The organism is uncultured Jannaschia sp. (assembly GCF_947494055.1).
Classification (GTDB): Bacteria; Pseudomonadota; Alphaproteobacteria; order Rhodobacterales; family Rhodobacteraceae; genus Jannaschia.
In genome coordinates this window covers 1-54983 of sequence record NZ_CANLTR010000015.1, presented here as the reverse complement: position 1 = coordinate 54983, position 54983 = coordinate 1, and the positions used below count along the sequence as shown (strand labels likewise).

Genomic DNA, 54983 nt, shown 5'->3' with positions numbered 1-54983 from the left:
AGACCCAGCTGCCCTTCCGTCGGGGCCGGATGGCGCGGGGGAAGAATTTCGCCGTCGTCCAGGAAATCAGCCGCACGTCGAGCCAGAAGCTGCGGTGGCGCTGGTAGAGCAGGTCGAGCGCCGCCTTCCGGGGGATGCAGATGCGGATATACGCGAGCTCCGTCTCCTCCGCCGTGTCGCAGGCCTCGAGGATCCGCGCTTCGTGCGGGGCGAAGACGAGGCTCGCCAGCCCGGTGACGCCCGGGCGCGAGTGCAGCACCTCGGCATAGAGGTCGGGGAACATCTCGACGTAGCGCCGGAGCGGCGGGCGCGGCCCGACGAAGCTGACGTCGCCGCGCAGGATGTTCCACAGCTGCGGCAGTTCGTCGAGCCGGAGGCGTCGCAGGGTGCGTCCGAGGGGCGTGATGCGGTTGGCCTTGTGACCGCCCGTCACGCCGCGGTCCGAGGGGTCGGGGGCCATGGTGCGGAACTTCCAGAGCGTGAAGGCCTCGGTCGCCGACCTCATCCGCTCGGATCCGTAGAAGATGGGCCCGTCCCCCTGCCGCCAGACCTTCCACGCCACCACGGCGAAGACCGGCGCGAGGAAGACCATCAGGTAGATCGAGAACAGGATGTCGAAGAGCCGCTTGCCGAAGGTCACGCCGTCGCCTCCCGCCATTCCGCGATCAGGGTCGCGGGCGTCGCCGTCGCCGGGGCTAGCGGCACGATCTCCGCGAGCCGCGTCGTGTCGAGCGCCACCTCCGGCAGCGCCGTCTCCGGGGCGGGAACGGCTTCCCAGTCCCGCCCCGCCGCGCGGAGCAGGTCCGCCATGTCGACGAGCCCCGGGGCGCCGAGGTTCAGGACGCAGGGCAGGGGGCCGGGATGTGCGGAGAGCGCCGCCAGCGTCCGGGCGAGCGTGACCGGCCCGATATAGTTCCGCCGCGGGCCGCGCCCGTCGGGGAAGATGTCGAGCCGGGGCGGCGCGGCGCCGAGCCGTCCGAGCAGCGCGTCCGCCCCCGCGACGTTGCCGAGACGCAGGCAGATGACCTCGGGCCCGTCCGGATTGGCCGACCGCCAGGCCGCCGCCGCCCGCTCCATGTCGTGCTTGGCCGCGCCGTAGGCATTGGCGGGCGTGGCCGGCCGGTCCTCGGTCAGTGGGCCGTGCGCCCGTCCGTAGATCGCCGAGGACGACATCAGGAGGACGCGCGCCACGCCGGCCGTCCGTGCCGCCTCCAGGGCGTCGAGCGCGGCGGCCGTGTTCCCGGCGAGCGCCGCCGCGTCGCCCGATGTGACACCGGCGAGGCAGATGAGCGTATCGCGCCCCGCGATCGTCGGGGCGAGTGGCCCGTCCGACCGCACGTGCCACGCCGGCCCCGCCCCCCAGACGGCACGAAGAAGGCGGCCGACGCGACCCCCGGCTCCGGAGACGGCGAGGCGGGACGGATCGGGGGCGACGGCAGGCATGGGGAGGCCATACAAGCCGCAGTTGCAGATTCAAGACACTCCGGTGCACGATCGCGCCGATCGCGCCCGCCGCGCTTCCCGCCGTCGCGGCGAGACGCCATTAAGCGCGTAACCTGATCCGAGGACGCCCATGCCGCGCTGGACCCGAGCCGCTCTCTTCGCCGTCACGTTCGTCGCGGGCGGCGTGGCGCAGGCGCAGATCGCGGGCGTGCGCTCGATCAACACCTACGGCGTGCCGGGCCTGATCGAGACGCCCTCGGCGCAGATGCAGCCCGACGCGGAGCTCACGACGAGCCTGACGCTTCTGTCCAACGACATCGGGCGGGGCCAGCTCGCCTTCCAGATCCTGCCCCGCGTCGAGGGCGTGTTCCGTTACGCCTCGGTGCCGGACTTCCTGCCGCGCGGAAACGGGGAGTTCACCCGTACCTACGACCGCAGCTTCGACGTCCGCGTTCAGCTTCTGGAGGAGGCGGGGTGGCGGCCCGCGGTGACGGTAGGTCTGCAGGATTTCGGCGGCACGGGGATTTACGGCGCGGAGTATCTTGTCGCCACCAAGTCCTTCGGCGACCTGACGGTCTCCGGCGGGATCGGCTGGGGCCGTCTCGGCGGGCGGGGCAGTTTCGGCAATCCGCTGGGCGTGCTGGACGACCGCTTCGATGACCGCCCGGGCTTCGACTTCGGTCAGGGCGGCGACTTCTCCCTCGACCGGTTGTTCCGGGGCGACGCCGCCCTGTTCGCGGGCGTGCAATACGACGTGACCGACCGCCTGACGTTCAAGGTCGAATACTCGCCCGACGAATACAGGGTGGAGCAGGCGCGGGGGCGCGACATCATCGACCCCGAGACGCCGCTGAACTTCGGTGTCGATTACGCGATCCGGCCCGGCATCCGGCTGGGGCTGCAGGCGATCCAGGGGACGGCGGTCGGCCTGACATTTCAGTTCGCGGCCAACCCCAGGCGCGCGCCGTTGGGCAGCGGGCTGGAGGAGACACCGCGTCCCGTCACGCTGCGCCCGGATTTTCGCGAGAATCCGGAGGTCTGGTCGCGGGGTTGGGTGGCGAACCCGGCGGGCCCGGCGGCGGTGCGGACCGCGCTCGACGCCGCGCTGGCGGAGGCCGATCTGGAGCTCGTGGCCACACGGCTCGATGCGACGCAGGCAGAGATCCGGTTCCGCAATCGCCGCTACACGACCGAGTCGCAGGCCATCGGCCGCGCCGCGCGCGCCGCGACCGCGGCGTTGCCGCCCTCGGTCGAGACGCTGATCCTGGTGCCGCTGAATGCAGTCGGCACCGCGGGGTCCGCCGTCATCCTGCAACGCAGTGACGTGGAGCGGTTCGAGAACGCGCCGGACGGCGCCGCGCAGATCCTCGCTGCGTCCCGCCGGGTGGACGCGGTCGCCCTGCCGAACGAGGGGCTGGTGACGGAGCCGGAGGCCTATCCGCGGTTCCGCTGGGCGCTCGGTCCCTACACGGCGACCACGACCTTCGACCCGGACAACCCGTTCCGCATCGACGTGGGCGCGCAATTGTCGGGTCGCTACCAGCCGGCGCCGGGCATCGTCCTCGACGGCGCCGTAAGGCAGAAGATCGCGGGCAACCGCGACGAATACGACCGCCGCTCCAATTCCGTCCTGCCGCGTGTGCGAACCAATACCTACCTCTTCGCCAAGGAGGACGGGCCGTTCATTCCCTACCTGACGGCGAACTACATCTTCCGTCCGGCCCCGGACTTCCACGGGCGCCTGTCCGCGGGTCTGCTCGAGACCCAGTTCGGCGGCGTCTCCGCGGAGGTGCTGTGGAAGCGCGACGGCTCGCCCCTCGCCATCGGAGCGGAGGTCAACCGCGTGCGGCAGCGGGAGTTCGACATGGCCTTCGGGTTCCGCGACCTCGACGCGACCACGGCCTTCGTGACCGGCTACTACGATCACGGCAACGGCTTCCTGAGCCAGCTCGCCGTGGGCCGCTACCTCGCCGGCGACGAGGGGGCGACCTACGCACTGGCACGAGAGTTCGCCAATGGCTGGCGCATAGGGGCCTACGCGACCAAGACGAACGTCTCCTCGGAGGAATTCGGCGAAGGCAGCTTCGACAAGGGGATCAGCTTGCGTATTCCGCTCGCCTGGATGACCGGGCAGCAAACACAAACTGGGGCCGGGTTCACGATTCAGCCGCTTTTGCGGGATGGCGGCGCGCGGCTGAACCTGCGCAACCGGCTCTATCCTCTGGTGCGGGATCAATCCGCGCCGGATCTATCCGACGACTGGGGGCGGTTCTGGCGATGACAAGGTTCTGGCGCCATGCGGGCCTCGCCGCGGCATTCGCCCTCGCGCTGACGGGATGCGGCAACGACATCCGGCAATCCCCGCTACGACTGGCGACGGCCGCCGTGGTGGACCTCGTTCGACCGGACACGCCCTCGGTGGATGCGCGCGCGCAGCTGACCCCGGAACTGATCGCCTCGGCCCCCGTGTCGATCCTGCTCGTGATCCAGCAGCAGGAAGATGTCGGCTTCACGCTCCTCGCCAACAGTGCAAACCTAGGCGTAATCGAATGGCGCAACACGGCGGGGCAGTCGATCCTGCGGCGCGATGGGATCGTCGCCGGTACCCGCGGCTTCGGCTTCGACCGTATGACGACGGATGTGACCGGCCTGATCCGTGCGCTCGCGACCGGAGGGGCGGACGGTGTGGTGCGGGTGAACCGCATCATCGATGGCGCGGGCGTGATCGAGGCACATAGGTTCCTCTGCAACGTGCGGCTGGTCGGGACCGAGACGCTGACGATCTACGGGCGCAGCTACGACACCCGTACGTATACCGAGAGTTGCGACGGACCCGGTGGGCGGTTCACCAACCGCTACTGGGTCGAAGCGAGTGGAACGATTAGGCGGAGCGTCGAGAGAATCACGCCCGAACTGGGCGATTTCGAGTTCGTCAGACTGAACGACTGACCAATTGGAGCCAAGGTGACGCATGGGCGGTTCTTTCGGTTCCGTTTTCGCGCGATCGAAGCCCGTTCTGTGACCAAGCAGCCGAAGATTCATCTTTCTGCAGCGATAATCGCGGAAACGCTTGATCGCTTGCGGTCACCGGAATAGCTCTCTCGGTAATCGCGTCGCCATTTGGAGTTTCACTCATGAAGACTATCCTTGCTTCCGTCGCCGCAGCCGCGCTGCTGGTGTCCCCCATTGCCGCATCCGCGGATCAGGACGTGCGCCTGACCGACAAGTCGACGCAGAACTTCGGCGGGTTCGACATGAACAACCCCGCCGTGGCCACGGCGTCGGTTCTCGTCGGCGGTCTCGCGTTGATCGCGATCGTTTCTGACGATGACGACGGCGATGATTCCAGCGGCAGCACGCCGGGTACTCCTGGTAGCGGTTCCGGCAGCACGAGTGGTACGAACTGAGCTAAAGCTCAATAGTTTCTGCGAAGGGCATGCTCTGGCATGCCCTTTCTCGTTTCTGGGCGCCTTCGTTCAGGAAAGCAGCTCAGGCGTCAGGCCCGGGCGCGCATGACGCCGAGGTCCAGCGTTTCGAGCACCTTGCGCTCGATATCCGCCGCCGTCAGGCCGGCCTCCGCATACATCTCGCCCGGCGCGCCCTGATCGAGGAACGCATCCGGCAGGACCATCGACCGGTAACGCAGACCATTGTCGAAGACGCCTTCCTCGGCCAGCAACTGCGCGACGTGGCTGCCGAAACCGCCGACCGCGCCTTCCTCGATGGTGATCAACGCCTCGTGATCCCGGGCGAGCCGCAGGATCAGGTCGCGGTCGAGCGGCTTGGCGAAGCGGGCGTCGGCCACGCTCGGGGAAATGCCGCGCGCGATCAGCTTCTCGCGCGCCGCCTCGACTTCCGGCAGGCGGGCACCGAAGGACAGGATCGCCACCCGCTCGCCCTCGTGAATCATCCGGCCGCGCCCGATCTCGATCGGCGTGCCGCGTTCCGGCATCTCGACGCCGACGCCCTCGCCCCGCGGGAAGCGGAAGGCGATGGGGCCGGTGCCATGCGCCGCGGCGGTGGCGACCATGTGGCGGAGTTCCGCTTCATCGGCAGCGGCCATGACCACGAAGTTCGGCAGGTTCGACAGGTAGGCGACGTCGAAGCTGCCGGCATGGGTGGCGCCGTCGGCGCCGACCAGCCCGGCGCGGTCGATCGCGAAGCGCACGGGCAGGTTCTGCAGCGCGACGTCGTGGACGACCTGATCGTAGCCGCGTTGCAGGAAGGTCGAGTAGATCGCACAGAACGGCTTCATTCCCGACGCGGCGAGCCCGGCGCAGAAGGTCACGCCGTGCTGCTCGGCGATGCCTACATCGAAGCAACGGGCGGGGAAGCGTTCGGCGAAGAGGTTGAGGCCGGTTCCGTCCGGCATGGCGGCGGTGATCGCGACGATGCGGTCGTCGCGCTCGGCCTCGCTGATCAGGCTCTGCGCGAAGACCTTGGTGTAGCTCGGCGCGTTCGATGCGGCCTTGGCCTGCGCGCCGGTCGTCACGTCGAACTTGGAGGTCGCGTGGCCCCCGTCGACCGCGCTCTCCGCCGGGCTGAAACCCTTGCCCTTCTTGGTGATCGCGTGGATCAGGATCGGCCCGGTCGCGCGCGACTTCACGGTGCGAAGCACGCTCAACAGGCTGTCCATGTCGTGCCCGTCGATCGGGCCGACATAGCTGAAGCCCAGCTCCTCGAAGAGCGTGCCGCCGAAGGTCATGCCCTTCAGCATCTCCTTCGCGCGCCGCGCGCCCTCCTGGAAGGGCGTGGGCAGGTAGCCGACGGCTTCCTTGGCGGCTGCCTTGAAGTCCTGGAACGGCGCGCCCGCATAGAGGCGCGACAGGTAGGAGGACATCGCGCCGACCGGGGGCGCGATCGACATCTCGTTGTCGTTCAGCACGACGATCAGGCGGGTGCCGAGATGGCCCGCATGGTTGAGAGCCTCGTAGGCCATGCCGCCGGTCAGCGCGCCGTCGCCGATCACCGCGATGGCGTCGCCCACATCGCCCGCGCCGAGTTCGCGGCCCGTGGCGAAGCCGAGCGCCGCGCTGATCGAGGTGGAGGCATGCGCCGCGCCGAACGGGTCATACGGCGACTCGCTCCGCTTGGTGAAGCCCGACAGACCGGCCCGCTGGCGCAGCGTACCCATCCGGTCGCGGCGGCCGGTGAGGATCTTGTGCGGATAGCTCTGGTGCGAGACATCCCAGATCAGCTTGTCGCGCGGCGTGTCGAAGACCGCGTGCAGCGCCACCGTCAACTCGACCACGCCAAGCCCTGCGCCCAGATGCCCGCCGGTGCGGGAGACGGCGTGGATCGTCTCGGAGCGGAGCTCGTCGGCCAGCTGCCGCAGGTCCCGGTCGGACATCGGCCGCAGGTCGGCGGGACCGGCAACGCGGTTGAGAAGGGGGGTGTCGGACGCGGTCATGCTGTCGGGGTCATCGGTCGGGGCCTCATCTGTCGCGGTCGACGACGTAGCGCGCGACCGAGATCAGGCTAGCAGCCCGGTCGCCGAAGGGCAAAAGGGCGCCCTCGGCGTCGGTCACGAGAGCATCGGCACGGGCACGGGCCTCGGCGACGCCGAGGAGCGAGACGAAGGTGGCCTTGCCTGCCTCGGCATCCTTGCCCGCGGCCTTGCCCATCGCCGCGGCATCGCCCTCCACGTCGAGGAGGTCGTCGACGATCTGGAACGCGAGCCCCAGATGGCGGGCGTAGGCGAGGAGCGGCGCGGGATCGGCGCGGCCCAGAATGGCGCCGGCGCGGCAGGGCCATTCGAGGAGGCGGCCGGTCTTCAACCGCTGCAACTCGGTGATGGCGTGGAGGTCGAGCGGCTCGGCCGCCGTCTCGGCCGCGATGTCGAGCGCCTGACCCCGGACCATGCCGGCCGCGCCCGCCGCCTGTGCCAGCGTCAGGACGAGCTCGGCGCGGATTGCCGGGTCAGGGTCGGTTTCCGCCCCGGCGAGAAGCTCGAAGGCGCAGGTCTGGAGCGCGTCCCCGGCCAGGACGGCGGTGGCCTCGTCCCAGCGGCGGTGCACGGTTGGCCGGCCCCGGCGCATGTCGTCGTCGTCCATGCAGGGCAGATCGTCGTGGATCAGCGAATAGGCATGCACCGCCTCGATGGCGGCCGCGGCGCGCAGGGCGCGGGCACGGGGCACGTCGAAAAGCGCCGACGTCTCCAGCACGAGGAACGCGCGAAGCCGCTTTCCGCCGGCGCTGGCGTAGCGCATCGCGTCGCCGACGGGCCCGTCGAACAGCGCCAGCGCGACGTCGAGTGCGGATTGCGTGTCGTCCTGCGCCGCGCGCAGCCTTTCGGCGAGGCTCACGGGTCGGCGGGCCGGGTGCCGGTGGGATTGCCGCCCGCGTCGAGGGTGATCTGCTCGACCTTCTCCTCGGCTTCCTTGAGCTTGGCGTCGCAGCGGGCCTTCAGCGCCGCGCCGCGCTCGTAAAGTTTGATGGATTCGTCGAGGGGCACGTCGCCGCGGTCAAGCTGGTTCACCACGCGTTCCAGTTCGGCGATGGCCTGCTCGAAGCTCATCGTGTTCACGTCGTCGGGGGCGTCAGCCATCGTCATGTCCTCGCAGCACGTCCACATGGGCGGCGCTGGCCTCCGCCAGCGCGTCGAGGTCATAGCCGCCTTCCAGGCACGACACCACCCGACCCCGCGCATGTCGCTCGGCGAGTTCGCATATCCGCTCGGTGAGCCAGACGTAATCCGCCGTGTCCCAGTTCAGGTTGGCGAGCGGGTCGGCGCGATGCGCGTCGAACCCGGCCGAGATCAGGACGAGCTTCGGTGCGAACGCCTCCAGCCGGGGCAGGATGTCGTTCGTGAACCGCGCGCGGACCGTGCTGCCATCCGAGCCGGGCGGCAGGGGCACGTTCATCACGTTGTCATGCGCTCCCTGCTCCGATGCCGCGCCGGTGCCCGGCCAGAGCGGCGATTGATGCGTCGACACGAAGAGCGTCCGCGCCTCGTCCCAAAGGAGATCCTGCGTGCCGTTGCCGTGGTGGACGTCGAAATCGACCACCGCCACGCGGTCGAGTCCGTGGTGGTCGAGCGCGTGCTTCGCGGCGATGGCGACCGTGCCGAAGAGGCAGAAGCCCATCGGCGTCGCCGTCTCCGCGTGATGACCGGGCGGACGCATGGCGACGAAGGCGGTGCGGCTCCGGTCCTCCAGCACGGCGTCCACGGCCTGCACGGCGCCGCCGGCGGCGAGCCGCGCGGCGTTCAGCGAGCCGGGGGCGAGGAACGTGTCGGCATCGAGCTGCGCCCAGCCTTCGGACGGGGATGCGGCGTCGATTCGGTCGAGATAGTCCTGCGGGTGACAGCGCAGCAGATGCGTGTCCGTGGCCGGGAGCGCGTCGCGCCGGTCGAGCGGCATGCCGTCGAGCGCCCGCCGGATCGCGGGCAGGCGGGCGACCTGCTCGGGATGGCCGGGCGGCGTGACGTGAAGGTCGGCGTCGGGATGGGTAATGAGAAGGGTCATCAATCTGGTGCCAGCATGTAGCCCTCGCCCCGCACGGTCTGCAGGTAGCGTGGCTGTTTCGGGTCGGCCTCCAGCTTGCGCCGGAGGCGGGTGATCTGCACGTCGACGGCGCGCTCGCTCGACATCTCGCCGTCGCGGCCGAGCTTCTCCACGAGGGAGGTGCGCGAAACGGGTTCATGCGGGTTGGCGGCGAGGGTGCGCATCAGGGTCGTCTCGGTGATCGTAAGTCGCACGGAATCCTCGCCGCGCAGGAGTTCCCCCCGGTCGAGATCGTAGCGCAGCGGCCCGAGATGCAGGATCTTCGGCATCGCGCTGCCGGTGGCCGGGGCGCGGCGCAGGATGGCCCGGAGACGCAGCAGAAGCTCCTTCGGTTCGAACGGCTTCGGAAGGTAGTCGTCCGCGCCCGCCTCGAGCCCGGTGATCCGGTCCGACGTCTCGCCGCGTGCGGTCAGCATCAGGATCGGCATGTCGCGGGTTTCGCGGATTTCGGCGCAGAGGACATAGCCGTTGTCGCCCGGCATCATCACGTCGAGCACGGCGAGGTCGAAGTCGAGCCCGGCGAGCAGCCGGCGCGCATGATCGGCGTCGCGCGCGGCCGTCGCGAGGTAGCCGTTGCGCATCAGGAACTTCTGCAACAGCCCGCGAATCCGTGCGTCATCGTCCACGAGAAGGACGTGAGTCTGCAGCGTCGGGGCCTCCCGGCCATCCTGCGCGGCCCGCGCGTCGTTCATGCGTCAGCTATCCTTCGCGGCCGTGAAGTGCCGCCTGAGTTCCGGGTCCATCATATGTTCGAGAACCTCCCGAAAGCCAGCCACAGCCACCGGGCCGGCCTCGCGGAAGGCCGCGCGCATCCGCGCGCGCTGCGCATCCGACAGTTCCCGCTCGAGGGCTTCGCCGGATTCGGTCAGGTGGAGATGCCGCTCCCGCCGGTCGCGGTCGCCGACGCGGCTGTCCACCAGCCCGTCCTCCACCAGCGTGCGCAGGACGCGGTTCAGCGACTGCTTGGTGACGCCGAGAATGCTCAGGAGGTTGTTCACCGTCGTGCCCGGGGTGCGATGGATGAAATGGATCGCGCGGTGATGCGCCCGTCCGTAATCGTAGCCGGCAAGGATGCGGTCGGGGTCGGCGGTGAAACCGCGATAGGCGAAGAACATCGCCTCCGTCGCCCGCCGGAGCTGTTCGTCCGTCAGGAACAGGAGATTTTCGCTCTGATCCTTGGTCATCCCGCCTCCTGCTCCGAAACTATGTCAGCCTTATTGACATTCCAAGGACCGATTGTTAGCGACGCGAAGATTTAACGCAACAATATGTCCGAAGCGGACACGCTTGCGACACATACGAGATGGAGACGACGATGGCCGGGTCATATGCGGAGCTCGACGGGCGGATCTGGATGGATGGCACCCTGGTCGACTGGAAGGACGCGAATGTCCACCTGCTGACCCATGCGATGCATTACGCGAGCGCCGTTTTCGAGGGTGAGCGGGCCTATTCGGGCACGATCTTCGAAAGCCGCAAGCATTCGCAGCGCCTGATCGACTCGGGTCGCGCGCTCGACATGGAGATCCCCTGGACCGTCGACGAGATCGAGGCCGCCAAGTACGAGACCATGCGCGCCAACGGGCTGGAAGACGCCTATGTCCGCGTGCTGGCCTGGCGCGGGGCGGGCGAGGACATGGGGGTCAGCTCCTCGCGCAATCCGATCCGCGTGGCGGTCGCGACCTGGGCCTGGGGCAGCTATTACGGCGACGCCAAGATGCGCGGCGCCAGGCTCGACATCGCCAAGTGGAAGCGTCCTTCGCCGGAGACGGCGCCGAGCCACGCCAAGGCGTCCGGCCTCTACATGATCTGCACGATGTCGAAGCATGCCGCCGAGGCGAAAGGCTGCTCCGACGCGATGATGTTCGACTATCGCGGCTACGTGGCCGAGGCGACGGGGGCCAACATCTTCTTCGTGAGGAACGGCGAGGTGCACACGCCCAAGCCGGACTGCTTCCTCAACGGCATCACGCGCCAGACCGTGCTGGGCCTGCTGGCCGATCGGCAGATCAAGGTCCACGAGCGTCACATCATGCCGGAGGAGCTGGAGGGCTTCGAGCAGTGCTGGCTGACCGGGACGGCGGCGGAGGTCACGCCGGTCGGGCAGATCGGCGACTACAACTTCGAGGTCGGGGCGATGACGCGCGACATCGCCGAGGCCTACGAGACGCTCGTCCGAAGCTAGCCGGCCGCGAGGGTGGAACGGCTCCGCCCCTTGGGGACGGAGCCGTCCGGACGCCGGGCCGACCCAGATGGACGGACCCGGGTGATGCACCGACGCAGCATCGGGTGGGGGCAATGAAATGCTGCGTCGGAATTCGGAGCATTGTGCTCCAACGGGCAACGATCTGACGCCTCGGAATGGCGAATCCGGGGAGGGGTCGCGGTCGACGCCGGATCATTTTGCGGCCGGATCGCGACAGGGTGAATGGTGCGCTAACCGACCTTCGCCCGGCCCGACGCGAATGGGCGCTTGAATCGCGTTCCCGCTCGCGCCACCTTCACGGGGATGAACGCACCGACGCCCTTTCCGCAGGCCGAGACCGTCCACTTCCAGCGCGCCGAACTGTCGGTGATCCTGTCGCTCTACGGCCGGTTCGTCGCCGCGGGCGAATGGCGCGATTACGGGATCTCCTCGCTGCGGGAGGTCGCGATCTTCTCGGTGTTCCGCCGCACCGCCGAACAGCCGATGTACCGGATCGAGAAGCGGCCGAAGATGGCAGCGAAGCAGGGCATTTATGCCGTCATCGGCATGGACGGCCGCATCCTGCGACGCGGCCACGACCTTAAGACCGTCCTTCGCGTGCTCGAGCGCAAGTTGATCCGCGCGGTCGACTGAGCGCCATGCTTCCTCTTGCCCGGGACGCAAATTTGCGATAGGGCGGGACAGGACGGATGGCAGAGATGATCCGTTCCCCTCATACATTTAGACAGACGAACGGGAGCGGCCTCGAATGGGCGCATCACGGTTTTTTGCCGCCGGCCTCGAGCTGTGGCTGACCAAGTACGAACAAAGATTGAAATGGCTGGCCGTTTATCTCGGCATCGCCAGCACCGTCGCCATCGTCCAGGATTGGGATCCGTGGCCCATGCTGCTGGGCCTGCCCTTTTGCATCATCTGGATGCTCTGCGCCTGGCTCCACGGTGAGAAGCAGCTCAAGTATCTCAACGTCCTCTTCAGCGGCCTCTATGTCTACGGCGTCATGCGCTGGCTGATGCTGGCCGGCTAGCGCGATCGAGGACGACGCCGACCCGCGGTTGCGACGGGTGGAGGGCCGCCGCCTAGTGGGCCCGCGGGGCTGCGGTGCGCGGCGCGAACGAACGGCGCCTGAATCTCACGACCTATGGCGCGAGCGCGTTTCCGGCCGGCGGCGCGCGACGATGTCGCCGCGTCCGGTCGGATCGTTCTCGCGGATGCGGGCGCGCGCCTCGGGCAGCGGTTCGTAGGCGACGGCCATGTGGTGCGCGTTGGCGTGTAGCAGGGTCCCGGGGTCGGACATCATTCCGACATGGCCCTGCCAGAAGACAAGGTCACCGCGCTGCAGGGGCTCGTCTTCCTCGAGCGCACGCCCGATCGCCTGCTGCTGATCGCTGTCGCGGGGGCAGTCGATGCCGCAGGCGATGAGCGCCTGCTGCACGAGGCCGGAACAGTCGATCCCCCAGCGGGAGCATCCGCCCCAGAGATAGGGCGTGCCGAGGAACGTGTCGGCCACGCCGACCGGATCGCCGAACCGCGCGCGGAGCGGTTGAAGGTGGCCCGTCGGGACGAAATGGCCGGTCGTGATCCGCTGGAAGTCGCCCTGATCGGCGGTGACCCGGACCTGGCTGCCGAAGAAGATCGCAACCTCCGCCGCCGCCTTCAGCCGGGCCTTCGGATAGAGATGCGTGGCCGGCGTCGCGACCCAATGCGTTGCCGCCTCCTGCCGGGTCAGCGCGCCGGAGATGACCCAGCCGCAATAGCCGTCGCGCGCCGATTGCCCGAAGGCGTAGCCGTCGCGCTCGTCGATGACCCGAAACGCCTCGCCGAAGAGGAGCTGGCTCGTCCGGTCGCCGCGCGGGCTCGCCGCGAGGTTGACGAGCGGTTGCTGCACGTTGCGGATCGTGCCCTTGACGTAGCGGGCCGCCTCGACCTTGCCGCGCAGCTCGTGCGCCGCGGCATGACCGTTTGCCGGGATCATGCGCGGATCGGCTTCGCTCATGAAGCGAGCACGTCCGTCAGCGAATCGAAAATCGCGCGAGCGCCCATGCCCACGCCTCCTTTCGGACGGGCGGGCGCGGGCGTGGGGTTCCAGCCGTAGATGTCGAAATGCACATAGCGGATCGTGTCGGGCACGAAGCGGTCGAGGAACAACGCCGCGGTGATCGAGCCCGCGAACCCGCCCGAGGGCGCGTTGTCGAGATCGGCGATCCCCGGCTCGATCATCGTCTCGTAGGGGCGGTGGAACGGCATCCGCCAGAGCGGGTCGCGCACCCGGTGGCCGGCATGGTTGAGCGCCATCGCGAGCGCGTCGTCGTCGGTGTAGTAGGGCGCGAGGTCCGGGCCGACCGCGACCCGCGCGGCCCCGGTCAGTGTCGCCATCGAAACGAGCAGATCGGGAGGCGTCTCGGCGGCGAGCGCGAGCGCGTCGGCCAGCACCAGCCGCCCCTCGGCGTCGGTGTTGTTGATCTCCACCGTCAGGCCGTTGCGCGCGGTGAGGATGTCGCCCGGCCGGAAGGCGTCGCCGGAGACGGCGTTCTCCACCGCGGGGATCAGGACGCGCAGGCGCAGCTTCATGCCGGTCGCCATGATCATGTGCGCGAGGCCCAGTACCGTCGCCGCGCCGCCCATGTCCTTCTTCATCAGCGCCATCGACGATCCGGGCTTGAGGTTCAGGCCCCCGGTGTCGAAGCAGACCCCCTTGCCCACGAGCGTCAGCGCCGGGCCCTCGTCCCCCCAGCTCATGTCGATGAGGCGCGGCGCGCGGCTCGACGCACGGCCGACCGTATGGACGAGCGGGAACCCGGCACGCAGGTCGTCGCCCTTCGTCACCGTGATCCGTGCGTCGTGCAGATCGGCGAGCGCGCGGGCGGACACTTCCAGATCGTCCGGACCCATGTCGTTGGCGGGCGTATTGATGAGGTCGCGGGTCAGGATTTCGCCCGCCGCGATCGCCTCGATCCGGGTCGCGTCGACGCCCTTCGGCGCCTTGAGCCGCGCCGCTTCCCGCGGCTTGCCGGCGTAGCGGGTGAACCGGTAGGCGGCCAAGAGCCAGCCGAGCGCGGCCTCCTCCACCTGGTTCGCGGTCATTTCGCCGTCGAGCGCATAGGTGCCGGCGCCGAACTTCGCGGCCGCCTCGGCGACGAGGAAGCGCTTGCGCGCCCTGTCCTTCGGGCCGCCGATGCCGAAAAGAACGCGGGCGACACCCATGTCGGGGGCGGGCATCCGCAGCATTTCGCCGGCCCTGGCCTCGAACCCGTTGGCCGCGACCCAGTCGCGCACGGCGTCCTCCTGCCCGGCGAGCCAGGCGTCGAGCCCGGCGGCAGTCAGGATGCGAAGGGGGATCGCGCGCGTGTCGGGATCGGCGAAACGGGGCAGGTCATCGGAATGCATCGGTCCTCGGCATGCGGGCTTGCGGCGCCGGTCACTCTAGCGCCCGTGCCGCTTGCCGCAAGGTCCGCCGCGGTTGCGAAGCGTCAGGCCGCGCCGTCCGGCTGCATCGCGCCGGCGAAGCTCCATTCCGCCACGGCGCCGGGACGGCCGAGGCGGACGAGCCGCGCGTGACAGGCCCGCATCCCGTATTCGTTGCCCTCGCCCAGGCAACGGATCACCGACCGGGCGACCTCCTCGAGCGTGACCATGCCGATCACCTCCGCCCGGCGGATCAGCCGCGAGCAGGTCCGCACCAGACCCTCGCGATCGTCCACCTGGCCTCTTGCGATCTCGACCAGCGTCTCGATCTCGGAGAGGATGTCCATCAGGAAGATCTCCGCGTCGATCCCCTTCTCGTCGCAGACCCGGAACAGGCGGTCGCGGTCGAAGGTGATGTGCTCGGTCGGGCGCAGGGGGATGGCGGCGGGCATGGTTGACTCCGTATCTCGATTGGCGGCAAGTTCGCTGCCAACCGGGGCAAAAGCGTGACGTCGCCGGGACGATGCCTTCGAGAAATCGCTCGAACTCCCGCCGAATTTCCGGGTAATTGCGGACAAAACCTCAGTTTCGGAGTCCCCATGAGACCCGCTCGGCCGTTGCCCGGATCGCTCATCCAACGCTACCACGGCTGGAAGGCCACGACCTTCGCCGAGAACGCCGCATGGTATCGCCGGCTGGCCACCGAGGGACAGCGACCGCGCGCGATGGTCATCAGCTGCTGCGACAGCCGGGTCCACGTCACGTCGATCTTCGGGGCGGAGCAGGGTGAGTTCTTCATTCACCGCAACATCGCCAACCTCGTCCCCCCGCACGAGCCGGACGGCCTGCGCCACGGCACCTCGGCGGCGATCGAATATGCGGTGACGGCGCTGAAGGTGTCGCAGATCATGGTGCTCGGCCATTCGCAATGCGGCGGCGTGCAGGGTTGCGAGGCGATGTGCTCGGGTCACGCGCCCGAGCTCGAGAAGGCCGAGAGCTTCGTGGGTCGCTGGATGGATTTGCTCCGCCCCGGCTGGGAGGAGGTGAAGGACATTCCCGATCAGGACGAGCGGCTGCGCGCGCTCGAGCGGCGGGCGGTGCTGACCTCGCTCGACAACCTGATGACGTTCCCCTTCGTCGCGAGCGCCGTCGAGGCCGGGGATCTGGCGCTGCACGGAATGTGGAACGACATCACCACCGGGGCGCTCGAGGTCTACGACGCGGCGTCCGACCGCTTCGTGGTGGTCTGAGACGACGGCGCGGAGCCTGTCAGGGCTGCCAGAACAGCAACTCGCCTTCCGGCCATTCGATGCTTACGTCGACCTCGACTTCGACCGCACCGCCGGCCGGCACGTCGAGGTTCCACTGGGCCACGCCCTGCCGGTCCTCCACGTCGGTCGCGTCCGGGCGGGGTCGGGCGTCGATGACGATCTCGATATCCTCCGCCTCGTCGTAGGGCAGGGCGTAGCGCGCCTCGACCGTTTCGGCCCTGTCCGACAGGTTGCGGATGCGGAAGCTGAGGTCCTGCCGCCGGTAGCCGGACGTCTGGAAGAACCCCCGGTCGCCGACCTCGTTCCCGGCGCGGACGAACTCGAGCGGCAGGTGCTCCTGCGGGCCGAAGGCGAGCTCCGTGTCATCGCCCGCGGGGATCGGCGGCAGGTAGGCCTCCCCGACCTTCTCCGCGTCACGGTAGAGCGCGACGGGACCGGCCAGCACCGGCTCGTCGGTGTCGTTGGTGAACGCGGCCATCAGGAAGGCGGTGCGGTCGGTGCGCGGGGCGGCGCGGTTGAAGACGCGCGCGTCGAAATCGAGCGTGTCGAGGAACAGCGTGACACGCTGGCCGTCGACGGGGACGTTCACGGGTTCGGGGTAGTCGTAGGCGACGATCGGGCCGTCGGTGTCGGCCGCGGCGCGGAGCGGCTCGTCGGCGGGCTTGGCGAGCCGCATCGCATCGAGGGTCGCGGCCTCGGGCGCCGCGTAGCGGGGCTCGGGGACGGGCCGCTCGCCGGTGACGACGAGGTTCGGCAGGACCTCCTGCGGCGTGTTCTGCGCGAACGGGTCGGCGGTGGACAGGCGCAGCGTCACGCCCGCGAGCGGCAGGCCGACATTCGAGAAGACCTCGACCTTGCGGACGAGCGTCACGCGGTTTGCCGCCTCGTCCAGCGTGGCGTCGTAGCGGGGCGTCCAGCCGGCCTGCGGCGCGAATTGCGCGAGCCTCGCGGTGACCGGACCGGGCGCGTCCAGCGTGACCGCGACGGCGAGAAGCGAGACGGGGCCGAGATCCGCGCCGGTCGCGTCGAAGTCGCGACGTGCCTGATCCTCGGCGCGCCGGGCATCCTCCAGATCGCGGCGGGCGTTGCGTTCGGCGTCGCGCGCGGCAGCGAGGTCGCGCTGCGCGGCGGCGACCGCCTCGCCGATGGACTGCGCCGTCTCGGTGACGGACCAGGCTTCGAGCCGGGTCACGTTCGCGCCCGAGATCGACCCGAGGAAGTCGAGCCGGGTCTCGGCGGCCTCGACCCCGGCAGATGCGCCCGTGCGTTCGTCCTCCGCCTGTTCGGCCGCGTCGCGCGCGTCGATCCAGACTTCGTAGGCCGCGCGCTGCGCCGGCGTGAAGAGATCGCGCCCGTCGATCCGGCCGCCGACGATCACCTCCTGCGGGCCGAGGGTGGCGCCCGCCACCTCGATCCGCGGCGGCCCGTCTGCGGCCGGCAGGACGGGCAGGAGGAGGCGGTGCGACCCGGCGGGCAGGTCCGTCTCCGCGACGCGCGTGATCGTCGCGCCGTTGGCGAAGATCACCGCCTCCGTCGCCGGGGCGGGCAGCAGAACGTCCTCGGCGAAGGCGAGGCTGGGCAGGCAGAGGAGCAGGATCGCGAGGCGCATGGGGCGGGGTCCCGAATGGATGGTTCGCCGCCCATTCTGGCGGGTCGGGGGCGCGCTGTCAGCCCCGCTCGATCAGCCCTTCCGCAGGACCCGCGTGCCCAGCGTCTCGGCGATCTGCACCGCGTTCAGCGCCGCGCCCTTGCGCAGGTTGTCGCTGACGACCCAGATGTTGAGCCCGTTCTCGACGGTCGAATCCTGCCGGATGCGGCTGACGAAGGTGGCGAAGTCGCCGACGCATTCGACCGGGGTGACGTAGCCGCCGTCCTCGCGCTTGTCGACGACGAGGATGCCGGGCGCGGTACGCAGGATGTCGCGGGCCTCGTCCTCGTCGAGGAAATCCTCGAACTCGATGTTGATCGCCTCGGAATGGCCGACGAAGACCGGCACCCGGACGCAGGTCGCGGTCACCTTGATCGACTTGTCGATGATCTTCTTCGTCTCCGCGACCATCTTCCATTCCTCGCGGGTGGAGCCGTCGTCCATGAAGGCGTCGATATGCGGGATGACGTTGAAGGCGATCTGCTTGGTGTAAACCGAGGGCGCCCGCTCCTGTCCCGGCACGTACATGCCCTTGGTCTGGTCCCAGAGCTCGTCGATCGCGTCTTTCCCGGTGCCGGAGACGGACTGGTAGGTGGAGACGACGACCCGCTTGATCCGGGCGCGGTCGTGCAGCGGCTTCAGCGCCACCACCATCTGCGCGGTGGAGCAGTTCGGGTTGGCGATGATGTTCTTCTTGGAATAGCCCTCGACGGCTTCCGGGTTCACCTCCGGCACGACGAGCGGGACGTCGGGGTCGTAGCGGTAGAGCGACGAGTTGTCGATCACGATGCAACCGGCCTTCGCGGCCCGCGGCGCGTGGGCCCTGGTCGCCTCCGAGCCGACGGCGAAGAAGGCGATGTCCCAGCCCGCGAAGTCGAACTGCTCGAGATCCTTGGTCTTCAGGGTCGCGTCGCCGAAGCTCACTTCGGTCCCCATGGACTTGCGCGAGGCCAGCGCCGCGATCTCGTCCACCGGGAACTGGCGCTCGGCCAGGATGTTCAGCATTTCACGGCCCACGTTGCCCGTGGCGCCGCAGACGACGACCCTGTATCCCATTTCCACGTCCTTCGCTTGGTGCGCGGTCCCTAGACCACGTGCACGGCAAACGGAAGGCCGCCGCTCAACCCCCGGCCAGCGCCTCGACGAGCTCGTCCTTCGTCATGCCGGATCGCCCCTCCAGATCGCGGTCGCGGGCCATCTCCATCAGCTCGTCCCTGGTGCGGTGGGACAGCGCGGCCTTCGAGCCGTGGCCGCGTCCGTCCTCGTCGGTGGCCGCCTCGATGGCGTCCAGAAGCGCGTCCTTCGACATCGAGCTGCGACCCTCGATGTCGAGGTCGCGGGCCCGGTCGTCGAGCATCTCCTTGGTCGGGCCCTGCGCCTTGATCCGGGCGACCTTCTCGCGCACGTCGTCGGGCTGATCCACGAACTGCTCGTCGCTGCCGCGCTTCTTCCGCGTGGAGCGGGCGTATTCGTCGTCGGTCAGGAGCATCCGCACCTTCCTCGGCAGGTAGCGCTCCCCCGTCTCTCCGCTCTCGCCGCCGGACTTCGTGCCCCAGTCTTCCTCGGTCCATTCATGCAGGCTGGTCTCGTCCTGCCCGGGCCCCGCGTCGTCGTAGCCGCCGCCGCGCTTCTTGTATTCCTGCACCGACATCTGCGCCTTGCGCGCGGACCATTGTCCGGGCTCGCCGCCCTTGTCGCCCTCGGTGATTTCCCGTTTCACCGTCTCCCAGAGGTCCGGGTCGGTGCGCTTCGCGTCGGTCATGGCATCCTCCGTCGGTTCGGGAGACAGAACGGCGCGGGCGACGGTCCGGTTCGACGCTGCGGCAGCGGGACGCGGGTCAGTCCCGGCTGTCGGGCGCGAAGAGATAGATCGCGCAGCCCGCCAGAAGCGCCAGCGCGAAGGTGGCGAAGAGGACGCGGTAGCCCGCCGCGCCGCCGCCCGCCCCCTCGAAGAGCGGGCCGGTGACGAACTGCATGATCCCCACGCCCCCGATCGAGCAGAGATTGAGGAACGTCACGCCGCGCCCCATCAGGTGCGCCGGAAAGAACGCGCGGCCATGCGCCATCGTCATCGCGTAGCTCGAGCCGAACGCGGCGATCGCGGCGAAGAGGGCGATTGTGGCGACGAGCGGCGGTACCGGGTCGAGCCACAGCACGGCGCAGGCGACGGCCCCGAAGAGGTTTCCGATTATCACCACCCATTTCCGCGTGCCGAACAGCCGGTCGAGCGGGCCGTAGGCGAAGTTGCCGACGATCATCGCCGTTCCCATCGCCAGCGTGACGGGGCCCACCAGCGCCGCGCCGTAAAACTCCGCGACGTAGGGTCCGGCCCAGAGACCGCGCAGCCCGGCGGCGGGCGCGTAGTTCACCAGCAACATCGGGGCGACGAACCAGACCGCCGGGATGCGCAGGACGTCGAGGAGGGACCCGCGTGTCGGGCCCGTCACCGCCTCGGGATCGCGCACGAAGGCCCAGCAGCCGATGGCCGTCGCGACCGTGACCGCCGTCAGCGCCCACATCGCGCCCCGCCAGCCGACCGCGTCCGCCGCGAGGCTGAGCGGGACGGACGCGGCGATATTGCCGAGCGAGCCCACGCCGACGAGGACCGAGGCGAGCGTGGCGAAGACGGCCGGGCGGTAGACGCGCGCGAAGATGTAGTAGCTCGCCATCAGGACCGGTGCGCATCCCACGCCGATCAAAGCCATCGCGACCGCGATCTGCCAGCCCGCCTGTGCCGTCGCGAAAAGCGCGGCGCCGCCGCCGCCCGCCGCGCCCAGAAGCACCGCCGCGGTCCGCCGCGGCCCGAGCCGGTCGAGCGCAAGCCCGACGGGGATCTGCATCGCCGCGAAGGCGATGAACCAGATCCCCGAGGCGAAGCTGAGATCGGCCGGCGTGAGGGCGAGGTCGGCCAGCAGGTCGGGGGCCAGGACCGCGAGGAAGGCCCGGTAGAACTGGCTCAGGATGTAGGCCAGGAGCAGGAGGACGAGACCGCGTTTCATGACCGGCCCGTGACATGGGGGACGGGGTGCCGCAAGCCGGATCGTGGCTGAGGTTTGCCGGGGCGACGGAACCTGCTTTAAGCGCGGGACCTGTCCCGGAGGCCCGCATGACCGAGGTCGTCGTCACCAACCTGAACCCGCGCTTCACCGGCGTTTCCTCGACGGCCGCGCGGCTCATCCCAATCCAGGCCGGGCAGTTCGAGCTGGCGCTGGCGGGCCATCCGCTTCCCGACTGCCCCGAGCCGGTCACGCTCGCGCAGGCGCGGGCGCTGACGCGGGCCCGGCCCCGCGACCGGCCCTTCGCGATCTGGCACGTCCGGCGCAACAACGAGATGCGGGCCGCGCTCTGGGCGCGCGACGTGCTGCGCCTGCCGATCCGGATCGTCTTCACCACTGCCGGAACCCACCGGCACTCGATGGTCCCGCGCTGGCTGATGGGGCGGATGGATGCGCTGATCGCGACGATCCCGGCGGCCGCGGAGGACAAGCCGCATGTCCGCGCCGTCGTGCCGCACGGCGTCGATTGCCGCGTCTGGCACCCCGCACCGGACCGCGCCGCCGCCTGGGCGGCGACCGGTTATCCCGGCCGGCGTGGCGTGGCCGCGGTGGGGCGGGTCAGGGACTCGAAGGGGACGGACCGCTTCGTCGAGACGATGCTGCGCGTCCTGCCGAGGCACGAGGACGTCACCGCGCTCGTCCTCGGGCTGGCCCGGCCGCAGGACCGGGCTTGGCAGGACGGCTTGCAGGCCAAGGCGCGCGCGGCGGGTCTCGGCGACCGGCTGCTCTTTCCCGGCGAGATCCCCGCGCGCGACATGCCCGCGCTGATCCGCGCCTGCTCGCTCACCGTGCCGCTGCCGCGCTACGAGCCCTACGGGATGACGCCGCTCGAGGGGATGGCCTCCGGCGTGCCCTTCGTCGGCTCGTCCACCGGCGCGTTCCGTACCTTCGCCGCCGACGGCACGGCCGGGATCGTCGTGGAGGAGGGAAACCTCGTCGAAGACGCTGCGGCGGCGGTGGACACGTTGCTCGTCAACCCGGACTGGCTCGCCAAGATGTCCCGCCGGGCGCGGGAGCGGGCCGTGACCTTCCATTCGATCGAGGCCGAGGCGGCCGGGATCGGCGCGGTCTACGAAGCGCTCTGGGAGGAGGGCTGAAGCGCACGGGCGTGCATCGCCTCGTAATAGGGCAGCGCCGCGGTGAGGAGGTCGTCGCGCCGGACCTTTGGCGGCGGGCCCTCCGGCCCGGCGAAGCCCGTCGAGCGATGCACGGCGTTGTACCAATGCGCGGCCCAGATCCCGTCGGACGCGTGGCCTCCCGCCGGCCAGGCAAGCATCGCGTCGGAGAAGCTCAGCCCGATCTCCGAGCAGAGGCGGCCCAGCATCCCCCGCGGGTCGTCGCGCAGATCGGCGGTGTCGAGCACCACGCCGCCCAGCCGGTCGTAGAGGCTCGCCTGCGCGGCGAAGCCGATCGCATCCTCGTCGATCGCGTCGCGCTTCTCGTTGTAGCTCGCGATCACGCGGGCGGGATGACGGATAAGATGGATAATGGCCGCGCCCTCCGCCCAGTCGAGCGACATGCCGGGCACCATGTGGTGGGCCATGTGCTTCTGGTAGACATGGGGCGTGCCGTCCCGCGCGCAGAGGCGTGCGACCTCGGCCGGATCGGTCGGCTGGCTGGCGAGGATCTCGTCCCGCATCGGGTGGTCGAGGCCGGTCGCGGCGAGGAAGGCCGCGTAGAACGGCTCGTCCATGGTCTCGCAATCGGGGCGGTTGCCGAAAGCGTACATCATGGCGGTGGAGAGGTTCCGGGGGCCGGACCACGCGACGATCCTCATGCGGGCCTCCTTGTCGGGACATGAGCGTTCGCGATCAGGCCTAGAGGGTTTCGGCCGCTGGCGCCACGGCCGTGCGACGCGCTGCACGGGTTCGGTTCGCCGAGGGTATCTAGAAGTGCGATGTCGCGAACCGCGATGCGCGAGACCGATCCTGAAGCTGCCGATCGGTGTGAAGCGCACCGGGGGACGGACCCTATTCGAGCAGGTAATCGACGAACTCGGTCTTCTGGAAGCGCGGCATCTGGTTGTCGTCCGAGATCATCGTGACGCGCAGCCGGCCCGCCGCGTCGCGCCAGACGACGATGCCCTCGAGATTGTCGTGCTGCCCGAGACGGCTCTCGAACTCCGTTCGCTCGTCGCCGCCGTCGAGGTCCACGCTGCGGACCCGCGTTCGGAATCCGAGAAGGGCGAACTCGCGCTCGAGCACGTAGAGCCGCCCGTCCGGTCCGACATCGGCGCCGGTGACGAGGAAGGCGCCCCGGCGGGGAAGGGTGAACGGGGTCGTCCATTCGCCCTCGGCGAAGCGGAAGACGGGGAACGGGCGGCGCAGGTCGCCCGTCTCCTCCGGGATCGCGTAGAGCGCGCCGGCCGCGTCCGCGGCGAGCGCCTCGATCCCGGCATTGTCGTCGAACTCCGCGAAGGCCGGTGCACCGGGGATCGTGACCGGGACGGCATCGAGGTCGTCGAAGCGCATGACGCGATGCCGGCCCTCGTAGGCGACGTAGAAGGCACCCCCAGCCTCGGCGATGGATTCGGCGTCCCGACCATGCCGGCTGACGGCGCGACCCCGTCCTGCTTCGGACGCGAGCGCACCGCTCTCCGTCATCGTCACGCCCGCGACGACCCCCTCCGCATCCCGCGCCAGCGTGCCGCGGACCCATGTCCCGCGGTCCGAGAGCGTGACGAAGCCCGATCCGTCCGGCGCGAGCCAGAGCGCCGAATAGCCGCCCGCATCCCGGAACGGCGGCGTCCAGGTGTAGCTCCCGAGATACTCGCCGCCCGCGGCCGGCCCGCCTAGGAGCCACGAAGCGATGCCGAGGGCGGTCGCGATCAGCGCGACGACAGCACCGAGCTGCATTGCGCCGGCAGGTCGGCCACTTCCAGATCCCGCCGGGGGGCGGAGGGCGGTGCGTTCGGGTCGGGCGGCGGCGGATTCAGGATATTGTTCACCCACTGCACCGCCTCCGCGCACCCGTCCCCCGGCGGCGGCGGCGCCTGATTCTCGCAGCCGCCGGCCCCCCGCGGACAGGAGATGCGGACATGCATGTGGTAGTGATGCCCCCACCACGGCCGGACCTTGCGCAGCCAGGCGCGGTCACCTGTCTCGTCGGCGCACATCCGGACCTTGGCGCCCGGGAAGATGAAGATGCGCGCCGTGCGCGGGTCCTGCGCGGCGCGCTTGACCAGCTCGTGCTGACCGCGGGTCCAGTTTGCGTTCGTGTAGGCTCCGTTCGACCGCCGCATCGAGATCGCCGACAGGTTCTCCCGCGCGCGCTGCGACAGGGTCATGTCCTTCGCGGGATAGAGCCAGATATCGGCGTCCAGCCCGATCTGATGGCTCGCATGCCCGGAGGTCATCGGGCCGCCCCGCGGTTGGCTCATGTCCCCCACATAGATGCCGCCCCAGCCGATCCGGTCCATGTGACGCGCGACCTTCTCGACAACATCCACCAACTCCGGGTGGCCCCAGTTGCGGTTTCGAGAGAGACGGACGGCTTGCCAGGAGGGGCCAGTCTCGGTCAACGGCACGAGCCCCGCCGCGCAGCCGCGGGAATAGCCGCCGAAGGGCTCGGCCGGCTGCTGCGAACCGGCGCGGACGGCGCCGAACGCATCCTTCGCACGCTGCGCCTCCGCCGGCAGCGCGGCGAGGGCGAGGCACAGCGCGAGGCAGCGGGCGATCGATCGGATCATGCGGCAACTCCTTCGGGTTCGACCAAGACTAGCAGGATCAGGCCGGCCGTGAAGAGGGCGACGAGGGGCAGGATGCCGATTTGCTGCGAGCCCGACGCCAGCGTGGCCACGCCGATGAGGAAGGGTGCGACGAATGACGTCGCCTTGCCGGCCAGCGCGTAGAGGCTGAACCCCTCGGTCACGCGGGCCGGATCGGTCTGGCGCACCAGCATCGTCCGGCTCGCCGCCTGCAGCGCGCCGCCCGCCCCGCCGATCGCCGCGCCGAGCAGGTAGAACGCGATGTCCGGCAGCGGCGAGCCCTCCGGCACCGGCAGGAACAGCACGCGCCCCGGCGTCACGGTCACGACGAGGAGGGTGACCCCGAGCAGGACACAGATGCAGGCGACGATCACCGGTTTCGGTCCTCGGGCCCGGTCGGCCCGTCCGCCGAGCCACGCGAAGATCGCGCCCGTGATCGCGGCGAGGATGCCGAACACGCCGATATCGACCACCGACCAGCCGAGCACGCCCGCCGTGTAGATACCGCCGAACACGTAGAGGCCGTTCAACGCGTCGCGGTAGAGCATCGAGGCCGCGAGGAACGACGCGAAGCTGCGCCGCTCCGGCAGCGCCCGGATCGTGTTCCAGAGACCGTGCAGCGCCCGCCCGAGCGGCAGGGCCTCCCCCACGGGCCGCCGCACCGGACGCACCCAGAGGAAGAACGGCACCATGAAGACGACGTACCAGAGCGCGGTGAACGGCCCGACGAAGCGCGTGCCCTCCCGCGTTTCGGGGTCGAGCCCGAGCACGGGCGCGATCCCGATGAGCGTCGCGCCACTGTCGTTCTCGGCGAAAAGCGCGAGCATAAGCAGCAGCGACAGCACCCCGCCCACATAGCCCAGCGCCCAGCCGGAGCCCGAGATCCGGCCGATCTCCTGACGCGGGCCGAGGCCGGGCAGCATGGCGTTGGTGAAGGTCGTCGCGAATTCCATGCCGACGAGCCCGAGGCCGAAGACCGCGAGGATCGGCCAGACCACCTCCGTCCCCGGCGCGGCGAACCAGAGCGCGCCCGCGCCGAGCACGTAGAACGCCGAGAACAGCCAGATCCACCCCAGATGCCGCCCGGACGCATCCGCGAGCGCGCCCAGCACCGGGGCCAGCACCGCGATCACGGCGCCGGAGAGGGCGATGGCGAAGCCCCAGGCGGACTGCGCCGCCACCGGATCGTCCATCACGGCGCTGGCGAAGTAGGGGCCGAAGATGAAGGTCAAGAGCAGCGTGTTGTAGGGCTGCGACGCGAAGTCGAACATCATCCAGCCGCGCACGCGACGCTTCAGCGCGATGTCGGTCATGGACGCTCTCCCGGTTCCGCCGCGACCATTCCCGCGAACCGGGTGGAGCGCAACGGGCGCGTCAGGCCGGGCCTGGCGCGACGGGCGGGGCGGGTTCGGGCGGCCACGGTCGTTCGCCCTCCGCCGCGATCCAGGCGGCGACCCAGCCGGGCAGTGGCGGCGAGCCGCCCGCGACCCCGAGCACCTCGGCAAGGCGGTCGGGCGCCACGATCCCCTCGGGTGACGTCACCGCCGTGCGCAGCAGCGCCTCCGACGTGCAATTGCCGCGAACCCACATCGACTGAACCATGTAGACGAAGCGGTCGTCCCAGCCGACGCTGCGGGTGCGCATCTCGATCCGGTCGAAGACCCGGACGCGCCGGCGGTAGCGCACGCTCGAACCGGCCACGGTGAGGCCCCAGCCCCGTGACTTGAGGATCGGCATGAGGCCGACCCGTCTGCCCGCGCTCATCCGGCCGAGATCGTAGAGCGTCAGCGTCCGGCCGTTGTTGAGCTCCCTCCACGGGTCGATGTCCCACGGCCAGCAGATGTGGTGGGAGATGTGCTCCCCGGTCAGGGCGAGCGGCCCGTCGTTCCGGTGGCGAAACATCTGCCAGGCGAGACGGACGATCGGATACATGCCCCGCCATCGTCGGCCCCGCCGGGGCCGTCAAGGCACGCCGCGCCCGACCGGCCGGCGCCGGACCGGAACGTCGCGTCAGATCAAGGAACGGCGCACGCCGTTTGGCGATCCGCGCCCGATACTTGCAGCAGGCGGCCGGCGCCTCTAGATCGGGGCGAACCGAGGGAGACCGCATGGACCTGCTCATTCGCATCGCCTTGTTGCTGCTCGACGTGGCGTGGTTCTTCGCCATCGCGCACATCATCATGTCGTGGCTGATCAACTTCAACGTTCTGAACCTCGGTCAGCCGATCGTGGCGTCGCTCTGGGATGGCCTGAACCGCATTCTGGAGCCGGCCTACAGCCGCATCCGGCAGATCCTTCCGAGCACCGGCGCGCTCGACCTCGCGCCGCTCGTGTTCCTTCTCGCGATCATCATCATCCGCATGATCCTGCAGGAGGCCGCGATCAGCGCCGCCATGCGCTGACGCCGCGGTTGCCCTTGCAAACGGGGCCCGGCTGACGGCACCATTTCGGCATGAGCACCGAGACGGACCAGATCGGCACCCACGAGGCCGAGGACGACGCCCGCAACGCGAACATCCTCATCTGGGTGAACGGTCGCCTGACACCGCGGGCGGAGGCGACGGTCTCGGTCTACGATTCCGGCTTCATGCTGGGCGACGGCGTGTGGGAGGGGCTGCGGCTCTACGATGGACGCTGGACGTTTCTCGACGAGCATATCGCGCGGCTCTTCGAGGCGGCGAAGGCGATCGACCTCGACATCGGCAGGACCCCCGATCAGGTCATGGACGCGCTGGAGGCGACGCGTGCGGCGAACGGAATGACCACCGACGCCCATGCCCGGCTGATGGTCACGCGGGGCGTGAAGCGCCTGCCGTTCCAGCATCCGCGCCTGTCGACGCGAGGCCCCACGATGGTGATCATCATGGAGCATTCGCGCCCGAAGATCCCGCGGCCCGTCCGGCTCGCCACCGTGCCGCATCTGCGCGGCCTGCCGATGACGCAGGACCCGAAGCTGAACTCCCATTCCAAGCTGAACTGCATCCTCGCCTGTATCGCCGCCGAAAAGGCCGGCGCGGACGAGGCGCTGATGCTCGACGTGCACGGCTTCGTGAACACGACGAATGCCTGCAACTTCTTCATCGTCCGGCGCGGCGAGGTTTGGACCTCCACCGGTGATTACTGCATGAACGGCATCACGCGTCAGAAGGTGATCGACCTCTGCCGCGCCGACGGCATCCCGGTCTTCGAGCGCAACTTCTCGCTGGTGGATACCTACGGGGCCGACGAGGCGTTCCTGACCGGGACCTTCGGCGCGCAGACGTCGGTGGGGGAGATCGACGGCCGCGTGATCGGCAACGGCCGGATCGGGCCGGTCACGGAGCGGTTGCGCGAGCTCTACAAGGCGCTCGTCACGCCCTGACGGCGGACCGCTTGCGGGACTGCATGTGCGAATACGTACGCTTGTCAATGGTGCGTAGCCGCTGACATTTGTTAATGGTACCATCTTCCGCCGGACAGACGACCCTTGGGCTTGTCCGGTTGAGAGACCTCGCCTCGCGCTCTTGCCCCTTCCGGACCAAGAGCCTTTCATGACCAAGCTGTCGATCTGTCCGAGCGGGCAGAACTGTCTCATTCACGCCATGTCGGCGGAGGATCGCGCCCTGATCGAGCCGCATCTGAAGATGTGCGATCTGGAGCAGCAACAACTGCTCGAGACGGCGGACGAACCCGTCGAGACTGTCTATTTTCCGGTTTCGGGGATCGGATCGATGATCGCGCTTGGCGGTCAGGGCCGGAAGATCGAGACCGGGATCTTCGGTCGGGAAGGCATGTCCGGAACGGCGGTCGTCATGGATACGGGTCAGTCGCCGCAGGAAATCGTCATGCAGGTCGGTGGGCGAGGTTTCGCGATCGAGGCCGATATATTGCGCGACCTCATCGCGTCGCGTCCGTCGGTCCAGCGGATCCTGCTGCGTTACGTCCAGGTCCTCGCGACGCAGACCGCGCATACCGCACTCTCGAACGGACAGAGCAAGCTCGAGGAACGGCTCGCCCGGTGGCTGCTGATGTGTCACGACCGGATCGGCGGCGACGAGATGGAGCTGACCCACGACTTCCTGTCGATCATGCTGGGTGTCCGGCGGGCCGGCGTCACGGTCGGCACGCATCTGCTCGAGGGCAAGGGGATGATCCGCGCGACCCGCGGCATGATCCGGATCCTCGACCGCGAAGGTCTGGAGGAACTGGCGGAAGCTTCCTACGGCGTTCCCGAGCGGGAATACGAACGACTCATGGGGTGACGACGCGTCGGGAGTGCGGTTCTACATTCCGACCCGTCTCCGGATCGAGCCATCGCGACATTCGATCGCAAGTGACTCGATCGCCACGGCAGGGCCACCGATCGCAACCGTCGTCGGTTCGCGCCGCCCGGTGCCGATCCTCTGCAAACGTCTTGCGAGGCCCGTATATCCGTCGAGCCAGTGGAATGTGGACGTGCGGTGCATGGCGGGGCAGTCAGGCTTCGCGCGCGACATGAGGATTCAGGTGTCGGGGGTGCGTCGAGGCGTACGCCTTCGAGCCGCCTTTCGAGGGGCGTGACGGGCGGCTGTCAGGTCGGAGATCGTCGTCGCGCCCCGGGGCGATTGCCGCTTTCCCTGCCGCGCGGCATGCGCCAACGTCCCCGGACGGCAGGCTGCCCTGCCTTCACTTGGGTCGACGGGGCAACCATGCGGTTCTGGATCACGATCGGCCTGATACTCGTCTTGTCGGCCGTGGGGCTCACCTACGAGATCGCGGCGGGGCGGGTGCTGGCCCCGTTCTTCGGAACCTCGCTGCTGACCTGGACGGCCGTCATCGCGACCGTCCTCGCCGGTTTCTCGCTTGGAAGCGCGCTGGGCGGGTTCGTGGCCGAACGGCCGCGCGCCGCCGCGGTCGACGCCGTCCGCAAGGCGCTGGTGGCGACGGCCGTTCTGATGGCGCTGTCCCCGGCCGCCCTCGGCCTTCTTCACGCGATCGGCGCGCGGGGAACGGGCGGAATGTTCGTCAGCGTCATCCTGACCTTCTTCCCCGCATCCGTGCTTGTCAGCCTGCCTTCGCCCTTCCTCGCGAAGCTCGCCATCGAGGCCAGGCCCGGTCGCGAGGGGTCGTCGCTGGGCCTCGTCCTCGCCGCCGGGTCGTGCGGCGCGATCTTCGGCGCGATCCTCTCCGGTTTCGTCGCCCTCCCGCTCATCGGCTCCGTGGCGACCTTCGCCGTATGCGGAGCCCTGACCCTTGCCTGCATCCCGTTCCTCCGCGGCTGCGCATCCGGGGGCGGGGATGGCGAGGAAGCCGTTGCCCCCACGGCTGGGCCGCCATCCGGCGGCATGGTCGGTGCCGCGGCGATCGTGATGTTCGCGGGCGTGGCCGGGGGGTCGCCCTGCATGTACGAGTCCGGTCTCTCCTGCCTCCACGTCGCGGATGAAGGTGGCGAGGTCCGGCTCTATTCCGACGGTATCACGCAGGCCGCCGAACAAATCGTCGAGGACGGCGATCCGAACGGAAGCGCCCCCGTGCTCGCATTGTCCTACACGAAATGGCTTTGGGCGCGCCTCGACCGCGATCTGGGTCCGGGGCCTTCCGTCCTGTTCGTCGGCGGGGGCGGCTACACGCTGCCTGCGAAGCTGCTCGCCGCGCGTCCCGACGCGCGGGCGGTCGCGGTGGAGATCGACCCGCTCGTGACGCGGGTGGTCAGGTGGCACATGCCCCGGGCCGGCCCGATGATCGCCGGGGCCGGAGACCGGCTCGGCATCGTCCACGCGGACGGCCGGGTCTATCTGAACGAGACGGATCGCCGGTTCGACGCGGCCGTGATGGATGCGTTCTCGTCCAATTCGGTGCCGGCCCATCTGGTCACGCGCGAAACCTTCGAACGCCTCCGGACGATCGTGGACGGTCCGGTCTACGTGAACCTGATCGACGCACCCGACGGACCGCTCGCCCGCGGGGTCCATGCGATCCTGATGGAGCTCTATCCGCACGTATACGCTGTCCGGGGTCCGCCGAGTTCTCTCGGGCGGACCAACGTCCTGCTGGCGGCCGCGCGCACGTCACTCGCGCCCGTCGATATCCTGCCGGATGGATACGGACCCGCCCGGATCTCCCCCGGTCGCGCCTTTACCGACGACCGGAGCTGGGCGGGCCATCGGTGATATCGAGCTTGCGCCGTTCGGCGGCATCGTGGCGCAACTTCCTCCCCGGACCCGCGTTGTCGCAAAGCGGGTGGAGGACGCCCGCAAAGGACGATCGTCGAAAGGAAGGCCATGACCGGCAAGACCATGTTCATCACCGGTGCTTCGAGCGGGATCGGTGCGGCGACCGCGCGCGCTGCGGTGGAGGCAGGCTGGAATGTCGGCCTGTTCGCGCGCAACGCGGACAGGATCACGGAGATGGCCGAGGAACTGGGCGCGACGGCACTCGCCCTGCCCGGCGACGTCGCCCAGCTCGAGCAACAGCAGAAGGCGCTGGGGCGCCTGTCGGACCGGTTCGGCGGTGTCGATGCCGCCTTTGCAAATGCGGGTACGGGGCTGGACGTGCCGGGTACCGAGAACGGCGATCCCGAGGCATGGCATCGGCTCGTCCACACCAACATTCTCGGCGTGCTATACACTGCCAAGGCCGCCTTGCCGCACCTGAAGCCGCGCAAGGGGCACATGCTGATGACGGGGTCGGCCGCGGGGCGCCGGACCATCGCCGGCTCGGTCTACGGCGCGTCGAAATGGTTCGTCCACGGCTACGGCGGCAACCTGGCCGAAGAGATGGCGGAATGGGGCGGCCGATGCACGATCATCGCGCCGGGAATGGTGAACACGGCCTTCTTCGACGCCGAGAAGCCGGACAAGATACAGCCGGAGGATATCGCCGAGGCCGTCCTGTATGCCGTCTCGACCAGCGACAAGGCCAGCGTGCGGGAAGTCTTCGTCATGCCCAAGTGACGCGGAGGCATCGTCCCGACGGGTGATACCGAAACGGACAGGCGAATTGTCTCGAACAAGCGACCGGCGAAACGGGTCCGGATTCAAGATTTGTTAGACTCTCTGCCGGTAAGGCGCCTCCGTGCGAGATGAGAGGTAGGGTCGCGATGACTGATGGTGTTTCTTCGCAAACGCTGTCCTTGGGACAGTTGGCCAGCAACGTGGCCGGGACGTTCGAAGTGGCATTCCTCGAACTCGAGACGATCCGGGATACGGCCGGGGAATTCGCCACGCAGGTTGCTTGCCTTCTTGACGCAACCGAATCGACGACCTCCGACGAGGCCGATCAGGCCTCCTATTCCAGCTTCTTCGCCCATACCGGACGCGCGGCGAAAGCGGCCGAGATGGCGGCGCAATCGCTCGCCAACAAGAAATTCCAGTCGGCCCTGATTTCCGTGACCACGACCCTGCGGGAAATCGACCGGTGCGCCGTCGAGCTTCAATCCGTGTCGTTTCTGACCAAGACCACGCTGGCCGAAACCTCCGTGGACACGGAACAGGTCTCCGTCTTCGTCCAGACCCTCGATACCCAGCTGGAGGAATTGAAGCGATCCTCGACGGCGTCGTCCAAGCTGATCGCCGCGATCCAGCAGCAGAGCGGTCTCGCCCGCGCCGAGCTTGCCACGATCGCCAGCGAGTTCCATTCGATCCTGCGCCAGGGCGAGTCCCGCCAGGAGAACCTCGCGACCCTGAAGGAGGCGCACGACGCGCATATCGCCCGGGTCAAGACGGCGGCGGGTGAGCTTCGCGCCGGTGTGAGCCAGGCCGTCGGCCGCCTTGTCGGATGCCTTCAGTTTCCCGACGCCTTCGCGCAGCGCGTCGAGCATCTGAACGCCGCCCTGGATTGGTCGGCGGACGAGACCGAGGCCCGTTCGATCCCCGTCGTCGTCTCCGCACAGATCGATGCCCTTTCCCGGGATCTCGGCACGGAAACGGGCAGTGCCCTCGAAGCGCTGAACTCTCTTTCCGACGTGCTTGCGGCCGATACCGCGCTGCACAGCGACGAGGGGTTCGATTCCTCGAACGCATGGGTCGACGCCAACCGGCGGACGAACGACGGGATGCTCAACGCCGTTTCCTCGGGGCGCGCCAAGCTCGACAACACGGTCGATCTGCTGGGCGATCTCGTCGAGCGGATCGACCGGGCGCAGCTCAATCTCGAGAAGGCGAGCAGCCTCAACGGCGCGCTCGAGACATCGGTCTTCAACGCCCTGATCGTGGCCAGCAAGCTATCGAATACCGATACGCCGCTGCCCTTCCTGGCCGGCCATGTGCGCGCCGTCGTGGAGCGGTCCTCCAGTCTGATCGAGCAGATCAGCGTCGCCCTCAAGCGCATCCGCCGGACGTCCAAGGCCCTCGAGCAGACCGGCCTCGAAGCGGATCTGGCGCAGCTGTCGACGATCCAGGAGACCCTATCCCAGCGTTCCACGGGGATCGCCCGAATGGTGGATCAGATCTCGACGGGTCGGGAAGCCCTCCAGTCGCAGTCGACGCGCCTTGCGACGTCGTCGGCCGCGGCGATCCAGGCCTTCCAGGCCGCGGCGAGCTACGCGCCGGCTTTCGCCGATCTGGCCGGGACGATCCGGACCACGGTTCCGGGCGCCGACGAGGAATACCAAGACATCCCCTGGCTCTATGCGAGCTACACGATGGAGGTCGAACGGACGGTGCACCGCGAGGCTCTCGGTCTTCCGGAGGTTCAGGACGAACCGACCGAAGACGAAGACGAGTTCGACGACTTCCTTCTGTAGTCCGTTTGCGGCACTTTCCGGCGGCGACCGGGCGGGATAGCCTCGCCCGGACCGACAGGACCGCCCATGCCCGAACACGACCCGCTGGCCCCCAGGGCCTTCCGGACGTTCAACACGTTCTCCGAACCGTCCATGCCGGCGGACGAAACCCTGCAGCGCCTTCTCACGCGCGCCCGGGATCTTTTCGCACGGGCGGAGCCGGACGGACCGCTGGTGGACGAGACGCGTCTGGACCGCACGACGACCGAAAGGCTCGACGAAATCGTCCCGCCGCCGCCGTGGCAGCCGGTCCTGCGCGACCTCGCACACAGCTACGCGGAGTGGCTGGCGCAGCCCGAGGCCGGCTCCCGCGTGCAGGTCGTCGCCCTGCCGCCGGGCGGACGCGACCTGATCGACGCCTGGACACGGGCGCAGGCCCTCCCGGTGCTCGAGGCTCCGGACCGCGCGCTCCTTGTCGACGATCCGGGCCCGCCGGCGCCCGACCTGTCCGGAGAAGGCGTGCTCGTCATCCCCCATCTGGAGGAGTGGTTCCTTCGCGATGCCGCCGGCCTCGACACGATCCGCGCCTTGCTCGCTGCGATTGCCGGGTCCGAGCGTCCGGTGTTCGTCGGCTGCGACAGCTGGGCCTGGGCCTACCTGTCCAAGGCCGCGGACGCCGCGATGCTCCTGCCGAAGCCCTATACGTTCCAGGCCTATGACGGGGCGCATCTGCAGGCCTGGTTCGGTGCCCTGACCAAGGCCACGAGGGCGCAGGGCATCCGGTTCCGGCGGGTCGAGAACGGGGACGACGTCTTCGAGACGGAGGACGATGCGCCGCACGATGTGTTCGTCCGCCTCGCCGCCCGGTCGTTCGGCATTCCCTGGGTCGCCTGGGCCCTCTGGCGGGCTTCGATCAGCGACCTGCATCCGAATGGTGACGACGAGAGCGTGCCGGACATCCATGACGACGACACGTTCTGGATCGCGCCCGCGCCGGAACACGAGGTTCCCGATGCCAATCGGCAGAGCGCACTTCTCACCATCCATGCCCTTCTGGTCCACGGCGGTCTGTCGCCGCACCTGCTGTCGCGCGTCCTGCCGCTGCCCGACACGGACAGAGTGGTTCCCGCGCTCGTCGCGGCGGGGCTCGTCGAGCGATCCGGGGAGGGGGACCGGACGCGGCTCTCGGTCGTGCCGCGCGCCTACCCGGCCGTGCGGGCCGCGCTGGGCGATGCCGGGCTCCCGAGGGACGGGATATAGCGATGAACGGAGACGAGGCAGGCCAGAAGGCCGCGAAGCTCATCAACGACCTCCAGGACATCAGCTTCGTCAAGATCGCGTTGATCGTCCTCGGGACTTGGGCGATCATCTTCTTCGTCCGCCGGACCTTCCCGCGCCTCGCGCAGACCGGGCCGAGCCAGGTCCGGCTCTACGTTCTGGGCGCGGTGCCGTTGATCCGGCTGTTCCTGCTGGTGGGGGCGATCCTCTGGATCATCCCAATCGTCTTCAACATCACCTTTCAGAACTTCCTCGTCATCGCGGGCGCGGCCAGCGTCGCCATCGGCTTCGCCTTCAAGGATTACGTCAGCAGCCTGATCGCCGGGGTCGTCGCCATCGTCGAGAAGCCCTACCGGCCGGGCGACTGGGTCAAGGTCGGTGAGGATTACGGCGAGGTGCAGTCGGTCGGCCTGCGGTCGATCCGGCTCCGCACGCCCGCCGACGACATCGTGACGGCGCCGCATATCCGGCTCTGGAAAGAAAACGTCGTCAACGGCAACGACGGCGCCCGGACGCTGTTGTGCGTGGCCGAGTTCTGGGTCGCACCCGACCACGACGCCAAGGCCCTCCGGGCCGCACTCCGCAACGTCGCGATGACGAGCGCCTACCTGGATTTCGAACGCCCGGTGATCGTCATCCTGTCGGAGACGCCCTATGGCACGCATTACCGCCTCAAGGCCTATCCGTTCGACATGCGTGACCAGTTCGTCTTCGTCAGCGACCTGACGGTGCGCGGCAAGGCGGCCATCGCATCGGTCGGCGCGTCGCAGGTCGTCGTCCCCGCCGCGGCGGAACGCCAGAGACGCTCCGATACCTGAACATCCAGAAGGATCCGACCATGCCCATCCGCAACCGCTTCGCCGAATTGCTGCCGGAGATCACCGCTTGGCGCCGCGACCTGCATGCCCATCCGGAACTGCAATACGACGTGCACCGCACCGCCGCGACGGTGACAGACCGCCTTCGGGCCTTCGGCTGCGACGAGGTGCACGAGGGGATCGGGCGGACCGGCGTGGTCGGCCTGATCCACGGTCAAGCGTCGGGGCCGACGATCGGGCTGCGCGCCGACATGGACGCGCTGCCGATCCGGGAGGCGACCGGCGCCGATCACGCCTCGACCGTGCCCGGGGTGATGCATGCCTGCGGCCATGACGGCCATACCGCCATGCTCCTCGGCGCGGCGAAGTACCTCGCGGAGACGCGCAATTTCGCGGGCACCGTCGCCGTCGTGTTCCAGCCGGCCGAGGAAGGCGGGGCGGGTGCCAAGGCGATGCTGGAGGATAGGCTGATCGAGCGCTTCGGCATCGCCGAGATCTACGGGATGCACAATTCGCCGATGCTCCCCGCCGGCGCCTTCGCAATCCGGCCCGGCCCGTTCTACGCCTCCGTCGACAGCTTCCGCATCGAGGTGCGGGGACGCGGCGGGCACGCGGCGCGGCCGCAGAACACCGTCGACACCACGCTCACGGCCTCCGCCATCGTGATGGCGCTGCAATCGGTCGTCGCGCGCAACACCGACCCGCAGCAGCCGCTCGTCGTCTCGGTCACCGCGTTCCATACCGATACGCACGCGTTCAACGTCATTCCCGACGCGGCCACGTTGCGTGGCACGATCCGCAGCTTCGACAAGGGGACGCGGGCCAAGGCGGTCGACGACATTCGCCGGCTGGTGGAGGCGACGGCGTCCGCCTACGGCGCGACGGCGGCGTTCCATCTCGAGGAGGTGCCGTATCCGGTCATGGCGAACCACGAGACCGAGACGATCTACGCCGCCGAGGCCGCCCGGGCCGTCGCCGGCCACGTCGATGCCGAGGCGCCGCGCACCACGGGGGGCGAGGACTTCGCCTACATGCTGGAAGCCTGCCCCGGGGCCTATATCCAGATCGGCAACGGACCGTCCGCCGGACTGCACCACCCCGCCTACGACTTCAACGACGAGATCATCCCGGCCGGTTGCAGCTGGTGGGTCACGCTGGCCGAGCAGAGGTTGCCGGCGTGATCGTCGATGCGGGGCCGGACACCTGCCACTGGGGTTTCTTCGACGCCACGCTTCCGCCGGTCGCCGAGGTCGAGAGCGGGACAGAAGTCACGATCCGCACCGTGTCCGGCGGGCCGGACATGTTGCCGGGCGAGGGGTTCCACGTGCCGCCGGAGCTGCACGCGATCCACGCGAAGGGCCTGCCGGGGCGCCCCGGGCATATCCTCACGGGCCCGGTCGCGGTTCGCGGCGCGAAGGCGGGGCAGGTGCTGCAGATCGACATCCTCGACGTCGCCCTGCGGCAGGACTGGGGCTACAACGTCATCCGCCCGCTGGCCGGGACGCTGCCGCTCGAGTTCGACACGCCCACGAACCACATCCTGCCGCTCGACGCGGAGACGATGACGGCGCGGATGCCGTGGGGCGCGGACCTTCCGCTCGCGCCGTTCTTCGGAGTGATGGGCGTCGCGCCGCCGCCGAACTGGCGCCGCATCTCCACCATCGAGCCGCGCGCGCATGGCGGCAACCTCGACTGCAAGGAACTGGTGGCCGGCACGACCCTCTATCTGCCGGTCCACGCGGACGGCGCGCTCTTCTCCTGCGGCGACGGGCACGGGGCGCAGGGCGACGGCGAGGTCTGCATCACCGCCATCGAGACGGCGCTGGAAGGGCGTTTCCGCCTGACGCTGCGCGACGACCTGCCTCCGAAGATCCGGGCGGAGACGCCGACGCACTGGATCACGCTCGCCACGCATCCGAGCCTGGACCGCTGCGCCGAGGACGCGACGCGCGACATGATCGACCTGATCGTCGCGGCGAAAGGTCTGACGCGGGAGGAGGCCTACATGCTCTGCTCGCTCGCCGGCGATCTTCACGTGACGCAGACGGTGAACGGCCACAAGGGCATCCACATGATGCTGGCGAAGACGCATCTGGCCTGACGGTCGCCGGCGCCGCCCGGCTGCCTCAGCGTCTGAGATCGTGCTCCCTGGCCCAGCGCATGGCGCCCGCGATGCTCGCATCGGGATCGTGAACTGCCAGCCGGCCCAGGACCGCCGTGGCGCGTTCGAGCTCGGCCGTCCGGTGACGCGGGGTCCGGCTTCGCTTGAGCTCGTCCTCGGCGCGCTCCAGCACGTCGCAGACCCGGACGATGGCGGCTGGAAAGTTCATGCTCGGGTCGTTCGGAACGAAGACGCCCGGCAGCGGCGAGGCCGTGATCTGCGTCACGAGGCTGCAGAAGTCGGGGCCGAGCGGCGCGATCCGTTCGAGTTGCCTCGCCGTGTCGTCGGGTTCGAGATCCGTCAGCGTGTGGACGCGCAAGGCGAAGGTGCGGGCCGCGGTGGTGATCTGAAGAATGGTCAGGATGAAGCTGACCGACAGCGTCAGGACGACCATGCCGTTGACGGCCGCGACCATCGACAGGTTGTCCCACCACCCGTTCGTCGGCTCGACGATCGAGGCGCCAAGCGTCGAGAGCGAGGCGCCGACGAACGCGACCGTCTCGAGCAGGGTCGCGGCCGCGCCGGTATCCGCCTTGGCCAGCGACCGCCCCGCGGCGAACATGGCAACGTAGCCCGCGAGGTGGAGGATGATCCAGTTGAGGGCGATCGCCGTCAGGATCGAAGGCCCGATCATGTTCCGCATCCCCGCGCCGAAGCGCCGTTCCAGGAGCGGGACCCAACGGCATGCGAGCCGCAAGAGGCCATATGTGATCCGGAAGGTCAGCGGCCCGAGGCCCGCCATGCTGATGGTCGTGCGGAGGAAGTCGTAGAAGACGAAGACGACCAGCAGGGCACCCGCCAGGAAAAGAACGGTCCCGCCCATGTTCGTCCCCCCGATCGGTTCGCGGCCCGCCGTACAGGATAGCGAAATCGGAGACCACGCCGAAAGCGGCCACACAGACGAAGCGCGGCCGACGATGCTATGCGTCGGGCGAACCCGCCGGAGGCCGCCCAGGGAGCGGCCTCCGGCTTCAGGTCCCGATCAGAACGGGCTGTCCTCGAAGTAGTAATCCTCGGCATTGTCCTGCGTCACGAGGACGGAGCCGATGGTGAACGTGCCCGAGACCGGCGCCGAGGAGGTCAGGCCCACTGCGGTCAGCTCGATGGCGGTCGCAATCATTGCCGGCGGGTAAGTCACGTTCGCCGGGATCATCGGGTCGCCGTCGCGGGTGCGGGCGATCATCTCCTTCATGCCGGCGCCGCCTAGGACGAACTGGACGTCGTCGCGCCCCGCCGCCTCGATCGCGGCCAGAACGCCGACCGCCATGTCGTCGTCCGAGGCCCAGACCGCGTCGATCTGGTCGTGCTTCGACAGGAAGTCCTGCATCACGGTGAAGCTGTCGTCACGGTTCCAGTTGCCGTGCTCCATGTCGATGATCTCGATGCCGGACCCCTCGATGGCCTGCTCGAACCCCTCGACCCGCTCGTTGTCGATGGTCGTGGGAATGCCGCGCAGCGCGACGATCTGGCCGCCATCGGGCAGCGCCTCGGTCATGTACTCGCCCGACACCCGGCCGAAGCCCGAATTGTCGCCCGCGACGTAGAGATCCTCGATCCCTTCCTGCGCAAGACCGCGGTCGACGACCGTGACCCAGGCGCCGCTGTCGGACACGGCCTTGACCGGGCCGGTCAGCGGCTCGGATTCGAAGGGCAGCACGACGAGGGCGGAGATGTTGCGCGTTGCGAGCATGTCCTCGATGTCGTTGACCTGCTTCGAGGGGTCGGACGCCGTGGCGAGTACGAAGTCGAGGTCCGGATAGACCTCCTCCAGCCGGTCGATCGCCTCCTGCGCGTGGAAGTTCATGCCGCCGGCCCAGCCATGCGTCGCCGCCGGGATCGAGACGCCGATCACCTGCGTCTCCTGTGCGAAGGCGGGCAGGGCGGTGCCGGCCGCGAGCGCGGCGCCGAGTAGCGTTGTCCTGAGATGTTTCATGGTAGTCCTCCCTTGGGTGTTCCGAGGGTTCAGCCCTCGGCCTTGCGTTCCCGCTGCAGAATGACGGCGAGAATGATGATGACGCCCTGGATCGCCCCGTTCAGATAGGGGCTGACCCCGTCGGTCAGGTTCAGGATGTTGTCGATCAGGCTCAGGATCAGGACGCCGATCACCGTGCCCCAGACCCGGCCGAACCCGCCCTTCAACATCGTGCCGCCGATGATGACGGCCGCGATCGCCTCCAACTCCCACAACACGCCGGTGGAGGAGGACGCCGAGCCGAGGCGGGGCACGTACATGATCGTCGCGATGCCGACGAGCAGACCCAGGAACACGTAGGTCAGCATCCGCACGCGGTTCACGTCGACGCTCGAATACCGTGCCACCTGATCGTTGGAGCCGACCGCCGCGGCGTGCCGGCCGAAGGCGCCGCGGCGCATGATGGTCTCACCGGCGATGGCGACGAGCGCGAAGACGATGATCGGCCAGCTGATCCCGAGGATGCCGTTGTAGTAGATCGGCCGGATCACCGTCCGCATCCCGAAGTCGAGCGACAGCGTACCGCCATCGGCGAGCCAGGTGACGAGCGAACGGTAGATGCCCATCGTGCCGAGCGTCACGATGAAGGCCTCGATCCGCATCGTCGTGACGAGAAAGCCGTTGAGGAACCCCGCGAGCAGGCCCGCGAGGAGCGCCGCGCCCACGCCGACGCCGACGAGCGGCCAGCCCGGCCCCATCGTCGGCAGGAGGCCGTTCATCACCATGATCATCAGCCCGGCGATGAAGGCCGCCATCGAGCCGACGGAGAGGTCGAGCCCCCCTGCCGTGATGACGAAGGTCATGCCGACCGCGATGATGCCGATGAAGGCCGAGCGCGACAGGACGTTGGTCACGTTCGCCGCGCTCAGGAAGTTCGAGTTCATCGCCGCGCCGACGAGCACGAGGACGACGAGGGCTAGGATCGGGCCGAGGACATGCAGGTCGAGCTTCATGCCGCCCCCCGCATCCCGTCGAGCCCCATGGCGAGGCGCACGATCCGGTCCTCGCCGATCCCGTCACCCGTAAGCTCCCCCGCCACACGGCCCTGCCGCATGACGAGGACACGGTCGGCGAGGCCGATCACCTCCTGCATCTCCGAAGAGATGACGATGACGGACTTCCCGTCCGCGACCAGGGCGTGGATGAAGGCGTAGATCTGCTGCTTGGTCCCGATGTCGATGCCGCGCGTCGGCTCGTCGATGATGACGATTTCCGGATCGGCGAGCATGGTCTTGGCGAGGAGCAGCTTCTGCTGGTTGCCGCCCGACAGGTTGCCAACCTCCACCTTCCGGTGCGGGGCGCGGATGTCGAAATCGGCGATGGCCCGGTCGAGCGCACGGTCCTCGGCCCGTTCGTCGATCAGGAACGCGGTGAAGTCCGGCAGGCTCTGCAGCGTCAGGTTCTCGCGCATGCCCTTGGCGAGCAGCAGGCCGCGCGCCTTCCGGTCTTCCGTCAGGTAAGCCATCCCGGCTGCGAGCGCAGCGCGGGGGCGGTCGAAGCGGACCTGCTGACCGTGCATCTCGATCCGGCCGGTCGCGGTTCGCAGCCCGACCAGGCCCTCCATCGTCTCGGTCCGCCCCGACCCGATCAGGCCGGCGATCCCGAGGATCTCGCCGCGATGCAGGTCGAAGGAGACATCCGTCGCATGGCCTGGCACATTCAGGTCCCGCACGGCGAGGACGACCTCGTCACCCACCGGTCGCGTCCGGGCCGGGTAGAGGCTGGAGACGTCGCGGCCGACCATCGCCGTCGCCATGTCGTCCTCGCTCATCTCCGCCGTCGTGGCCTGCGCCACAACGCGGCCGTCGCGCATGACGGTCACCCGGTCGGAGATCCGCTTCACCTCGTCGAGCTTGTGCGACGTGAACAGGATCGCGACGCCCTCCGCACGGAGCCGGTCGACCTGCTCGAACAGCACCTCCGCCTCCCGCTCGGTCAGGACGGCGGTCGGCTCGTCCATCACCAGCACGCGCGCCTCGCGGCCCAGCGCCTTGGCGATCTCGACCATCTGCTTGTCGGGGTTGGAAATGTCGCGCACCCGCGCGTCGGGCGAGACCTTGCAGTTCAGCCGCTCCAGCAGCGCCTGCGTCCGCGCCCGCATCGCCCGCTTGTCGAGGAACGGGCCGCGCCTCAGCTCGTGGCCAAGAAAGACGTTCTGCTCGACCGTCAGCTGCTCGGCCAGATTGAACTCCTGGTGGATCAGCACGACGCCGCGCCCCTCCGCATCCTGCGAGCCGGCGAAGGTCGCGGGCACGTCGTCGAGCAGGACCTGCCCGGCGGTGGGCGCGAGGTAGCCCGACATGATCTTCATCGTCGTGGACTTGCCCGCCCCGTTCTCGCCGATCAGCGCATGCACCTCGCCCGGGTTCAGGACGAGGTCGACGTCGAACAGCACCTGCACGTCGCCGAAGCTGCGGTCGATGCCGGAGAGCGTCAGCTTCACAGCTCGACCCAGGCGGCGTTGCGCTTGGAGGAGCGGACGCAGGCGTCGATGAATTGCACGCCGCGCAGCCCGTCCTCGACGGTGGGCAGAAGGTGCTCCGGCGTCCGGCCCTCCCGGCGGGCCTCGATCAGGTCCGCCGCTTCCGTGTAGATATTGGCGAACCCCTCGAGGTAGCCCTCCGGGTGCCCCGCCGGAATGCGGCTGCCGCTGTCTTCGGTGAAGCCCGCGCCGCCTCGCGTCAGCTTGCGCTTCGGCTCGCCGAAGGGCGTGTGCCAGAGATAGCTCGGGTCCTCCTGCGCCCATTCGAGCCCGCCCAAGTCGCCGTAGACGCGCAGGCGCAGGCCGTTCTCGTTGCCCGGCGCGACCTGGCTGCACCAGAGCGTGCCCCGCGCGCCGCCCGCGTAGCGCAGCAGCATGTGGGCGTTGTCGTCCACGCGGCGCCCCTCGACGAAGCTCTGCAGGTCGGCGGCGAGGCTCTCGACCGCGAGCCCGCTCACGAACTCGGCGAGGTTGAAGGCGTGGGTTCCGATATCGCCGATCGACCCGCCCGCGCCGGAACGTTCGGGGTCGGTGCGCCACTCGGCCTGCTTGTTATCGCCCGACGCCTCGGCCGCCTCGGTCAGCCAGTCCTGCGCGTATTCGACCTGCACCAGCCGGACCTGGCCGATGGCGCCCTCGGCCACCATCCGGCGTGCCTGGCGGATCATCGGGTAGCCGGTGTAGTTGTGCGTCAGCACGAAGAGCGCATCGGACTTCTCCGCCGCCGCGACCATCTTCCTGGCGTCGGCCAGCGTCGAGGTCAGCGGCTTGTCGCAGATGACGTGGATGCCCCGGCGCAGGAACTCCCGTGCGGCGGGAAAGTGGACGTGGTTCGGCGTGACGATCGCCACCGCCTCGATCCCGTCGCGGAGCCGCGCCTCGCGTTTGGCCATCTCGGCGTAGTCGCTGTAGCTGCGCTTCGGGTCGATCCCGAGCTCACGCCCCGACGCCTCCGCCTTTTCAGGCGTCGAGCTCAACGCGCCCGCGACCAGCTCGAACCGGTCGTCGAGCCGGGAGGCGATGCGATGCACCCCGCCGATGAACGCGCCGGACCCGCCGCCGACCATGCCCAGACGGATGCGGCTCATCGGTCGAGACCCAGCATGGCGCGGTTGGCCGCGTCGTCGGTGCCGCCCGCGGCGAAGTCGTCGAAGGCCTGCGGCGTCACGCGGATGATGTGGTCGCGGACGAATTGCGCTCCCTCGCGCGCGCCGTCCTCGGGGTGCTTCAGGGCGCATTCCCATTCGACCACGGCCCAGCCGTCGAAATCGTTCGCCGCCATCTTGGAGAAGATCGCGCCGAAATCGACCTGTCCGTCCCCAAGCGACCGGAACCGTCCCGCGCGGTCGACCCAAGACTGGTAGCCGCCATAGACGCCCTGCCGACCGGTCGGATTGAACTCCGCGTCCTTGACGTGGAACATCCGGATGCGGTCGCGGTAGATGTCGATGTTGTCGAGATAGTCGAGGCATTGCAGCACGTAATGGCTCGGGTCGTAGAGCATGTTCGCCCGCGGGTGTTGATCCACACGGTCGAGGAACATCTCGAAGGTCACGCCATCGTGAAGATCCTCGCCGGGATGGATCTCGTAGCAGATGTCGACGCCGTTCTCCTCGGCGTGGTCGAGGATCGGGCGCCAGCGCGCCGCGAGCTCGTCGAAGGCCGCGTCGATCAGGCCCGCGGGCCGCTGCGGCCAGGGATAGACGTAGGGCCAGGCCAGCGCGCCGGAGAAGCTGGCGAGCTGGCCGATGCCCAGGTGGCGCGACGCGGTGATCGCCTTGCGCACCTGATCGACCGCCCATTCCTGCCGCGCCTTCGGATCGCCGTGGACGCTGGGATCGGCGAATCCGTCGAAGGCCACGTCGTAGGCCGGATGGACGGCGACGAGCTGGCCCTGCAGATGCGTCGAGAGCTCGGTCACCTCGACCCCGTTCTCGCGTGCCTGCCCGGCCCAGGTCTCGCAGTAATCCTTGCTTTCGGCAGCCTGCGCCAGATCGAAGAGCCGCGCGTCCCAGCTCGGGGCCTGCACGCCCTCGTAGCCGCAATCGGCCGCCCATTTCGTGATACCGTCCCACGTGTCGAACGGCGCCGTGTCGCCTGCGAACTGCGCCAGGAACAGGGCGGGGCCCTTGATCGTCTTCATCGCTATCCTCCCTCGGGCAGCGCGTCCCCTCCGACTCGCCGCCGATGTAATCGTTTACACGGGCGCTTCCGTCAGACAACCCTTATCCGGGGAGGAAGGGCCTATGACGCGAAAGCCAAGGATCGCCGACGTCGCGCAACTGGCCGGCGTGTCCACCGCGACGGTGAGCCGAGCTCTGTCGCATCCCGAGCGGGTCGAAGGGATTACCCGGTCGCGCGTGCTGGAGGCGGTCGCGGCGACCGGCTACCGCGTGAACGCCGCCGCGCGCGACCTGCGCTCGCGTCGGGCCCGCGCGATCACCCTGCTCGCGCCGAACCTCGCCAACACCTTCTTCAGCCGGATCGTCGCCGCGGTGCAGGACGTGGCCGGCTCGGCCGGGCTGGTGGTGCAGGTCTCGGATTCGCAGGTCGAGGCGGCGCGCCTAGCCGTGATCGGCTCCGACGGACGCACCGATGGCATCCTGCTGCTCGACGGGGCGGTGGATCCGGCCATCGTGGCGGGCTGGGCGGTGCCGGTCGTGATGGTCTGCGAGTGGCAGGAGGGCATGGACCTGTGCTGCTTCGGGACAGACAATATCGGCGGGATCGGGCAGGCGGTGGACCATCTCGCCGGGCTCGGCCACCGACGGATCGCCTATCTCGGCGGACCGGCCGGCAACGTCCTGAGCGCCGCACGGGCGGAGGGGTACGAGGCCGCGATGCGGCGGATCGGGCTGGCGGTGGCGGCGACGGACCGGCTGCCGGGCGACTTCACGATGCGAAGCGGGGCCGCGGCGGCGGGACGCTGGGCCGCGTCACCCGACCGGGCGACGGCCATGGTCTGCGCCTCCGACGAATCCGCGATCGGCTTCGTCAGCGAATGCGACCGAATGGGCATCGCCTGCCCGCGTGACGTGAGCGTGGTCGGCTTCGACGACATCGAGTTCTCGGACCGGTTCATCCCGCCGCTGACCACGGTGCATCAGCCGCGCGACCTGCTGGGCCGACGGGCCGCGACCCTGCTCGTCGAAGCGCTGACCGGGGGCGGGCCATTGCGGCCGGGGCGGCGGATGCTGCCGTCGCGGCTGATCGTGCGCGGCTCGACGGCGACGCCTAGCTGAAGGCGATCTGCGCCTTCATCGCGCGGCTGCGATCGCCGGCGGTCTCGAAGGCCTCGATCACATCCTCGACCGCAAAGCTGTGGGTGACGAAGGGTGTCACGTCGATCAGGCCCTTCTGCATCAGCGACACGCCGGCCGCGAACTCCGCGTGGAAGCGGAAGCTGCCGCGGAGCGACAGCTCCTTCGCGGTCAGCGCCTGCATCGGCACGGTCATGTCGCCGCCGAGGCCGAGCTGGACGATCGTGCCGCCCGGCCGCATCGCCGCGATCCCGGCGGCGAGCGCCGGCGCCGCGCCGGAACACTCGTAGAGCACGTCGAACGTTCCCTTCTCCGCCTCGTAGGCGGACAGGTCGCCGTCACGCATGTTCACGGTGACGTCCGCCCCGGCCGCTCGCGCCATCTCCAGCGTGAAGTCCGACAGGTCGGTCGCCACGACCAGATCCGCCCCCGCGCGCCGGGCGCAGAGGATCGAGAGGATGCCGATCGGGCCGCAACCGGTCACCAGCACCGAACGGCCGACCATCTCGCCGGCCTGACGCGTGGCGTGGAGGCAGACGGCGAGCGGCTCCGCCATCGCCGCTTCGGCGGGGCTCAGCCCGTCAGCCGGGACGCATTGGGCGGCGTCGGCGACGAGCATTTCGCGGAACGCGCCCTGAATGTGGGGGAAGGGCATGGCGGAACCGTAGAAGCGCATATGGAGGCACTGGTTGGGCATGCCTTCGAGGCAATACCGGCATTGCCCGCAGGGTCGCGACGGCGAGACCGCGACGAGCTGCCCGACCGTCAGACCCTCGACGCCCTCGCCCAGAGCGGCGACGTGGCCCGAGACCTCGTGCCCGAGCACCAGCGGCTCGCGCACGCGGATCGCCGTGCCGATCCCGCCATGCTGGTAATAATGCAGGTCCGAGCCGCAGATGCCGCCCGCCGCCATGCGCACCTGCACCTGGCCGGGGCCGGGCGTCTCGGCGGGACCCTCCTCGATCCGCAGGTCGCGTTCGCCGTGGATGACGATGGATCTCATGGGGGCGCCTCGCTAGGAAAAGGGTCCCTGTTCTTTGCAACCGAGGCTCCGCGATGTCCACGACGCTCTTCGATCTGACCGGCCGCCGAGCCCTCGTAACCGGGTCGAGCCAGGGGATCGGCTTTGCCCTCGCCCGGGGTCTGGCGGCGGCGGGCGCGCGCCTCGTGTTGAACGGGCGCGACGAGGCGAAGCTCGACCGGGCGGCGGCGGCCCTTCGCGGCGAGGGGGCGGAGGTCGAGACGCTGGCCTTCGACGCGACCGACCACGACGCGGTTCGCGCGGCCGTCGACGGATTCGAGGCGAACCGGGGCGCGATCGACATCCTCGTGAACAACGCGGGAATGCAGCACCGCACGACGCTCGAGGACTTTCCGGCCGACGCGTTCGAGCGCCTGCTCCAGACCAACGTCGCCAGCGTCTTCCATGTGGGTCAGGCCGTGGCGCGGCACATGATCGGACGCGGCGCGGGCAAGATCGTCAACATCTGCTCCGTCCAGACCGCGCTCGCCCGCCCCGGCATCGCGCCCTACACCGCGACGAAAGGGGCAGTGGCGAACCTGACGAAAGGCATGGCGACGGACTGGGCGAAGCACGGGCTGCAATGCAACGGGCTCGCCCCGGGCTATTTCGACACGCCGCTCAACAAGGCGCTGGTCGAGGACCCGGACTTCACCGATTGGCTGGCGAAGCGCACGCCTGCCGGGCGCTGGGGACAGGTGGAGGAGCTTGTCGGCGCCTGCATCTTCCTGTCGTCGGAGGCATCGAGCTTCGTCAACGGCACCGTGATCTACGTCGACGGCGGCATCACCGCGTCGCTTTAGCGCGGAACTGGCGCTGCCGGCCGGCGCGTTGTCGCGGCATGGACCTGCCCGACCTCATCTACTACCCGGACGACCGGCCCGGCATCACGCGGCGCCGTACCGGGCGCGGCTGGTCCTACAAGGGGCCGGACGGCACGACGATCGACGACGTGAAGGAGCGCGAGCGGCTCAATTCGCTGGCCGTGCCGCCCGCATACAAGGACGTCTGGATCAGCCCCCGCAAACGCGGCCACCTTCAGGCCACGGGCTACGACGACCGGACACGGAAGCAGTATCGCTACCACCCGCAATGGTCGGAATGGCGGGCGAACAAGAAGTACGAGGAACTGCCGGCCTTCGGCGCCGCGCTTCCCGCGTTGCGCCGTCGGATCGCCCGGGCCCTGGGCGGCGAGGCAGGGGACAAGGACTTCGCCATCGCCGCCGTACTGCGCCTGATCGACCGGGTCTCGATCCGCGTTGGCTCGGACAGTTACTACGCGGAGAACGGGACCGAGGGCGCGACGACGCTGAAGGCCCGCAATCTCAGACTGTCCGACAAGAAGGTGCGGCTCGACTGGACAGCGAAGGGCGGCAAGCGCGTGCGACGGCAATTGAGTGACCGGACGCTGATGCGGGCGCTGCACGATCTGGCCGACCTGCCGGGCGCACCGCTCTTCGAGTGGACGGTGGGCGACGAGGTCTACGCGGTGCATGCCGACCACGTGAACGACTGGCTGCGTGACGCGACCGGCGTCGAGAGCGCCACGGCCAAGACGTTCCGCACCTGGAACGGCTCGGTCGCCGCGCTGGAGGCGGCGTTGAAGGCCGGGGACCGGGTGACGATCAAGGCGATGTCGGAGGCCGCGGCCGAGACGCTGCACAACACGCCGACCATCGCGCGTAACAGCTACGTCCATCCGCAGGTCATCGCCTTGGCCGAGGAATGGCGCGAGATCGAGGCGCCGGAGGGTCCGGACGGGTTGCGGCAGGGTGAGCGGGCGCTGCTGTTCCTGCTGGATCAGGTCAGGTAGGGCAGGTCGCCCGCGAGGCCGATGCGGTTGAGCACCCAGTACGCCGCGATCGTCGCGATGAGGAGCGATCCGGGAAGTGCGACGCGCCGACGATACCAAGGCTTCTCGCCGAAGGGCAGGCCGAGCAGCAGGAACGCCACCGCGATCACGGTGAGTTGCCCGATCTCGACACCGACGTTGAACGAGACCAGCGAGGCGACGAAGTGGCTGCCCAGTCCGAACTCCGACAGGACGGAGGCGAAGCCCATCCCGTGCAGAAGGCCGAAGCCGAACACGACCGCCACCCGACCCCAGCCGATCCGGTCGCGTCCACCGGACCAGATGTTCTCGACCGCGACCCAGACGATGGAAAGCGCGATCAGCGCCTCCACGATCCACATCGTCGGCTGCACGATCCCGAGCGTGGCGAGCGCCAGCGTGACCGTATGTGCGACGGTGAAGGCCGAGATCTGCCACAGGAGCGGCCGCCAGTTCAGCGAATAAAAGAACAGGCCCAGCACGAAGAGGATGTGGTCGAGGCCCTTGGGAATGATGTGGTCGAAGCCGGAGACCACGTAGCGCAGCACGACCTGTCCGAGCGTCTGCGTGGCCACGCCCGTCCGCGGCATCGGCTCGGTCAGCGCGCCTGACGTGAGGTAGGCGTCGTAGCCCGCGCCCTCCCCATGCTGCCGCACGATGAGGTCGCCGAGCGCGGCGTCCCATCCGAAGATGACGGGATCGTCGCCGGATGGCAGGTCCGCCGCGATGGTCACCGCGCTGTCGCGACGGAATGCGACATCGCCGATATCGGGCACTTCGATGTCGACGATTTCCGGCGCTAGCGGCATGTCACCGGATCGCAGCGTGATCCCGGACGCGAGGCCGGCCCAGGCCGCCTCGAACTCGGCCGCGAGCGCTGCGGGGGGCAGGGCGCGAAGCTCGTCGTTCCGGCTTGCCTGCGGCGACGCATCGGTGTCGGAGACCTCCGACTGATCCACGCCGGCGATGATCGGCTCCAGCGCGGCCGTGATCTCGATCACGATGCGTTCGGCCCCGACCGTCACGTCGGAGATGGCCGGCTGCACCTCATGTGCCACGACCGTTCGCGGACCGGCGATTGACAGGACCGCAAGGAGCATCACCCTGATCGCCGACCGGAGGATTATCGCCATGTCCGTCACCTTGAAAGCCCTGTTCCTGGCGTCTTGCATCCTCGCCGGACCCCTGCAAGCGCATGAGTTCTGGATCGAGGCGGAGGACTATACCGTCGCGCCGGGGACACCCGTCGTCGCCACCTTCCGCAACGGACAGGAGCTTGCGGGCTCGGCGCTGAGCTGGCTGCCGGGGCGGTCCATCCGGTTCGACATGGTAGTGAACGGCGAGGTGCAGGCGGTGCCCGTCCGCATCGGCGACAATCCGGCTTTCGATGTGGACGACCTGCCGGCAGGGCTGCTGACCATCGTGCACGAGACGAGCGACCAGTTCGTCACCTACGCGGCCTGGGACGCCTGGGTCCGGTTCACCGAGCACAAGGGTTTCCCCGTCGCACAGCAAGGGCATCTCGACCGGGGCCTGCCCGAAACGGGTTTCCGCGAGAGCTATCGTCGCTTCGCCAAGGCGCTGGTCGCCGTGGGCCACGGGGCCGGGGTGGATGAGGAACGCGGGCTCGCAGTCGAGTTCGTGGCCGAGGCGAACCCCTACACCGACGACCTCTCGGACGGGCTGCCGGTGCGGCTTTTCTACGGCGGCGCGCCGCGGGCGGACGCGCAGGTCGAGATGTTCGCCAAGGATGCAACAGGTGCCGTGACGATCACCTATCACCGGACGGATATGGAGGGCCGCGCCATCCTGCCGGTCGTGCCTGGGACGGAGTACCTGCTCGACCATGTCGAGATCCTGCCGATGGAACCGGAACGGGACGGCGACGCGGTGTGGCGCACGCTCTGGGCCGCGTTGACCTTCGCCACTCCCGAGGCGTAAGCGATCCGGACAGAGACCGGAGGACATCATGGACAAGTTCGAGACCATCACCGGCGTGGCGGCGCCGCTGCCGCTGATCAACGTCGACACCGACATGATCATCCCCAAGCAGTTCCTGAAGACGATCAAGCGCTCGGGACTGGGTGTGAACCTCTTCGACGAGATGCGCTACCGCGACGACGGATCGGAGGACCCGGACTTCGTGCTGAACAAGCCGGCCTACCGCAACGCGCAGATCATCGTCGCCGGCGACAATTTCGGCTGCGGCTCCTCGCGCGAGCACGCGCCCTGGGCACTGCTGGACTTCGGCATCCGTGCCGTGATCGCGCCGAGCTATGCGGACATCTTCTACAACAACTGCTTCAAGAACGGCATCCTGCCCATCGTCCTTCCGCAGGAGCAGGTGGATGCGCTGATGGACGACGCGAAGAACGGCGAGAACGCCCGGATCACCGTCGATCTGGAGAACCAGACCGTAACCGGCACCGACGGCACCGCCTATGCGTTCGAGGTCGACAGCTTCAAGAAGCACTGCCTTCTCAACGGGCTCGACGATATCGGGCTGACGATGGAGAAGGCCGCCGCGATCGACGCCTTCGAAGGCCGCGCCGCGCAGGACCGCCCCTGGGTCTGACGCCACACGGCGCAGAGTAATCTGCGAAATCCGCAGACACTTCGCGTGATCGCGGGGGTCTGCGGCATTCCGAGCACATAAAACCGGCCAAGCGTTTTTGTTGCCGGTCAGAGACTTGCTGGCCGAACTTAAACAAGGCAAGTTGATGGCAACAATGAGGCAGTCGCCCCGAGGCGGGCATCAACGATCAGAGGCCCCGGCATAAGGGACCCGATCCGGCAAGGAACGGCAGGTTGTGACTCGGCAACTCCCCGGTGCATGTCTTCGTGCGCTTCTCGTGGCGGTGATGGTGCTTGCGCCATCGCTCCTGTTGCCGGGTACGACGGACATCTCCGAGATCACGATCCTCGCCGCCCTCGCGGCTGCGGCGCTCGTCCTGTCGGAATACGCCGCCGTGGCGCCGAACCTCCTCGAGTTCCGGGGCGCCCCCCCCTACAACCGCATTCGCTTCGCGATCCTGCTCGTGACGCTGACGCTGATCGCCATCGCCCTGAGCGGGGGTACGAACGGCTCTGTGCTGCAACGGCTGGTCCTGGCCGTCGGCATCCTTCTGGGCGGCGCCACGGACTTCGTGCTCAGCCCGATCTGGCTGATCCTGCGGCTGATGCCGGCGGAGGCCACGCCGGTGCAGGTGCAGACCGTGCGGGCGGCAGCCGGGCTCGCCTACCTCGTCGGTCTCGTCGGGCTGACCGTCTTCGCCATCGTCATCCGCATCCTCGGCTGGCCGGCGCGGGGCGACGCGCTCAATATCTGGATCAACCTGCCGACCATCGATCCGAACGCCCGCGGGGACGTGGTGGTGCGGCTTCGGCGCGCGGGGGCGGTTAACATTTCGTTAGGCCTGCTCGCGCCATACCTGATGCCGCCGCTGGCGCTGGTGATCGCCCAGGCCTTCGGCCTGTCGATGCTGCGGAGCGATCTGATGCTCGTCTGGGTGATGTCGCTATGGGCCTTCCTTCCCGTCTCCCTGTTCCTGCGCGGGATCGCGCTGCGCCGGCTCGCGCTGACCATCGCGCTGCGCCGGCGACATCTCGAGGCCGACGCCGATCCTGGCTTCCTGCCGGCCTGACCGGGCTCCTCGCAATCTGCGCGGGACTGCCGGGGCAGGCGGAGACGCTCCGGATCGCGACCTACGACTGCGGGCTGGGACGGAAGGGTCCGGGCGTCATGCTGCGCGATCTCGTCACCGGGGACGAGCAGGCGGAGGCCGCCCTGGCCGTCATCGCCGCCGCCGGGGCGGACATCCTGCTCCTCCTCGACGTGGATTGGGACTACGAGGGTCGGGGTCTCGCCGTCCTTGTCGAGGCGCTGGCCGAGCGCGGCGCGTCCTACCCCTACGCGGTCGCGCTGCGACCCAATTCGGGCACGCCCTCGGGGATCGACCTCGACGGCGATGGCGACGCCCACGGTCCGCGGGATGCGCTGGGCTACGGCTGGTTCACCGGCGACAGCGGCTTGGCGCTTCTGTCGAACCAGCCTCTGGGGACGCCGCAGGACCATTCAGGCGTGCTCTGGTCGGCGCGATCCGATACCGTTCGCGTGTTGCCGGAGGCGGCCCGGAGCGTGGTCCCGCTCGCGACGACCGCGCAATGGACGGTGCCCGTAACGTTGGGCACGACCGAGATCACGCTGGTGACGATGGCGGCCAGCACCCCGGTCTTCGACGGCCCCGAGGATCGGAACGGTCTGCGCAACCGCGACGAGATCGGATTCGTCGCGGATCTGGCGTCCGAGGCGGACATGCCGCTGGTCCTCGGTCGCGCCAATCTCGACCCCGAACGGGGCGAAGGGATCCGCGAGGCGATCGATGCCCTCCTGGCGCATCCCGACCTGCAGGACCCGATCCCCGCCGCGCCGGATGGCGGGACGGAAACCGCGATGTGGGAGAGCGTGGGGCCGATGCGGGTCGATTACGTCCTGCCGCCGCGCGCGCTCGACGTGACCGGCGCCGGTGTCCTGCGGCCGGGTCCCGACGACCCGCTCGCCGAGGCGGCCGAGGATGCGGGTAGCGGCCGGCTCGTCTGGGTCGACGTCACGGTTCCTTGACGGCATCCGGGCGGGGGACTACCCCGACGGCGTTTATACCGAAAGGCTTTGCGATATGGCGACCCCCTCCCTTCTGATCCTGCCGGGTGACGGCATCGGCCCCGAAGTGATGGCGGAGGTGCGCCGGGTGATCGACTGGTTCGGCGCCAACCGCGACCTGGCTTTCGACGTCAGCGAGGATCTGGTCGGTGGTGCCGCCTATGACGCGCACGGGGCGCCACTCTCGGATGCGACGATGGCGAAGGCGCAGGAAGCGGACGCGGTCCTACTTGGCGCGGTCGGCGGACCGGCCTACGACAAGCTCGACTTCTCGGTGAAACCCGAGCGCGGACTGCTTCGGCTGCGCAAGGAGATGGACCTATTCGCGAATCTGCGCCCGGCGCAGTGCTTCGACGCGCTCGCGGACTTCTCCTCGCTCAAGCGCGACGTCGTCGCCGGGCTCGATATCATGATCGTGCGCGAACTGACGAGCGGCGTCTATTTCGGCGAGCCGCGGGGCATCGTGAAGGAGGGCAACGAGCGCGTCGGCATCAACACGCAGCGCTATACCGAATCCGAGATCGCCCGCGTCGCCCGCTCCGCATTCGAGCTGGCGCGGAAGCGGTCGAACAAGGTCTGCTCGATGGAAAAGGCCAACGTGATGGAATCCGGGGTGCTGTGGCGCGACGTGGTGCAGGAGATCCACGACGACGAATACCCGGATGTCGAGCTCAGCCACATGTACGCCGATGCCGGCGCGATGCAGCTCACCCGCTGGCCCAAGCAGTTCGACGTGATCGTCACCGACAACCTCTTCGGCGACATGCTCTCCGACCTCGCGGCGATGCTGACCGGCTCGCTTGGCATGCTGCCGTCGGCGAGCCTCGGCCTGCCCATGGCGAACGGTCGACCGAAGGCGCTCTACGAACCCGTCCACGGCTCCGCGCCCGACATCGCGGGGCAGGGCCTCGCCAACCCGATCGCCTGCATCCTCAGTTTCGCGATGGCGCTGCGCTACTCCTTCGGTGAGGGCGCGGCGGCCGACCTTCTCGAGGGTGCGGTGCAGGATGTGCTGGCGCAAGGGCACCGCACGGCGGACCTGATGGGCCCGGAGGGCGGCACGCCGATCTCCACCACCCAGATGGGCGACGCGATCTTGGCCGCGCTCGACGCCGCGGCCTGACACCCGGACGGCGGCCCGTCGGGGGAGGGGTACGCCAAGCGATTGGAGACGGCGATGCCGGAACGAACCTCCCCCCTGTCCGGCATCCTCATGGGACTGGTCGCCTACGGGTTCTTCTCGACCCACGACATCGCCATCAAGATGCTGGGCGACCGCTACGCCGTCGTCCAGATCGTCTTCTTCGGCGTCATCCTGTCCTTCCCGCTCGTCATCTTCATGCTCCTGCGCGACGACGAGGCTCGTACGCTGAAGCCGGTCCATCCCTGGTGGAGCGCGATCCGCACGCTGTCGGCCGTCATCACCGGCGCGAGCGCCTTCTACGCCTTCTCCGTCCTGCCGCTGGCGCAGGTCTATGCAATCATCTTCGCCGCGCCGCTCATCATCACCGTCCTGTCGATCCCGATCCTGGGCGAGAGCGTCGGGCCGCATCGCTGGGGGGCGGTGATCTGCGGGCTTCTCGGCGTGCTCGTGGTGCTGCGGCCGGGGAACGTGGAACTGGAGCCCGGTCATGCCGCGGCGCTCACCGCGGCGGCCTGCAGCGCGCTTTCCTCCGTCATCGTGCGCAAGATCGGGCGGGAGGAGCGCGCGGCCGTCCTGCTGCTTTATCCGATGATGGCGAACTTCGTCTTGATGGGCATCCTGCTGCCCTTCGTGTACCGGCCGGTTCCGCTGGTCGATCTCGGCCTCTGGGCGATGATGGCGGGGCTCGCCTTCGGCGCCGGTCTCGCGTTGATCGAGGCGTATCGCCGGACGGAGGCCGTACTCGTCGCGCCAATGCAATACAGCCAGATCCTGTGGGCCGCGCTCTATGGCTGGCTCATATTCGATGAGACGATCGACGGCGGAACGGGGCTCGGCGCGGCGATCATCATCGCGAGCGGCCTCTACATCGTCTTCCGCGAGGGGCGCGGCAGATCGGAGAACGCGCCCGTCCTGCGCACGAGGTCGCGACCGGAGACGGGGACGACGCCGCGGATCGGGCGGATGCTCTCGGCCGAGGAGCGCGCGGTGCCGATGCGTTACCTGAGGTCCGGACATTAGCGTCGTTGCGGCATCTTCGACCCGTCGGGGCAAAGCGCCTGAGAAACGCGCGAAAGTTGGTGATGCCCTGAGGGGCGGCATATCGTGGCGGTGTTCAGACGCTGTCAATTCTCAGCCGAGAAAGGGATATGCCACATGTCGGACGATACCATCGTGGAGCGGCCCGATCCATCCACTGCCGACAGGCGATTGCGCTCCGATCCATTCACCAACGTCCTGGGCGATGGCGCGCGCAAGCTGATCGAACAGGCGATCCATGCGGAGTTGACCGCGCTGATGGCCTCCTTCTCGGGGGAAAAGCTCGACGACGGTCGCGCGCGGCTGATGCGCCATGGTCATCTACAGAGCCCCCTCTCGGCATCTTTTCCCATGGAAAAGAGCCTGCCGGTCCACGGGACGCGAGGTGCTGCTCGATCTCA

General features: G+C 68.9%; 54 protein-coding genes and 2 pseudogenes (1 of these 56 running past the window's edge). 28 read left to right on the top strand and 28 right to left on the bottom strand.

The annotated features are described in order from the left end of the window. Together Q1A87_RS13540 and Q1A87_RS13535 are read right to left on the bottom strand one after the other, a co-directional pair. Positions 1 to 658, bottom strand: partial view of a sugar transferase gene (locus tag Q1A87_RS13540; RefSeq protein WP_363323000.1) — the 5' portion only. Its footprint begins 2 nt before the window's first position; only the first 658 of its 660 coding nucleotides appear in the window; the start codon lies at positions 656 to 658; the stop codon is cut by the window's left edge — 1 of its three bases falls inside, at position 1. Then, positions 637 to 1443, bottom strand: a complete 807-nt coding sequence (locus tag Q1A87_RS13535) for an NAD-dependent epimerase/dehydratase family protein (protein WP_299652211.1) — start codon at positions 1441 to 1443, stop codon at positions 637 to 639. The genes Q1A87_RS13540 and Q1A87_RS13535 overlap by 22 nt, the downstream gene beginning before the upstream one ends. A gap of 130 nt (positions 1444 to 1573) precedes the next feature. Between Q1A87_RS13535 and Q1A87_RS13530 the strand changes: the two genes are divergently transcribed. From Q1A87_RS13530 to Q1A87_RS13520, 3 genes are all read left to right on the top strand, one after another. Then, a complete protein-coding gene (locus tag Q1A87_RS13530) occupies positions 1574 to 3724 on the top strand; it encodes a YjbH domain-containing protein (RefSeq protein ID WP_299652209.1) in 2151 nt (716 codons plus the stop codon). Further along, positions 3721 to 4392, top strand: coding sequence for a YjbF family lipoprotein (locus tag Q1A87_RS13525; RefSeq protein WP_299652207.1), 672 nt, complete (start codon positions 3721 to 3723; stop codon positions 4390 to 4392). Before Q1A87_RS13530 ends, Q1A87_RS13525 begins: the two co-directional genes overlap by 4 nt. Positions 4393 to 4577: 185 nt before the next feature. After that, positions 4578 to 4850 (top strand): hypothetical protein, encoded by a 273-nt coding sequence (locus Q1A87_RS13520; protein WP_299652205.1) that lies wholly within the window; start codon positions 4578 to 4580, stop codon positions 4848 to 4850. An 89-nt stretch (positions 4851 to 4939) separates the two neighbouring features. On the opposite strand, the gene dxs is transcribed toward Q1A87_RS13520, so the two are convergent. Genes dxs through Q1A87_RS13490 form a run of 6 tightly spaced genes read right to left on the bottom strand, consistent with a single transcriptional unit; the run spans position 4940 to position 10132 of the window. Beyond that, entirely contained in the window at positions 4940 to 6853 is a 1914-nt protein-coding gene (gene dxs / locus Q1A87_RS13515) for a 1-deoxy-D-xylulose-5-phosphate synthase (protein WP_299652203.1), read from the bottom strand. A 25-nt stretch (positions 6854 to 6878) separates the two neighbouring features. Beyond that, positions 6879 to 7748 (bottom strand): farnesyl diphosphate synthase, encoded by an 870-nt coding sequence (locus Q1A87_RS13510; RefSeq protein WP_299652201.1) that lies wholly within the window; start codon positions 7746 to 7748, stop codon positions 6879 to 6881. Next, positions 7745 to 7990, bottom strand: coding sequence for an exodeoxyribonuclease VII small subunit (locus Q1A87_RS13505; RefSeq protein ID WP_299652200.1), 246 nt, complete (start codon positions 7988 to 7990; stop codon positions 7745 to 7747). The genes Q1A87_RS13510 and Q1A87_RS13505 overlap by 4 nt, the downstream gene beginning before the upstream one ends. Next, on the bottom strand, positions 7983 to 8909 hold the full coding sequence (locus Q1A87_RS13500; protein ID WP_299652198.1) for a histone deacetylase family protein: 927 nt from the start codon (positions 8907 to 8909) through the stop codon (positions 7983 to 7985). Before Q1A87_RS13500 ends, Q1A87_RS13505 begins: the two co-directional genes overlap by 8 nt. Continuing rightward, the gene (locus Q1A87_RS13495) at positions 8909 to 9640 is read right to left on the bottom strand and encodes a response regulator (protein ID WP_299652196.1); all 732 of its coding nucleotides are present in this window, start codon (positions 9638 to 9640) and stop codon (positions 8909 to 8911) included. The genes Q1A87_RS13500 and Q1A87_RS13495 overlap by 1 nt, the downstream gene beginning before the upstream one ends. 3 nt (positions 9641 to 9643) lie before the next feature. Then, positions 9644 to 10132 carry a MarR family transcriptional regulator gene (locus tag Q1A87_RS13490; RefSeq protein ID WP_299652194.1) on the bottom strand — a complete coding sequence of 163 codons (489 nt, stop codon included), beginning with the start codon at positions 10130 to 10132 and terminating at the stop codon, positions 9644 to 9646. A 131-nt stretch (positions 10133 to 10263) separates the two neighbouring features. On the opposite strand from Q1A87_RS13490, the gene Q1A87_RS13485 reads away from it, so the two are divergent. From Q1A87_RS13485 to Q1A87_RS13475, 3 genes are all read left to right on the top strand, one after another. Beyond that, a complete protein-coding gene (locus Q1A87_RS13485; protein WP_299652192.1) occupies positions 10264 to 11133 on the top strand; it encodes a branched-chain amino acid aminotransferase in 870 nt (289 codons plus the stop codon). A gap of 324 nt (positions 11134 to 11457) precedes the next feature. Next, positions 11458 to 11787, top strand: coding sequence for a DUF2794 domain-containing protein (locus Q1A87_RS13480; RefSeq protein WP_299652239.1), 330 nt, complete (start codon positions 11458 to 11460; stop codon positions 11785 to 11787). A 115-nt stretch (positions 11788 to 11902) separates the two neighbouring features. After that, on the top strand, positions 11903 to 12178 hold the full coding sequence (locus Q1A87_RS13475) for a peptidase (RefSeq protein ID WP_299652190.1): 276 nt from the start codon (positions 11903 to 11905) through the stop codon (positions 12176 to 12178). A gap of 105 nt (positions 12179 to 12283) precedes the next feature. Here the strand turns inward: Q1A87_RS13475 and Q1A87_RS13470 are convergent, their stop codons facing one another. The 3 genes from Q1A87_RS13470 to Q1A87_RS13460 form a co-directional block, all read right to left on the bottom strand. Then, positions 12284 to 13147 (bottom strand): C40 family peptidase, encoded by an 864-nt coding sequence (locus Q1A87_RS13470; RefSeq protein WP_299652188.1) that lies wholly within the window; start codon positions 13145 to 13147, stop codon positions 12284 to 12286. Continuing rightward, positions 13144 to 14538, bottom strand: a complete 1395-nt coding sequence (locus Q1A87_RS13465; protein WP_299652186.1) for a leucyl aminopeptidase family protein — start codon at positions 14536 to 14538, stop codon at positions 13144 to 13146. The genes Q1A87_RS13470 and Q1A87_RS13465 overlap by 4 nt, the downstream gene beginning before the upstream one ends. Before the next feature lie 83 nt (positions 14539 to 14621). Then, positions 14622 to 15008 (bottom strand): hypothetical protein, encoded by a 387-nt coding sequence (locus Q1A87_RS13460; RefSeq protein WP_299652184.1) that lies wholly within the window; start codon positions 15006 to 15008, stop codon positions 14622 to 14624. 147 nt (positions 15009 to 15155) lie between these two features. Between Q1A87_RS13460 and Q1A87_RS13455 the strand changes: the two genes are divergently transcribed. After that, a complete protein-coding gene (locus Q1A87_RS13455; protein ID WP_299652182.1) occupies positions 15156 to 15806 on the top strand; it encodes a carbonic anhydrase in 651 nt (216 codons plus the stop codon). Between the two features lie 19 nt (positions 15807 to 15825). Here the strand turns inward: Q1A87_RS13455 and Q1A87_RS13450 are convergent, their stop codons facing one another. The 4 genes from Q1A87_RS13450 to Q1A87_RS13435 all read right to left on the bottom strand — a co-directional run bounded on the left by Q1A87_RS13450 (position 15826) and on the right by Q1A87_RS13435 (position 20474). Then, a complete protein-coding gene (locus tag Q1A87_RS13450; RefSeq protein WP_299652180.1) occupies positions 15826 to 17436 on the bottom strand; it encodes a DUF4139 domain-containing protein in 1611 nt (536 codons plus the stop codon). 72 nt (positions 17437 to 17508) lie between these two features. Next, positions 17509 to 18531: an aspartate-semialdehyde dehydrogenase gene (locus Q1A87_RS13445; RefSeq protein WP_299652178.1), complete on the bottom strand. Its 1023-nt coding sequence runs from the start codon at positions 18529 to 18531 to the stop codon at positions 17509 to 17511. Between the two features lie 64 nt (positions 18532 to 18595). Beyond that, positions 18596 to 19237, bottom strand: coding sequence for an aspartate-semialdehyde dehydrogenase (locus Q1A87_RS13440; protein WP_299652177.1), 642 nt, complete (start codon positions 19235 to 19237; stop codon positions 18596 to 18598). Positions 19238 to 19313: 76 nt separating this feature from the next. Next, entirely contained in the window at positions 19314 to 20474 is a 1161-nt protein-coding gene (locus Q1A87_RS13435; protein WP_299652175.1) for an MFS transporter, read from the bottom strand. Positions 20475 to 20581: 107 nt separating this feature from the next. On the opposite strand from Q1A87_RS13435, the gene Q1A87_RS13430 reads away from it, so the two are divergent. Further along, positions 20582 to 21628, top strand: a complete 1047-nt coding sequence (locus Q1A87_RS13430; protein ID WP_299652173.1) for a glycosyltransferase family 4 protein — start codon at positions 20582 to 20584, stop codon at positions 21626 to 21628. On the opposite strand, the gene Q1A87_RS13425 is transcribed toward Q1A87_RS13430, so the two are convergent. From Q1A87_RS13425 to Q1A87_RS13405, 5 genes and pseudogenes are all read right to left on the bottom strand, one after another. Beyond that, the gene (locus Q1A87_RS13425; RefSeq protein WP_299652171.1) at positions 21601 to 22308 is read right to left on the bottom strand and encodes an HAD family hydrolase; all 708 of its coding nucleotides are present in this window, start codon (positions 22306 to 22308) and stop codon (positions 21601 to 21603) included. The genes Q1A87_RS13430 and Q1A87_RS13425 overlap by 28 nt on opposite strands. Positions 22309 to 22501: 193 nt before the next feature. Then, entirely contained in the window at positions 22502 to 23386 is an 885-nt protein-coding gene (locus Q1A87_RS13420) for an esterase-like activity of phytase family protein (RefSeq protein ID WP_299652169.1), read from the bottom strand. Further along, entirely contained in the window at positions 23359 to 24219 is an 861-nt protein-coding gene (gene mepA, locus Q1A87_RS13415; RefSeq protein WP_299652167.1) for a penicillin-insensitive murein endopeptidase, read from the bottom strand. Before mepA ends, Q1A87_RS13420 begins: the two co-directional genes overlap by 28 nt. Then, positions 24216 to 25595 (bottom strand): annotated as a pseudogene (locus tag Q1A87_RS13410) (MFS transporter); the annotation flags it as partial. The gene mepA and the pseudogene Q1A87_RS13410, both read right to left, overlap by 4 nt. A gap of 16 nt (positions 25596 to 25611) precedes the next feature. Further along, positions 25612 to 26169: an acyl-CoA thioesterase gene (locus Q1A87_RS13405; RefSeq protein ID WP_299652165.1), complete on the bottom strand. Its 558-nt coding sequence runs from the start codon at positions 26167 to 26169 to the stop codon at positions 25612 to 25614. A 176-nt stretch (positions 26170 to 26345) separates the two neighbouring features. Between Q1A87_RS13405 and Q1A87_RS13400 the strand changes: the two genes are divergently transcribed. From Q1A87_RS13400 to Q1A87_RS13355, 10 genes are all read left to right on the top strand, one after another. Further along, complete coding sequence (locus tag Q1A87_RS13400; protein ID WP_299652163.1) at positions 26346 to 26639, top strand: YggT family protein; 294 nt, start codon at positions 26346 to 26348, stop codon at positions 26637 to 26639. 50 nt (positions 26640 to 26689) lie between these two features. Then, entirely contained in the window at positions 26690 to 27598 is a 909-nt protein-coding gene (locus Q1A87_RS13395) for a D-amino acid aminotransferase (RefSeq protein WP_299652161.1), read from the top strand. A gap of 169 nt (positions 27599 to 27767) precedes the next feature. Beyond that, positions 27768 to 28478, top strand: a complete 711-nt coding sequence (locus Q1A87_RS13390; protein ID WP_299652159.1) for a Crp/Fnr family transcriptional regulator — start codon at positions 27768 to 27770, stop codon at positions 28476 to 28478. A 426-nt stretch (positions 28479 to 28904) separates the two neighbouring features. Then, on the top strand, positions 28905 to 30365 hold the full coding sequence (locus tag Q1A87_RS13385) for a fused MFS/spermidine synthase (RefSeq protein ID WP_299652157.1): 1461 nt from the start codon (positions 28905 to 28907) through the stop codon (positions 30363 to 30365). 111 nt (positions 30366 to 30476) lie between these two features. Continuing rightward, on the top strand, positions 30477 to 31148 hold the full coding sequence (locus Q1A87_RS13380; protein WP_299652155.1) for an SDR family oxidoreductase: 672 nt from the start codon (positions 30477 to 30479) through the stop codon (positions 31146 to 31148). 188 nt (positions 31149 to 31336) lie between these two features. Then, entirely contained in the window at positions 31337 to 32938 is a 1602-nt protein-coding gene (locus Q1A87_RS13375) for a hypothetical protein (RefSeq protein WP_299652153.1), read from the top strand. A gap of 66 nt (positions 32939 to 33004) precedes the next feature. Next, positions 33005 to 34177 carry a hypothetical protein gene (locus Q1A87_RS13370; protein WP_299652151.1) on the top strand — a complete coding sequence of 391 codons (1173 nt, stop codon included), beginning with the start codon at positions 33005 to 33007 and terminating at the stop codon, positions 34175 to 34177. Between the two features lie 2 nt (positions 34178 to 34179). After that, complete coding sequence (locus tag Q1A87_RS13365) at positions 34180 to 35013, top strand: mechanosensitive ion channel domain-containing protein (protein ID WP_299652149.1); 834 nt, start codon at positions 34180 to 34182, stop codon at positions 35011 to 35013. Between the two features lie 20 nt (positions 35014 to 35033). Beyond that, positions 35034 to 36194, top strand: a complete 1161-nt coding sequence (locus tag Q1A87_RS13360; protein WP_299652147.1) for a M20 aminoacylase family protein — start codon at positions 35034 to 35036, stop codon at positions 36192 to 36194. Next, the gene (locus Q1A87_RS13355) at positions 36191 to 37114 is read left to right on the top strand and encodes an acetamidase/formamidase family protein (RefSeq protein ID WP_299652145.1); all 924 of its coding nucleotides are present in this window, start codon (positions 36191 to 36193) and stop codon (positions 37112 to 37114) included. Before Q1A87_RS13360 ends, Q1A87_RS13355 begins: the two co-directional genes overlap by 4 nt. A 25-nt stretch (positions 37115 to 37139) precedes the next feature. Here Q1A87_RS13355 and Q1A87_RS13350 read toward each other — a convergent pair whose 3' ends face one another. The 6 genes from Q1A87_RS13350 to Q1A87_RS13325 all read right to left on the bottom strand — a co-directional run bounded on the left by Q1A87_RS13350 (position 37140) and on the right by Q1A87_RS13325 (position 43771). Further along, the gene (locus Q1A87_RS13350; RefSeq protein WP_299652143.1) at positions 37140 to 37997 is read right to left on the bottom strand and encodes a hypothetical protein; all 858 of its coding nucleotides are present in this window, start codon (positions 37995 to 37997) and stop codon (positions 37140 to 37142) included. A 159-nt stretch (positions 37998 to 38156) separates the two neighbouring features. After that, complete coding sequence (locus tag Q1A87_RS13345) at positions 38157 to 39107, bottom strand: ABC transporter substrate-binding protein (RefSeq protein ID WP_299652142.1); 951 nt, start codon at positions 39105 to 39107, stop codon at positions 38157 to 38159. A gap of 29 nt (positions 39108 to 39136) precedes the next feature. After that, on the bottom strand, positions 39137 to 40099 hold the full coding sequence (locus Q1A87_RS13340) for an ABC transporter permease (RefSeq protein WP_299652140.1): 963 nt from the start codon (positions 40097 to 40099) through the stop codon (positions 39137 to 39139). Beyond that, on the bottom strand, positions 40096 to 41589 hold the full coding sequence (locus Q1A87_RS13335) for a sugar ABC transporter ATP-binding protein (protein WP_299652138.1): 1494 nt from the start codon (positions 41587 to 41589) through the stop codon (positions 40096 to 40098). The genes Q1A87_RS13340 and Q1A87_RS13335 overlap by 4 nt, the downstream gene beginning before the upstream one ends. Next, positions 41586 to 42716 (bottom strand): Gfo/Idh/MocA family oxidoreductase, encoded by a 1131-nt coding sequence (locus Q1A87_RS13330; RefSeq protein ID WP_299652136.1) that lies wholly within the window; start codon positions 42714 to 42716, stop codon positions 41586 to 41588. Before Q1A87_RS13330 ends, Q1A87_RS13335 begins: the two co-directional genes overlap by 4 nt. Next, positions 42713 to 43771 carry a sugar phosphate isomerase/epimerase family protein gene (locus Q1A87_RS13325; protein ID WP_299652134.1) on the bottom strand — a complete coding sequence of 353 codons (1059 nt, stop codon included), beginning with the start codon at positions 43769 to 43771 and terminating at the stop codon, positions 42713 to 42715. Before Q1A87_RS13325 ends, Q1A87_RS13330 begins: the two co-directional genes overlap by 4 nt. Positions 43772 to 43874: 103 nt before the next feature. Here Q1A87_RS13325 and Q1A87_RS13320 point away from each other — a divergent pair, with 103 nt between their 5' ends. Further along, positions 43875 to 44870 carry a LacI family DNA-binding transcriptional regulator gene (locus Q1A87_RS13320; protein ID WP_299652132.1) on the top strand — a complete coding sequence of 332 codons (996 nt, stop codon included), beginning with the start codon at positions 43875 to 43877 and terminating at the stop codon, positions 44868 to 44870. Here Q1A87_RS13320 and Q1A87_RS13315 read toward each other — a convergent pair. Then, positions 44863 to 45891 (bottom strand): L-idonate 5-dehydrogenase, encoded by a 1029-nt coding sequence (locus Q1A87_RS13315; protein WP_299652130.1) that lies wholly within the window; start codon positions 45889 to 45891, stop codon positions 44863 to 44865. The genes Q1A87_RS13320 and Q1A87_RS13315 overlap by 8 nt on opposite strands. Positions 45892 to 45944: 53 nt before the next feature. On the opposite strand from Q1A87_RS13315, the gene Q1A87_RS13310 reads away from it, so the two are divergent. Together Q1A87_RS13310 and Q1A87_RS13305 are read left to right on the top strand one after the other, a co-directional pair. After that, the gene (locus Q1A87_RS13310; RefSeq protein ID WP_299652128.1) at positions 45945 to 46712 is read left to right on the top strand and encodes an SDR family oxidoreductase; all 768 of its coding nucleotides are present in this window, start codon (positions 45945 to 45947) and stop codon (positions 46710 to 46712) included. A gap of 38 nt (positions 46713 to 46750) precedes the next feature. Continuing rightward, positions 46751 to 47722 carry a DNA topoisomerase IB gene (locus Q1A87_RS13305; protein ID WP_299652126.1) on the top strand — a complete coding sequence of 324 codons (972 nt, stop codon included), beginning with the start codon at positions 46751 to 46753 and terminating at the stop codon, positions 47720 to 47722. On the opposite strand, the gene Q1A87_RS13300 is transcribed toward Q1A87_RS13305, so the two are convergent. Next, on the bottom strand, positions 47710 to 48873 hold the full coding sequence (locus Q1A87_RS13300; protein WP_299652124.1) for a HupE/UreJ family protein: 1164 nt from the start codon (positions 48871 to 48873) through the stop codon (positions 47710 to 47712). The two genes, Q1A87_RS13305 and Q1A87_RS13300, sit on opposite strands and share 13 nt — an antisense overlap. On the opposite strand from Q1A87_RS13300, the gene Q1A87_RS13295 reads away from it, so the two are divergent. From Q1A87_RS13295 to Q1A87_RS13265, 7 genes and pseudogenes are all read left to right on the top strand, one after another. After that, a complete protein-coding gene (locus Q1A87_RS13295) occupies positions 48872 to 49681 on the top strand; it encodes a DUF4198 domain-containing protein (protein ID WP_299652122.1) in 810 nt (269 codons plus the stop codon). The two genes, Q1A87_RS13300 and Q1A87_RS13295, sit on opposite strands and share 2 nt — an antisense overlap. A gap of 28 nt (positions 49682 to 49709) precedes the next feature. Continuing rightward, a complete protein-coding gene (gene leuD, locus Q1A87_RS13290; RefSeq protein WP_299652120.1) occupies positions 49710 to 50315 on the top strand; it encodes a 3-isopropylmalate dehydratase small subunit in 606 nt (201 codons plus the stop codon). Between the two features lie 235 nt (positions 50316 to 50550). Next, a complete protein-coding gene (locus Q1A87_RS13285; RefSeq protein WP_299652119.1) occupies positions 50551 to 51384 on the top strand; it encodes a hypothetical protein in 834 nt (277 codons plus the stop codon). Positions 51385 to 51482: 98 nt separating this feature from the next. Beyond that, positions 51483 to 52361: an endonuclease/exonuclease/phosphatase family protein gene (locus tag Q1A87_RS13280; RefSeq protein ID WP_299652117.1), complete on the top strand. Its 879-nt coding sequence runs from the start codon at positions 51483 to 51485 to the stop codon at positions 52359 to 52361. Positions 52362 to 52416: 55 nt separating this feature from the next. Further along, positions 52417 to 53523 (top strand): 3-isopropylmalate dehydrogenase, encoded by a 1107-nt coding sequence (gene leuB, locus Q1A87_RS13275; protein WP_299652115.1) that lies wholly within the window; start codon positions 52417 to 52419, stop codon positions 53521 to 53523. Between the two features lie 54 nt (positions 53524 to 53577). Beyond that, a complete protein-coding gene (locus Q1A87_RS13270) occupies positions 53578 to 54564 on the top strand; it encodes a DMT family transporter (RefSeq protein ID WP_299652113.1) in 987 nt (328 codons plus the stop codon). Between the two features lie 135 nt (positions 54565 to 54699). Next, positions 54700 to 54983 (top strand): annotated as a pseudogene (locus tag Q1A87_RS13265) (IS256 family transposase); the annotation flags it as partial.

Coding starts and splice junctions, on each gene's coding strand:
- Q1A87_RS13535 (WP_299652211.1), bottom strand. CDS start 1,443: ATGCCTGCCGTCGCCCCCGATCCGTCCCGCCTCGCCGTCTCCGGAGCC.
- Q1A87_RS13530 (WP_299652209.1), top strand. CDS start 1,574: ATGCCGCGCTGGACCCGAGCCGCTCTCTTCGCCGTCACGTTCGTCGCG.
- Q1A87_RS13525 (WP_299652207.1), top strand. CDS start 3,721: ATGACAAGGTTCTGGCGCCATGCGGGCCTCGCCGCGGCATTCGCCCTC.
- Q1A87_RS13520 (WP_299652205.1), top strand. CDS start 4,578: ATGAAGACTATCCTTGCTTCCGTCGCCGCAGCCGCGCTGCTGGTGTCC.
- dxs (WP_299652203.1), bottom strand. CDS start 6,853: ATGACCGCGTCCGACACCCCCCTTCTCAACCGCGTTGCCGGTCCCGCC.
- Q1A87_RS13505 (WP_299652200.1), bottom strand. CDS start 7,990: ATGGCTGACGCCCCCGACGACGTGAACACGATGAGCTTCGAGCAGGCC.
- Q1A87_RS13500 (WP_299652198.1), bottom strand. CDS start 8,909: ATGACCCTTCTCATTACCCATCCCGACGCCGACCTTCACGTCACGCCG.
- Q1A87_RS13495 (WP_299652196.1), bottom strand. CDS start 9,640: ATGAACGACGCGCGGGCCGCGCAGGATGGCCGGGAGGCCCCGACGCTG.
- Q1A87_RS13490 (WP_299652194.1), bottom strand. CDS start 10,132: ATGACCAAGGATCAGAGCGAAAATCTCCTGTTCCTGACGGACGAACAG.
- Q1A87_RS13485 (WP_299652192.1), top strand. CDS start 10,264: ATGGCCGGGTCATATGCGGAGCTCGACGGGCGGATCTGGATGGATGGC.
- Q1A87_RS13480 (WP_299652239.1), top strand. CDS start 11,458: ATGAACGCACCGACGCCCTTTCCGCAGGCCGAGACCGTCCACTTCCAG.
- Q1A87_RS13475 (WP_299652190.1), top strand. CDS start 11,903: ATGGGCGCATCACGGTTTTTTGCCGCCGGCCTCGAGCTGTGGCTGACC.
- Q1A87_RS13470 (WP_299652188.1), bottom strand. CDS start 13,147: ATGAGCGAAGCCGATCCGCGCATGATCCCGGCAAACGGTCATGCCGCG.
- Q1A87_RS13465 (WP_299652186.1), bottom strand. CDS start 14,538: ATGCATTCCGATGACCTGCCCCGTTTCGCCGATCCCGACACGCGCGCG.
- Q1A87_RS13460 (WP_299652184.1), bottom strand. CDS start 15,008: ATGCCCGCCGCCATCCCCCTGCGCCCGACCGAGCACATCACCTTCGAC.
- Q1A87_RS13455 (WP_299652182.1), top strand. CDS start 15,156: ATGAGACCCGCTCGGCCGTTGCCCGGATCGCTCATCCAACGCTACCAC.
- Q1A87_RS13450 (WP_299652180.1), bottom strand. CDS start 17,436: ATGCGCCTCGCGATCCTGCTCCTCTGCCTGCCCAGCCTCGCCTTCGCC.
- Q1A87_RS13445 (WP_299652178.1), bottom strand. CDS start 18,531: ATGGGATACAGGGTCGTCGTCTGCGGCGCCACGGGCAACGTGGGCCGT.
- Q1A87_RS13440 (WP_299652177.1), bottom strand. CDS start 19,237: ATGACCGACGCGAAGCGCACCGACCCGGACCTCTGGGAGACGGTGAAA.
- Q1A87_RS13435 (WP_299652175.1), bottom strand. CDS start 20,474: ATGAAACGCGGTCTCGTCCTCCTGCTCCTGGCCTACATCCTGAGCCAG.
- Q1A87_RS13430 (WP_299652173.1), top strand. CDS start 20,582: ATGACCGAGGTCGTCGTCACCAACCTGAACCCGCGCTTCACCGGCGTT.
- Q1A87_RS13425 (WP_299652171.1), bottom strand. CDS start 22,308: ATGAGGATCGTCGCGTGGTCCGGCCCCCGGAACCTCTCCACCGCCATG.
- Q1A87_RS13420 (WP_299652169.1), bottom strand. CDS start 23,386: ATGCAGCTCGGTGCTGTCGTCGCGCTGATCGCGACCGCCCTCGGCATC.
- mepA (WP_299652167.1), bottom strand. CDS start 24,219: ATGATCCGATCGATCGCCCGCTGCCTCGCGCTGTGCCTCGCCCTCGCC.
- Q1A87_RS13405 (WP_299652165.1), bottom strand. CDS start 26,169: ATGTATCCGATCGTCCGTCTCGCCTGGCAGATGTTTCGCCACCGGAAC.
- Q1A87_RS13400 (WP_299652163.1), top strand. CDS start 26,346: ATGGACCTGCTCATTCGCATCGCCTTGTTGCTGCTCGACGTGGCGTGG.
- Q1A87_RS13395 (WP_299652161.1), top strand. CDS start 26,690: ATGAGCACCGAGACGGACCAGATCGGCACCCACGAGGCCGAGGACGAC.
- Q1A87_RS13390 (WP_299652159.1), top strand. CDS start 27,768: ATGACCAAGCTGTCGATCTGTCCGAGCGGGCAGAACTGTCTCATTCAC.
- Q1A87_RS13385 (WP_299652157.1), top strand. CDS start 28,905: ATGCGGTTCTGGATCACGATCGGCCTGATACTCGTCTTGTCGGCCGTG.
- Q1A87_RS13380 (WP_299652155.1), top strand. CDS start 30,477: ATGACCGGCAAGACCATGTTCATCACCGGTGCTTCGAGCGGGATCGGT.
- Q1A87_RS13370 (WP_299652151.1), top strand. CDS start 33,005: ATGCCCGAACACGACCCGCTGGCCCCCAGGGCCTTCCGGACGTTCAAC.
- Q1A87_RS13365 (WP_299652149.1), top strand. CDS start 34,180: ATGAACGGAGACGAGGCAGGCCAGAAGGCCGCGAAGCTCATCAACGAC.
- Q1A87_RS13360 (WP_299652147.1), top strand. CDS start 35,034: ATGCCCATCCGCAACCGCTTCGCCGAATTGCTGCCGGAGATCACCGCT.
- Q1A87_RS13350 (WP_299652143.1), bottom strand. CDS start 37,997: ATGGGCGGGACCGTTCTTTTCCTGGCGGGTGCCCTGCTGGTCGTCTTC.
- Q1A87_RS13345 (WP_299652142.1), bottom strand. CDS start 39,107: ATGAAACATCTCAGGACAACGCTACTCGGCGCCGCGCTCGCGGCCGGC.
- Q1A87_RS13340 (WP_299652140.1), bottom strand. CDS start 40,099: ATGAAGCTCGACCTGCATGTCCTCGGCCCGATCCTAGCCCTCGTCGTC.
- Q1A87_RS13330 (WP_299652136.1), bottom strand. CDS start 42,716: ATGAGCCGCATCCGTCTGGGCATGGTCGGCGGCGGGTCCGGCGCGTTC.
- Q1A87_RS13325 (WP_299652134.1), bottom strand. CDS start 43,771: ATGAAGACGATCAAGGGCCCCGCCCTGTTCCTGGCGCAGTTCGCAGGC.
- Q1A87_RS13320 (WP_299652132.1), top strand. CDS start 43,875: ATGACGCGAAAGCCAAGGATCGCCGACGTCGCGCAACTGGCCGGCGTG.
- Q1A87_RS13315 (WP_299652130.1), bottom strand. CDS start 45,891: ATGAGATCCATCGTCATCCACGGCGAACGCGACCTGCGGATCGAGGAG.
- Q1A87_RS13310 (WP_299652128.1), top strand. CDS start 45,945: ATGTCCACGACGCTCTTCGATCTGACCGGCCGCCGAGCCCTCGTAACC.
- Q1A87_RS13305 (WP_299652126.1), top strand. CDS start 46,751: ATGGACCTGCCCGACCTCATCTACTACCCGGACGACCGGCCCGGCATC.
- Q1A87_RS13295 (WP_299652122.1), top strand. CDS start 48,872: ATGTCCGTCACCTTGAAAGCCCTGTTCCTGGCGTCTTGCATCCTCGCC.
- Q1A87_RS13300 (WP_299652124.1), bottom strand. CDS start 48,873: ATGGCGATAATCCTCCGGTCGGCGATCAGGGTGATGCTCCTTGCGGTC.
- leuD (WP_299652120.1), top strand. CDS start 49,710: ATGGACAAGTTCGAGACCATCACCGGCGTGGCGGCGCCGCTGCCGCTG.
- Q1A87_RS13280 (WP_299652117.1), top strand. CDS start 51,483: ATGCTGCGCGATCTCGTCACCGGGGACGAGCAGGCGGAGGCCGCCCTG.
- leuB (WP_299652115.1), top strand. CDS start 52,417: ATGGCGACCCCCTCCCTTCTGATCCTGCCGGGTGACGGCATCGGCCCC.
- Q1A87_RS13270 (WP_299652113.1), top strand. CDS start 53,578: ATGCCGGAACGAACCTCCCCCCTGTCCGGCATCCTCATGGGACTGGTC.